Here is a 57,671-nt window from a genome sequence, read left to right as displayed (position 1 = left end):
TTCCAGTGGGTTTTGGCATTTCGATAATTATCCCATCGTGGAGTTCGTAGCGTTTGCCTGTATTAGGATACCACGCAATAAACTCTTCAAAGGTAACAGTTTTGGTCAAAGATTGAACCATAGTCTTGTTCTAGGGGAGTTCTTCTAATCATTTTTAATCGATAGGGTGCAGGAAGACCCCAATTTCAGGGTAGCGGATTAGAGGACTTCACATCATCAGTAGGAGGTTAGATGCGCCTGTGTATGTCTGACCTCATAAGAGTCCCTACGACGGAAGAATCACCGTCCTTAAAGGACGGTGAGTGTCAATATCCAAAATGGAACTATGACCTTATGTTAAGAATCAGGCTGGATTGACCTAAAAGCATGATAAAAATCAGGCATGATCAGGGCAGGTCTGTTAAATGCTGGAGGAACCTATGTCATCGGCTCCGCTATTTAGCGATCGCACTCATGCCGGTGAGGAACTCGCTCAAGCGCTGCTCACCCAAATTGCTGAACTGGAAACGACGACGGGTGATACAGTATCACCCGTGGTGTATGCACTCCCCCGTGGCGGTATTCCTGTCGCTGTACCAATTGCTCGTCAGTTAAATTGTCCTCTGGATATCGTGGTGGCTAAAAAAATTACCACTCCCCAAAATCCAGAATTAGCTATTGGTGCTGTCACCTCAGACGGACAAGTGTTGTGGGCGCAACAACGGCTATGGAGGCGACTGAAGGCGAATCTGCGACAAACTGCCCTGCGTCATGCTCAAGATAAAGCTCAAGCTCAACTGGCTGAATTTGCCCCAGGTTGTCCTCAGGCTAATCCCCAAGGAAAATTAGCCCTTTTGGTTGATGATGGGATTGCTACAGGGATGACCATAATCGCGGCGACTCAAACGTTGAAAGAGTATCATCCTCACCAGATCTGGATTTGTACACCCGTCGCCCCAGCCGGACTGATCAAGAGGCTCGGTCGTTTTTGCGATCGCTTGGTTATCCTGGAAACACCGGATAATTTTCTCAGTGTCAGCCGTTTCTATGAGGAATTTCCTCAGGTCAACACGGATGAGGCACTGGCTTATTTGCAAGAGTACAATCATCTTCCTTACCAACAGTAGCCCAATTCCTTCTCTTAATCAATAGTTCTAGCTATTCAACAACCCTGACTTAGCTATCGCTTGAAGTCAGGGATTGACGGACAAACGTCATTAAACGTTGAATACCGCGTAGAGTCTCAGCTTGGTACAGACATCCGGATATTTCCCTAGTCCGGATTACCTCTAAAACCTTTTGTTGGGTTGTTGTTAAGCCAAGACATCTTAGCTGAGATGGCGGGAAGGGACTACACACTTTTACTCGGAGGTTTATCACCATGTTACGAGTACCAGTTTTATCGAAATCAGGTAAACCGTTAATGCCTACAAAACCCAGCCGCGCTAGGCGTTGGTTGAGGGATGGTAAAGCTAAAGTAGTACATAACGACTTAGAATGTTTTGCCATTCAATTGACCTTTGAAACCCAAGAGAATACTCAACCCATAGCCATGGGTATAGACCCTGGTAAATGCTATTCGCTGCGATACGTTTCCGCCCAAAATGGACAGCCTAACGGCTTGAATTGTACGCGGAGCAAGGTTACTAACCCCCTCAGTATGGGTTAGAAATAACAGAACCTTGACAACTTAACAGCCTTGTAGGTGAGAACCTTACCGAGCCACACAGCTAAGACAGTAAGGGAGTGAGGAAAAGAACAATCAACACTCATAATATCAAGTCCTACCGCTAAGGTGCATAGCTGAAAGCGCTACCCCTATTCTCAGAATTAGCAACCTTGAGGATAAAGCGGGGGAGTTAAGTGGAGGTAACTCAGAAGTCTAATTTGAGAATCCCTTCTAGCAAGAGTCTATGAGTAGCATAAGCAAAGGTACGTCTGAATCGTCGTCAATTTAAACCTGTGAAATCAGACTGATACACTGGGAGACCCCAAAATGGGGCAAGGTTAGGGAGTTGGCAACTCGAATATTGACCAACAAGCACTTCCCATAAACCCGGCGAACAGTACCACTCTAAGGATTCAATCAAAAGGCTGTTAGGAACGTAGTAACCCCCCGTGCATCTCTTGAGCAGGTCGATACTCAAGTAGGTAGCTAGCCACATGATGTACGGAGGCGGGATTGAGACAGAAGCTAATGCCTTGCTGTAATGGCAGGGATACGCTGACAGTCTCACGAAGATTTGGAAGATAGAGGTGTTAGTAGTGAGTGTATATGCCTAAAACAGAGCAACAAGCGACTGTGGGATGGGAACACACGGACTGGCGCAAGCTGGAACGGGTGGTCTTTAAGCTCCAAAAGCGCATCTATCAAGCCTCTCAACGTGGAGACGTTAAGGCAGTTCGCAAGCTTCAAAAAACGTTGATGAAGTCTTGGTCAGCTAGAACGCTTGCCGTCCGTAGGGTGACTCAGGATAACAGGGGTAAGAAAACCGCAGGTGTAGACGGGGTGAAAAGTTTAACCTCTAAGCAACGCCTGGAACTTGTCAACCAACTGAGGCGTGTAAACAACCGCAAGGCAAAACCAGTAAGAAGGGTCTGGATTGACAAACCCGGAAGGACTGAGAAACGCCCGTTAGGTATCCCCACAATGGACGATAGGGCAGCCCAAGCCCTAGCAAAAGCAGCACTAGAGCCAGAATGGGAAGCTAAGTTTGAACCAAATAGTTACGGCTTCCGACCAGGGCGCTCATGTCATGATGCGATTGAGGCAATATTCCAAGCAATCAACCAGAAACCTAAATATGTTCTGGATGCTGATATAGCCAAATGCTTCGACCGTATCAGCCACGAGGCACTGCTCAACAAATTGAATACATTCCCCACCATGAGACGTTTGATTAAGTCCTGGTTAAAAGCGGGAGTGGTGGACTGGAGCGCATACGCCAACAGGGAAAAAGGCTACAGTTCAACATCTGAGGGTACTCCACAGGGCGGGGTAATATCCCCGTTACTGGCAAACATAGCCCTCCACGGTTTGGAGAACCGCTTAAAACAATTTGCGGGAACTCTTCCAGGAAGAAATGGCTTTGGCAAACGCGACTTAATGAAGCAATTGTCGGTCATCAGATATGCAGATGATTTTGTTATTCTGCATCCGGATAAAGCCACTGTCCAAAGATGTCAGCAGATAACAGCAGAATGGTTAAACGACATAGGTTTGGAATTGAAACCTGAAAAAACGAGACTTTCTCACACACTGAATCCAACCGAAGAAGGTAATGTGGGGTTCAACTTCTTGGGCTTCACCATCAGGCAGTATAATGTGGGAAAATACGTCTCCAAACAGGGCTTTAAGACCATCATCACCCCATCTAAAGAAGCGGTAAGGTCACACACCCAAAAGATAGGCTCCATCATACAAAGTCACAAAACAGCGCCTAAACAAGCGCTAATAGCCAAACTCAACCCAGTTATCAGGGGATGGAGTAATTATCAAAGAGGACAATGCAGTAAAGAAACCTTCCAAAAGTGTGACAACATCACTTACCTACAACTCAGAGGATGGGCAGTAAGCCGTCACAAGGGTAAACAAAAAGGGACAAGAATCCGAAGGGAATGGGGAACCAGGGGCAAAAGGAACTGGGTCTTCACCACCAAGGATGGAAAATATTCCCTTATTAATCACTCAGACACAAAGGTTGTCCGCCATATCAAAGTAGAAGGCGTTAAGAGTCCTTATAACGGAAATTGGGTATATTGGAGCGCACGAAAGGGAGATTACCCTGGAGTTAAGAAACAAATAGCAAAACTTGTCAAACAACACGGCGGAAAATGCTATCACTGCGGACATTACTTTAGCCCAGACAGCCTCGCAGAAATACACCATAAGGATGGAAACCATAAAAACAACAAGCGAGAAAATCTAGCTTTAGTACATGGTCACTGCCACGACATAATCCACGCCAATCGGGAATTAAGCACTATGGAGGATTGGATTGATGACCATCCTTTCTAGTCCCCTAACCCACTCAATGGGAATCGAGGTACACATGACAAGTGCCAAATCTTTGAGGAGCCGTGTGAGGAGAAATTCTCAAGCACGGTTTTGTAGGAGAGTTCGGGGAAGCGATTCCCCGTTCGACTCCAGCGGGATTGGGGTTCAATCGAGTCTCTTTACCCTTTGGATGGGACATCTGGTTCTACCGTTCAAGACGGTTAAGGAACGGATGAAATTACGGCGGGTCATGCGTCGAGCCAGACGGGGGAGACGGATTAACCGGAAGCTGCCTTACTCTAAACGCTGTCATCGTCAAGCTCGGTTTGATAATCGCAGGCAAGGCAAACTCCCACCGTCAATTCGAGCCAATAAGCAGCTAGAGTTACGGGTAGTCAAAGAACTGTTTAAGCTGTTCCCGATTAGTGCCATTCATTATGAGTTGGTCATGGCTGACGTAGATAAAACCAGTGGTCGTAAATCGGCTCGGTCTGGTATTGGATTCTCTCCAGTTATGGTAGGACAACGACAGATGCTCAACTGGCTATCTAAGTTAGCTCCTGTTGTTACCCACAAGGGGTGGCAACGGGATGGTAACGGAACCAGTCAGCTTAGACAATGGCTAGGATTAGCTAAGGACAAAAAGAACAAAGCTAATCAAACTCCAGCAACTCACGCTGTTGACGGTGTAACCTTAGCCGCGTTTGAGTTTACCCGATGGCAGGAATGGCACTCTGATAATGCCAAACATGGCGACTGGAGTGGTTATGTTCAAATCACACCTGCACCATTTGCGGTAATCCGTAGACCGCCAATTAGCCGTAGACAGTTACATTTATGTGTCCCTTCTAAAGGAGGTAAGCGGCGCAAGTATGGCGGCACAGTTACCCGCCTTATGTTTAGCAAAGGTGACAAAGTTATAGCCGAAAAAGCTGGGAAGACTTACGTCGGTTGGTGTTCTGGAGACACCGAGAGACAAGTTTCGGTCAGTGACGCCAACTGGAAACGGTTGGGACAGTTCACTGCATCCAAAGTCCAATTGTTGCAGCGAAGCACGGGGTTAATCGTCGTGCCTTCAACTGGATTGTCAAATCTCCCCTTATTGAAAGGGTCGATTTGACCTCTATCCCTCTCCACCCTGCTTCGCTGAGGGTGGAGTCTCACGCGAAATACGATGAGTTTTTTCACGAGACATTTACAATTCTGTTGGCGCACGCTGGTGCTTTCCACCCAACAAAATCCACCGGAGTCAATCGAACATTTAATGGTATTGTTAACTCTGGCTTTGGGCTTAAATTGGGTCTTTCAACCGGACTGGCAATACCTTGTCCTCAGTTCTAGCTTCGCGATTGGTGCAGCCGCATCCATGTGGGTTAGGGAAGCATTTGTCCCGTCACCGCGTCCGCGTTTGGTTATGGTTGTCGCGATTACGGTTTTGCTCCTCTATAGCGTCTATGCCTTTGCCAATGTTGCTTATGACGTGGCGATTAGTTAGGGCGGCGGTTGGTGTAAAATTAAGCGATTGCCGTTGGGGTCATAGGCGTAGATTTCCCGCCCGTGGGACGCGACGATGATTTCGCCCGGTGGCGGATATCCCATGTTGCTCAACAGTGCGATCGCGGCGTCTAAGTCATCAACGTCTAAACACAAACTCAACCCACTCTGCTCAGACTGCTCAAATTCCTGTCGATGATTATCTCTGGGCTTAAATAATCCGAGTCGCAATCCAGGTAGCTGAAACTCAGCATAGGTATTGGAACTATGGCAATGGGGAGATTCAGCGAGTAATTGACTATAAAATTCAACCAGTGGCTCGATATTCGTAGCCGCAATGGTAACCCAAGCCGTATGCAAGTGAAATTTCATCCCTCTCCCTAAGTCCCTGACTATCAATTCTGTCGGGCGGAGTTAAGAATTGTAAAAACCCTCAATCCCTTGTCCCGTTCCCTGTTCCAGGTTAAGAGTTACCCATTCGAGAGAAATTAATCCCCATCATTCCCGAAACCCCTACAATAAGATGAGTAATTCCTTTGAAGATACCAAGCCTGAGTATGCCCAAAACCGTTGCCGAAGTCATGAGCCGTGACCCGATCGCGGTTACCCCCCAAACGCCCATCAGAGAGGCGATGAAAATTCTTGCCGAACGACGGATCAGTGGTTTGCTGGTGGTTAATGATGTCGGCAAATTGGTGGGCATTATTTCAGAAACAGATTTATTGTGGCAACAGACAGGAGTCGAACCCCCAGTTTACATCGTATTTCTAGACAGTGTGATTTATCTAGAAAACCCAGCCCGGTATGAAGAAGAACTACACAAGGCTCTAGGGCAAACCGTTGGCGAAGTTATGACCCACGCACCCGTAGTTGTCAAGCCAGATCAACCCTTACGCAAAGCCGCGAAACTGATGCAGGACAAATCCCTGCGCCGTCTAGCGGTGACTGACAACCAAGGAAAAGTGATTGGTGTCCTCACGGCAGGAGATATTGTACGGGCAATGATTGCTGAACTGGACGAGTCATAATCAACCCACCGTCAATTTTAATTTTGTCCGATTACTTATTACTTAATACGTTACAAATGACTGTTTCTCGTGAGTCTGTTCAACAGTTGCTGAGTTCCGAGGACTTTGGCAACCGCCTGAGTGGGGTAAATCTACTACGCCAGCTAGAACCATCGATAGCTTATGAATTAATCCAGCCGATTGTGACTGACGCCAATGCTCGAGTTCGGTACGCCGCCGTTAGCCAGCTTGATACCCTTGGGGATCAGGATTTATCACGCACCTTAACCCTGTTGCGCGATCGCCTTTTGAACGACTCAGAACCCGATGTCCAAGCCGCCGCCGCTGACGCTTTGGGTGCCCTGAAGATGACGGAGGCGTTTGAGGAGATGAAACAGTTATACCACCAATCATCGGAATGGTTATTACAGTTTAGTATTGTTGCGGCATTAGGCGAACTCGCTGATCCGCGTGCGTTTCCCCTTTTAGAAGAAGCACTTTCCTCCGAAACCAGCTTGATTCAAACCGCCGCGATTAGTTCATTAGGAGAACTGGGTGATCCCCGCGCGGTGTCACTATTAGTTCCCTTTGCCACCGACTCTGACTGGCAAGTGCGTTACCGAGTCGCCCAGGCGCTCAAGCCCTTCGATACTTCAGAGGCTCGAGCCGCCTTAGAAGCGTTAGCCAATGACTCGGTTGAGCAAGTGGCTCAGGAAGCCAAACGAAATTTATGATAGGTGGACACAATTAAAGTTAAAGGTGGAGATCGTCATACTCGCTCCCTTGAGAAGCAAGCTACGTCATTCGTCATACTTCGGGGTTCATCAATCAACAACTTTCACGAGTCCACGATGCACCCCATAGATCAGCCGCATTAAGATAGCTTCATCATTACTTGTGAAAGAATTATCCCAAGGCGCTGTCATCAATTCACGCCAGTCAGACAAACTGATCTGACCCTTACACATGATGTCAGCAAATAGTGGTGCCAAACAGCATCGGCTCAAGGTTTGTTCGTCTAGAGGAGCTTGTTCAGTTGCATTCATGGCTGTTGGGTTGACTTTCAATGATCACATCAATTGTAATCACTCATGATGAGTCGTCCGGCGATCGCGTCACCAACACCCCCAATTGAGCGGGCTGGAAAACTCGCAAAACCCTGAAAAATAAAGGTTTCCAGAACAATTAAAGGTTTATAAAATACCCAAAATAAGCCTTGATACGATAAAATTCAACAACCCCAACCTACTTCGTTGAGGTTGGGGATTGCCGGACAAACGGCAATTTAAACCGTTGAATACCGCATTGAGTCTCGGTTTGGCACAGACACCCGGATACTTCCCTAGTCCGGATCAAATCTAAAGCCTTTTGTCGGGCTGTTGTTAGACAAGACATCTTAACCGAGATGGCGGGAAGGGACTACATTTCGACTTCGCTCAATGTAAACACTTTCACTCGTGAGGATTATCTCCATGCTACGAGTACCAGTTCTATCAAAATCAGGCAAGCCCTTAATGCCAACAAAACCCAGCCGCGCTAGGCGTTGGCTAAAGGAGGGTAAAGCCAAAATCTTATACAACGATTTAGAAGGCTTCGCCATCGAGTTAACGTTCGAGACAGAAGAAAATACCCAACCTATAGCTCTAGGAATAGATCCTGGCAAAAGCTATTCAGGGATTGGAGTTCAATCGAGTTTCGCTACCCTCTGGATGGCTCATTTAGTCTTACCATTTAAGACAATTAAGGAGCGGATGGAGTTACGGCGAATTATGCGTCGTGCAAGGCGAGGTAGACGAATTAATCGGAAGCTGACTTATCCTGAACGTTGTCATCGTCAGAGAAGATTCAATAACCGTAAACAGGGTAAACTACCTCCCTCTATTCGAGCCAACAGGCAGTTGGAGTTACGAGTAGTCAAAGAACTGTGCAAACTATTTCCGATTAGTGCTATTCACTACGAGCTAGTCATGGCTGACGTAGATAGGACTAGCGGAAGAAAATTAGCACGATCCGGCGTTGGCTTCTCCCCGGTCATGGTGGGACAAGGACAAATGCTGACTTGGTTATCTGAATTAGCTCCAGTTACAACCCACAAGGGATGGCAGCGAGACGGCAATGGAACCAGTCAACTCAGAAAGTGGCTGGGACTACCCAAGGATAAGAAGAATAAAGCTTGCTCTACACCTGCGACCCATGCTGTTGACGGTGTAATTCTAGCAGCTTTCGAGTTCATTCAATGGCGCGAATGGCATTCTGATCATACTAAGCACGGTGACTGGAGAGGTGATGTTCAGATTACACCCGCGCCATTTACGATAATCCGCAGACCTCCAATCAGTCGTAGGCAGTTGCATTTATGTGTCCCGTCTAAAGGTGGAAAGCGGCGTAAGTACGGTGGCACTGTTACTCGTCACGGGTTCAGCAAGGGTGATAAGGTTATCGCTGAAAAAGCCGGGAAGTCCTATGTTGGTTGGTGTTCTGGTGATACTGATCAAGCGATTTCGGTTAGTGATGCTAACTGGAAGCGACTTGGGCAGTTTACGGCTAAAAAAGTCCGATTGTTGCAGCGAAGCACAGGATTAATTGTCGCGCCTTCAGTTGGATTGTCAAACCTAACCGCATCGAGCGGCGCGGTTTGACTCCTCTATCCCTCTCCACCCTGCTTCGCTGAGGGTGGAGTCTCACGAGGTTTTTGATGAATGCCGTTTTTGAAATTATGAAAACTGTTCCCTCTTCCCTGTGAACAATTTCCTAACCTCACCCTAAGAGTTATCACCATAAGAGTTATTCAGCAACTCTTAATTCTGTGTTAATGGAGCTAAGCGGACTCGAACCGCTGACCCCCTCAATGCCATTGAGGTGCTCTACCAGCTGAGCTATAGCCCCGTGCAGCATCTTCCATCATGCCTTGATTCTGTCCTTTCGTCAAGTCTGATTAAATTATTGCCTCGTCAGAGATCATTGAATTATGAAACCCTAAGCCTGACTAAAACGAACCCGAAACCGCCGCAATCCGACTCAAGTAGCCCAAATAGCTGTCCATCAAGAAATACACGACTAACATGGCAGCCGCCGACATCGCCACTAAAGTGCCAGCCAGCATAAAGGAAAACTCTCGTGTGTCAAATGCCTGTTGCATTAAGTGCAGTGACCAAGCAACTAGAGCAATATCGAATATTAAAATAGCAATCAACATAATTTAAGAAATGTAACATCTAGTCTATTCTAGCAGTGGTCTATGTAGCTGCAAACGATCCAATTGTGTGATATTAGTCACAAAAGTTTACGGCAGATCGGCAAGGATTTGAGAACCCTGATCACATCCGGACGGGAACCTGATGATCTTGCAAATAGTGCTTAATTTCCGATACGCTAAGTTGCCCGTAATGCAGTAGAGAGGCTAAGAGGGCGGCTTCGGCTTTCCCCTGACTCAGGGCTTGATAAATGTGATCACAGGTTCCCGCACCCCCTGAGGCAATCACCGGAATTTCCACCTGGTCGGCAATAGTGCGGGTTAGCTCTAAGTCATACCCAGCTTGAGTTCCATCCGCATCCATACTGGTCACCAGTAACTCTCCCGCACCGCGTCGTTCCACCTCTTTTGCCCAGGCGATCGCATCCAGTCCAGTATTTTCTCGTCCGCCGCGCACGAAAACATCCCAACCCGGATGGCTGGGATCGACACGGCGACGGGCATCTATCGCCACCACAATACATTGATTGCCAAAGCGATCGCTGGCTTGATTGATAAAATCCGGATTGCGGACAGCCGCCGAATTAATACTGACTTTATCCGCACCCGCCCTTAACAATAACTTAACAGTCTCTAAGGATTGGATACCGCCGCCAACGGTTAAGGGAATAAATACCTGTTCTGCGGTACGGTAGACAACATCGATAATAATATCCCGGTCTTCATGAGTGGCAGTGATATCCAAAAACACCAGTTCATCGGCACCAGCTTGATTGTAAGCTTGTGCCAATTCCACGGGATCACCCGCATCTTGCAAATTTACAAAGTTGACGCCCTTGACCACCCGCCCCGCCTTTACGTCCAGGCACGGTAAGATTCGTTTAGCTAGCATGTCAGATGTCTTACGCTGTGTGATGGGAGAATACTGAGTTCCTTAACTAATCTAAACCTTTTGCGCCTGAGTGTCTTGGTCGCCGATGAAATGATAGGCTGAAATCATGGCTATAACCTCCTTTAGACAATCTCAAGAACCCGACCCACAACCCCAATCCCGTCAGAAAAAAAAGGGTCGCCGTAAGAAACGTCAGCAGGATCTGGAAACAGACTTGTTACTGGCGACGGCGACAGCCGATGAAACGGAGAACCAAGAGGAAGGGATTCGTCCTCAACGGTTAGCCGACTATATTGGGCAAAAAGAACTCAAAGATGTTTTAGAAATCGCGATCGCGGCGGCGAAGGCGCGAAATGAGGCTTTAGATCATTTGCTCTTGTATGGCCCGCCAGGATTGGGGAAAACCACGATGTCGCTAATTTTGGCGACGGAGATGGGGACGAATTGTAAAATTACAGCGGCGCCAGCGTTGGAACGTCCTCGGGATATTGTAGGGATTTTAGTCAATCTGAAACCGGGGGATATTTTGTTTATCGATGAGATTCATCGCCTTACACGCATGAGTGAGGAACTGTTGTATCCGGCGATGGAGGATTATCGATTAGATATTACGATTGGCAAAGGGCAATCAGCGCGAACTCGGAGTATTCCCTTACCCCAGTTTACCTTGGTTGGGGCGACAACACGGGTAGGATCACTCACCTCCCCCTTACGCGATCGCTTCGGGTTGATCCAGCGCCTACGATTCTACGAACCCGAGGAATTGAGTCTAATTGTGCAACGCACCGCCCAATTATTACAAACGCCGATGAGCGAAGAAGGGGCGATAGAAATTGCCCGTCGTTCGCGGGGAACTCCCCGCATCGCCAATCGTTTACTGAGGCGAGTGCGGGATTATGCTCAGGTGAAAAAGATGGGTGTGATTAACCCAGACGTCGCCGCCGAAGCCTTGGAAGTCTTCAATGTTGATCCGGCGGGTTTGGATTGGACGGATCGGCTGGTGTTAAATGTGATGATTGAACAATTCCAAGGGGGACCTGTGGGTTTAGAAGCCGTAGCCGCCGCCACCGGAGAAGACGCTCAAACCATTGAGGAAGTGTATGAACCGTATTTGTTACAGATTGGCTACTTACATCGAACCCCTCGCGGGCGGGTTGCTACAGACGCGGCTCGTAAGCATCTAGGGTATTGGCAAGAATGATATCCTCAAATTATTCCATCTACAGGATTAACCATGCATGGCTCGGCGCTTGAACTCCTCGTGCGCTCTAGACGGAAGCGATTCAACTTTTTTGGGCGATCGCTTTCCATTCTCAGACGCCGCTTCAACTTTTGCCCAGTTCTCTTGAATGTAGTTTAGATCATCGGCTGATGCCACATAGCTTTCAACATAGCCACAATTGACACAAACATACGTATCCAGTGAAGCATAACGAGCGCTGGAGTTTCCTAGTCCTAGCGTCATCGTATTCAGTGCGGGAAATTTTCGGTTTTTGTTACTTCTGATCTGATAAGATCCACAGGAGTGGCATTGACCGTTCTTCATTGTCATGACTGCTTCAACCTTACAAGTTTGGCTTTCCTTTTGTCTTCATTAGGGAAACGGCACAATCCGGATGACCGTTAACTTTTATTTTCATTTCGCCAATGAAACGTGGGGGTCGTCTAGTCCACAAAATTCTGGTATAGTTCAACAGGCTGCTGCCAAAATAGAATTTTTCTCAATATCTTCTGACGTTGCCGGATTTACAGGCGCTCAATACTCTAAACTAGCATCAAAATCAACAGGTTAACATAGTCAATTGAATACTGCCCACCTGAAATTTAAATCTGACATCAAATCGGGTTAAACAACCTCAGGAAACATGGCTGGAATGCTCATTATGACGTGATTGCTTTTGTGTGCAATCAACCTGATTCTGATTCGATAGGACATCAATGTAACAACCTGTAGGGGCGACCCGCTTACATCAATTAACCACACCCGCCCACTCAATCGGATCGGGTCGCCCTTTACTCAATGGGGTCTGATATTCCTTTTGATGGTGACTTTACCCCATGAGAATTACCGTGTCAATAACATGGATAATACCATTATCCGCTTCGATGTCAGGGGCAACAACTGTGGCATTTTTGACTTCAAAACCATCAGAACAGTCAATTCGGATAGACGAACCCTCAACAGAGGTTACCGAATCGACCTTGGCTAAATCAGCTTGAGTCAATTTCCCGGAAACGACATGATATGTCAGAATTCGTGTAAGCTGGGGAATATTCTGGAGCAACGTTTGTATGGTTCCTGGTGGCAACTTAGCAAAAGCGGCATCATTGGGTGCAAAAACAGTAAAAGGACCAGGACTTTTGAGAGTGTCCACTAAACCAGCCGCTTGTACAGCAGCTACCAGGGTTTGGAATGAATCCGCACTAACGGCAATATCGACAATATCAGGCATTGATGTTAACTCATCCTCTGCAAAATAATCTCTTCTCGGATTTTGTCATTCTCCCATATACCTGTGTATGAGCGGGTTTTACAACTCTTGTTTTTTCGTCTCACCCCAATGAATTAAAGCCACCCCGATTTTCCCTGATATGCTCCTAGTGGGGTTTTGATTGATTCAAATGCTCGAATCAAATTCCTTAATCTCCTTGATTTGCTAAGTTTCAAGACACCCCATGGAAAGTCAGGTAGGTCACAAGCTAAAATCAGCGACATCAGTACTGAGGAGTCCGAATATGCGACATTTTATTGGCATCAGCGTAACCCTTGCCACAGCGCTACTTACGAGTGTTGCTTTTATGCCCACATCAGCATCGGCTCAAGCCGCTTACGGTAGTTATGTGGGAGTTGGTGGTACGTTCGGTATTGAAGAAGATGATCGCGGTGAAGGGCGGCAATTTGGCGGAGTTTTGGCGGCACGGTACAAACTCTTAGAACTTCCTGTCTCTCTGCGAGCGCAAGCCTTGATTGGTGCAGGTACGGCGGTGGTGCCAACTATTTCTTATGATTTTCCCCTGAACTGGCAAACAGATATTTATCTGGGGGCGGGCGCGGCGTTTGCCAGTGGTGATACGCCCTCGCCGGTGGGAGATAAAACTAGCTTTGCTTTGCAACCGGGGATTGATTATGTTGTTCCTGGGGGCAGTACAGTGCTTTTTGGGAATGCGATTATTGCCTTTGATGCCTATCGTAACGGAGGCGGAACAGCGGTTTCGGTGCAGGGTGGCGTAGGGTTGCAATTTTAATCAGACACAAAAACTGCCGCTAATTTGTTACCCCCGTTATAACCCAGTCCGTTTGTAGTAGCCACTTTAGTGGCTTCAAATGCTTGCTTTTCCAGCACTAAAGTGCTGACTACAAACCGATCGCAATCCGATCCTGACACCCCTGAATCTCCAATTCCAGTCGCGGTTCTGGCTGATTACAGAATAGAACACCCCGATAACCACTCGCAACCAGCGTAAAGGATAACTGTTGACTTTCTCCAGCTTCTACAGTCGCCTCTCCTAGATTCACCTGACATTTCGCCCAATCTACACGTACCTCTCGATTACTGAGAATATCAGTAATTAAAACGTGATGGATTGATTTCATTACCTTAATTGCCAAGTGACGCACCGTAAATCCGATCACCCCATTCTCGAATTCCTCTACTCTTATTTCCGGGGGTAATCCAGTAATTGTGAGTTGCTCAGTGTTCGGGGATCGGGGACGTGTTGAGTGTGTAGGCGCAGGTTGAGAAACTTGCTTTTCACTATCGATAGTAACGTTTGTGCCAAACCCGCCCTGACTGCGTTTTGAGTTAACTCCCTTATCTGTCAAAGGACGTTCTCTCGGCGCTAATGGAGAAATCACCGAGATACCATCGGGATTCATTGCCCACTGCTGCGCTTTTTTAATCAAATTAGACTGCAATTTTGCTGCTTTCCTCAGCTTTCCCTGATTCGTCACATAATCCACTTGTTTTTTCTTCGTCCCTATCCAACGTTCTCGGGCAAATTGACGCTGTTTTAGGTTATTGTCATTTACAAATTGCTCGTAGAATGCTAACGTTTCCACCAATGCTCCAACTTTTTCCAGAGCAATTCCTATCTGTGGCATCAATAGGTAATCTTGCCAGTCGGAATTGGATAAAACTCGCTCTTTTATAAATTGTGCATAGTCCTGGCGTTGGTCTTTGCTCAAGTCTTTTGGATTTAATTCTGACCCTGCCAGTTCATAAACAATGTCGAAGTTCAGCGCAGTTTTTTCCTCGGTTGAACCGATGACATTTGGCAAATCGGTGTCTAGCAATTCGAGGGCATCTTGCCAGTATTTCTGGCGGAAGTAATAACGAAACAGTAGCCGTAGTAGCTTGATTTTGATCCCATCCCGTGTCGCCAGTCGAAAACAGTCTTTGACTTTAGTCAAGTCATCCAACCCCACATAAACCACACAGGCTTGTTGGTATTCCTGCTTCGTTTCTAACGCCTGGGCGACATAGCGCAGCCATTTGCGATCGCGCGGTTTGTCAGCTTGCCGCCATTGGTGGATAATCTGATCAGCTTCGCCTGCTTGTGCCAAATGTGCTAATCCGTCTGGCATACCCACAGTAAAGGCTTTTGCCCGATGATAGTCTGGGGTTTGAGTTGCATTACTTTCGTCCCAATACTGTATCGCTTGATCATAATTTTGGGCGCGATAAAAACAGGTTCCCGCTTGCACCTTTAGTTCTGGATAACCTCCTGAGGCTAAAGTAGCTAGAACGTCGCCAAACTGCTGCCATTGTGATGAGGGTATTGAGGAATCATTGGCAAGGGTTTCAATGCGACGGGCATAGTCCTGAATTCCTTGCTGCCATTGTTTTTGCTGATTAACCTGTTGATTTCCCTGGAGAACCCATGATTCATGACTGATAATAAATTGAGTAAAACTATCCAGCGCGGCTAAATCATCCGTAGGTGTCACCATAAATCGCGCCAGGATGCCCTCAGCCGCTGATTGATGGTGGGGGTGCGAATCATACCAAGCGACTAATTCCGACCAGCACAGCCCTTGCCAGAAGCAATCCCACGCCTGATCCGATTCTCCCAACTCCAGGAAACAATGACCCGCGTCTCGATACTGCCGTTCAAACTTCAGCGCCCACGCCTGACAAGAGTTGGCTTGAGTGATATCCCCTAAATCCCGATAGAATTGTTTGGCTCGGCGTAGTAAACTGGGATTTTCTGCATGTAAACCTTTAAGCTGAAATTCTTGCGCGATCGCACCCGGGTCATCTTCACGCATTGTCTCTACCATATTTGGCATACCCGGTGCTAGGGTTTTCACATTATCTTGCCAACGGTTTTTGTATTTAGCGTAGCCTAGCATTGCCTGTAACAAGGCTTCATCACTGGCATAGTTCCACAGTTGACGGTTTCCTGTGTCTGAATCGACGATAAATAAATAATCCGTTGCCCGACTAGCGGCGACATAGAGTTTATTGAAAAAGTATTCAACCTTAACTTTTTGGTCAACGCCTTGTAAATTCCAGACATTATCGCTACACTCTTCACCAAATTTATACAAAATTACCCGTTTAAATTCCAATCCTTTGGCGGAAATTGCGCTTAAAACATTTTTTAGCGGTTCTGGGGATAGTGTGGAGTGTGGAGTTAATTCCCTCATCTCCTCTGTTCCCTGTGACACACCGAGCGTGTTACCGAGCGGAGTCGAGGTAAGCCGAGGTGTTCCCTGTTCCCTCTGATCCAACTGAGGAAAAATCTGAGATAATACTTGATCAGCTTGGGCATACGCCAATTCCTCCCCTTCCTCACAGGGAACAATGATAATCGTATCTTTGATATAGGTGATTAATTCCTCCGCACTAATACTTTGATTGAGAATAAACAGTTGCGGTTCAGGGAAATCACCTGGATGCCATGCGGTTTGGGGTTGGAGTTCGGGAATGTCAAAGAGAACGTGACGCCAAAGCTGAATTAAATTGGTGAATTGAACAATAGATAGACTAGACCGATAATTATAAGATAGTTCCTGAAAATTAACCGTCAACTTTAATTGATCCGCCGGATCAAGGGCGGTAATCACTTCCGCATCAAAAGCCGCTTGGGTGCTAGACCAATGGAATCCAGTTGGGTTTAAAGTTTGAAACGGATCACCGGCAAAGGCAAAGGGTAAACTCGGAATCGGTTGATATCCCAAATGGTATTGGGAAAACAGCGACAGCCGCATAATAAGCTGTAACTCTAGGCGAGTAAAGTCTTGAGCTTCATCACAGAATATGGCGGTATAGTGAGGATGATAACACTTCAATTCCAAAACTCTAGCAATTAAATCTTGGTCATCCCAGTAACCCAGTTCCGTCGTCAGATGTTTATACCAGTGTTGCCAAATCGTGTCATAGATTCCCTGGAATTTCTCTACATCAATCGTGCGTTCTTTGCGGGGAACTTCCTCTTGATAGTCTTCCGGCGTCATGTAGTCTGATTGACCGTAGCCTTTAATAAAACTGCGGATAATATGCCAACAAATTTCTGGAGAATAGCGGCGGGATTGGGGAAGATGCAGAATCAGTTTGGCTAGGGCGGGTTCGGCACAGGTTCCCTGATACAGTTGTTTGAATCGATGGAAAGAAATATAGTGGTCTGGATTAAACCGTTGTCGTTCCTGGGGGGGGAGTAAGCTTAACAGAAATTTACCAAAAGGTTGAAAATAGCGATCGCAATTGGGAATGTCATCACCGGGACTGCGTTCAGCGACAAAGCGGTGATGGGAACGCAGGAGTCGGTTGACTCCATCTCGGGCAATGTCTAATAACCGTTCATTGTAGGTGAGAAACAGGGGTTTACCCGGAAGCGGTTCGGGACGGCGATGTCCTTGGTGGGTGTAGTATTTACGGTAGCAGTAGTCGGCAAACAGATAAATTAGCATCGTGGACTTGCCACTACCCGCCCGTCCATTAATAAATAGGGGAAGTGAATCGGTTTCGAGGGTAGGACAAGACACCGATTGCAGAATCTCCTCTTCTTCTGGGGAAAGGGCGAGATTTGCTTCTCTCCCCCGTTCAATCGCCAACCAACTTTCGTCATCGGCTAAGAGGTAAGCGGGATAGGAACGACGGGCGAAGGGGGTTAATTCGTGGATGGTTAGGGGTTGGGATAAGCGGTTGGGGGTGTTTGCACCATTGAATAGGGTGGTTCGCACTCCCACGTCCCGAATCTCGGCGCTGGAGGGGGGATGATCAAAGGCGGCTAAGAGAAATAAGACACCGCGAACACTCGCATCCGTGGTTTCAATCTGGCTGTAGAGGACGTAACAATTGTTTTCACTCCAGAGGTTGACATTTTCGGGAAGCTGGGGTTCACGGGAAACGATCAGGGTTTCGGCGAAGCTGTCGGTTGGGATGGCTGCACGATTACCATTGCCATTTCCTGTAGATGTAGACGTATTGGTATTAATCTGGGAAATAATCTGATAGTAAGTTTTCCACGCCTCTTGCCCTTTAACCGTGGTAAACTGTCTCACCCATTCTTCACTTTCATAGATCACCCAATCATCTGGGACAATATCCCGTTCCCATCCCGGCGGTTCAAGCCAAGGGCGCAAGCGTTGCGGGAGTTCAGGTAACGGTGCAACCGCCTGTTGCTGAGATTGGGCTTGGGTTAACCAATCGCGAATCTGTTGCTGATCGAGTTGCGGTTCCAAATGGGTGCGACCATAATCAAGGGGAGATTCCAGAAACTGTTCATAGTCGTGATCACCCCGTTTAAAGATATCAATGAAGCACAACAGTTGCTGATGATCCAGATACAGGATACGACCAATCAGGCGGCGGTTGAGGAGGCGGCGCTTCAGGTAAGGGTAAACCCGCTCAAACCGGGATTGCACTTCATCGAGTCGTTGAGTTTGCAGTTGAGTACACAGATCATCGATGCGATCGCGAATTCCATAGCGTTCTGCTTTCTCATTAAACCCAGAGGTGCGATAGATGTACATTCAAGCGTTCCCGTTCTTCTTCTTAGTCCCTATTCTCTTATTTTCGTCTAATGGAGAAAGTAGGGGAAACGAGTTGAGTAACATTTTATACTAAAATCCCGATGAGGGAGGAGGAAGTCGGATCAATCCTGTTCGGTTAAGAGAAGCTGGGGCAGAATAGGTTAACCTCATCGATGCGGGACAATAGGAGCAGTTATTTGTTGCCACACTCATTCGACTATGCCTGAAATACTAACGGAGATTAATCTACCGCCTCAATTTCCTGACCACACCCAGTTACCAGAATCAGATGGTACATTTGTGAAAAATTTCCAGGAGCATCCCCAAAGCCTAATTCTTACTGATTCCCTTGATTCAACCTTACGGCGACTGCATCCAGACGGGCAATATTGTATTGGACAAGATTGTGGGATTTACTGGCGCGAGACTGACCCACCGGAGAAGGGAGCAGAAGCGCCGGACTGGTTTTATGTGCCAAATGTACCGCCTCGATTAGATGGAGTCATCCGTCGCTCTTATGTATTGTGGCGGGAATATATTACACCGACTATTGTCTTAGAGTTTGCCTCTGGAGATGGAAGTGAGGAACGCGATGATACTCCCTTATCTCGCGCTGAAACTGGAGTCGTCACCAAACCCGGTAAGTTTTGGGTCTATGAACGGGTGATGCGAGTTCCCTATTATGGCATCTATCAAGTCAGCAACGATAGGTTGGAGATGTATCACTTAGTCGGTACAGATTATGAGCCGATGACTCCCAATCAACGGGGACATTATCCGATTAAACCGATGCAGGTCGAGTTAGGGGTATGGCGAGGAGTTGTCTTGAATCAGCCAGAACAATCCTGGCTACGTTGGTGGGATGAGCAAGGGAACTTATTGTTAACCGGACAAGAACAAGCCCAACAGGAGCGACTAGAGAAGCAGAAAGCGCTGCAGCAGTTAGAACAAGAGCGACAGAAACGACAGCAGTTAGCACAGCAGCTTCAATCCCTCACTCCAGAACAACTTCAAGCCTTGGGAATTGACCCAGAAATGCTCGGCTAAGTGTGGCTTGCTGCACAAACGGGAAACTCCCTGCAGCAAACCCCAACTAGGCACCAAACGCATTAAACGGTTTTTTTGTCAAATCCGCCTCGGAGTGAGTCCAGACAATTGGGTGATGCAGCATACTTGTATTATGGGAATTTTTCCGACGCTAGCCCGAATAAAATAACGCCGAATTCAGGCGTTGAAGCGTTTTTTATTTAAAATTGACCGCAATATGACCAAAATACACTATTCAAATAGGATAATACTACAACCTCAAACCCAGGTCAAATCAGGATTTATCGGTGACGTTTTCTGCCCGCCCCAAGTCCCCTTGTCTTTACAATATTAAAACTTAAACCTCGAAACTAAAAGTTTTATTTATATTAGCACCGACAAGAGACAGTTCCTCAACTTGAGATAAATGTCAGCTTTTAGCTTAACGGTTTGAATCCCATTTTATTTTTTCAGGTTGAGGATAACTGACTCCAAAGTATCAGCTTGAGAGAAGTTTCCGGCTTTGAGGTTATTGTAGTGGCGTTGCAGTAAATCAATATCCTGGGGTTTCCAAGAAACTAGGGAGGTAACTAGGGCTATCTTTTCGGCTAAGTCTGTTTGCAGTCGTGGCAAATCCTGAGCGTTGTCCCAGACTTGCAGAAACAGTTCTAATATTTTTTTACCGTCTTCGTAGTTGAGTGATGTCGGAGTTGATTGAGGATAGCCTAACCATTTCAGCAGCATTTTTACTTCATCAGCACCCCCACTCAATAAATAAGTGGCAAACCGCCATTGTTCAAAATCTGGTTGATTAGGTTCATAGACATTATTCAAAATAAAAACAATTTCAGTTAACTCCAGTTTTCGGATATTAATTAATGAAAGAGCTACCCAGTTACGAATGTATGAGTCAACGGTTTCATCCTGAAGGAAGTTAAGGATTTCCGGGATGTATGGAGCGCCAGCTTTCCCCAGTTTGCTTAATGCCTCAACCGCCAAGAAGCGACGAACATCATAATCAATAGTTTCATCCTGGAGGAAATTGAAAATTTCTGGGATGTATGGAGCGCTATCTTCCCCCAGTTTGTCTAATATCTCACCCAGTAAGAAGCCACTAAGTCTTGGATCAACGGTGTCACCCTGGAGGAAGTTGAAAATTTCTGGGATGTATGGAGTGCTAGCTTCTCCCAGTTTGATCAATGCAACAACTGCCGAGCCACGATAATCTGAAGAAACGGTGTCATCCTGGAGTAAGTTGAGAATTTCCGGGATGTATGGAGCGCTAACTACCCCCAGATTTCCTAATGCCTGAGCCGCCGATTTACGAATGTGTGAATCAACAGTTTTATCCTGGATAATGTTAAGAATTTCCGGGATATATACAGCGCCAGCTTTTCCTAGTTTACCTAATGCCTTAACTGCCGAAGAACGAATCCACAAGTTAACGGTCTCATCCTGGACTATTTGGGCAATATCAGGGGCGTAAGCAGCGCCGGATTTTCCCAGTTCACCTAATGCATAAGCCGACGATTCGCGCAGTTGTGCGTCAATGGTTTTGTCTTGGATAATGTTGACAAATTCAGGGGCGTAAGCAGCGCCAGCTTCTCCCAGTTTGCCTAATACCTCAGCCGCCCAGCCACGAACTTTTGCATCAGCGGTTTCATCCTTAAAGATGTTGAGAATATCAGGAGCGTAGGCAGCGCCGACTTTCCCCATATCCCTTAATGCATCAGCCGCCGATTCACGAACTCGTAAATCAACGGTTTCATCCTTGAAGATGTTGAGAATCTCTGGGATGTATACAGCCCCAGTCTCGCCCAGTTTACCTAATTTCTCAACCGCCCCGCTACGAACTCGTGAATCAACTGTTTCATCCTTGATGACGTTGAAAATCTTAGGGATGTATGCCAGCCCAGCTTCTCCCATATTTCTTAATGCATAAGCCAAGGCATAAGCCAAGGCATAAGTCGTTGAGCTATGATATAGTGAATCAACGGTTTCATCCTGGAGGAAGTTAAGAATTTCCGGGATGTATACAACCCCAGCTTCTCCCAGTCTGACTAATGCATTAGCCGCCCGACTACGAACTCCTGAATCAGCAGTTTTATCTTTGAGGATGTTGGCAATCTCAGGAGCATATATAGTCCCAGCTTCCCCCAGATTGCCTAATACATCAGCCGCCCAGCCACGAACCCACCCGTCAACGGTTTCATCCTGAACGATGTTGGCAATCTCAGGAGCGTATATAGCGCCCGCTTCTCCGAGTCTAACTAATGCATCAGCCGCCGAGCCACGAACCCACCCGTCAATGGTTTCATCCTGGAGAAAGTTGAGCATATCAGGGATATAGTTGACTCCCGCTTCCCCCAGATTGACTAATGCATCAGCCGCCGAACGACGAACCCATAAGTCAACGGTTTCATCCTGGAGAAAGTTGAGCATATCAGGGATATAGTTGACACCCGCTTTCCCCAGATTGACTAATGCATAAACCATCAGGTGACGAATGTGTGAATCAACGGTTTTATTCTGAAGGATGTTGGCAGCTTTCTCAGCAATATCCTCATCCTCTGGTTTTTCAATGACAGCTTGTAACTCCTGTGGCTCATATCGAACTAATTGCCAGAATGCATAGTCTTTAACTTTGTCATGCCCATCGTTGAGGGCAGCGATTATCCCATCAATATGCCAGGGTTGCGGCTTAGGCTTGGACGGTTCTTGAGCGCTAACCCAAGGAAGGGCAAGCCAGAGCGTTAGGAATAAGGTAAATAGAAATAGGAAAAAGGGATAAACGGTTTTGGTTTGATTAAAAGTCTTTAACATCCTGGGAATTTTGCCGCCAGAGATTATACTAATCTCTCCAGTGTAGGCAAAAGCGATCGCAGACGGCACGGCTACCTCTTGCTGATTTCATCGCATCGCCCTCAACGGTTCAAACGGCAGTATGCTTGAGTCATGCCAACCTGCGATCGCGTCTCCAGAAAACACCCGTTGGCGTTATCGAATCTCATGGTAAAATTCCCCAAACAAACTTAATTCGTATTGGAAATCTAGTTGCTGATGACTTGCGATCGCGAGGATTCCAAGTCCTAGACGTACCCGATGAATTGGAGTTAACCGAAGCGATTGCTTAGATTAACCGCCGCGCCCGCCCTGATGATGTGGCGCTGTATGGGGAAAAGGTTCTGGCAATTCTCCGACGACTCTATCAATTGGCTGGTTTATGTAAACTGTTCTAGTCAACGTTTTCGGCAGCACGTATGGCTACCGCGATCGCCCGCTGCACCGCTACCTCTTTCTCCCCAACAATTACCCCTTCTCCCGCCGTTCGCTGGGCAATAACTCCACAGACACAAGCGGCGGCAAATCCATACACCCCTGCCATTTTAAATAATGTGCCACATTCCATCTCATAATTAAGAATATTCAAGCGACGGTATTCTTTAGTGATACCTTGAAGCCGACGGATTAAATAAGGATTCGCCGAATCGGTGCGTTCTTGCCCTTCATAAAACGTATCCACCGACGCCGTAATCCCTAGATAATGCTCAATCTCTAACTCCCGCGCCGCCTCCACTAATCCCACCGTCAGAAACGGATCAGCCGCCGATGGATATTCAATTGGGGCAATATCATTAGCTGCACCTTGACGACATAATGCCGCACGAGTAATCACAATACTACCCACTGGGACATACTCTTGAATCGAGCCACAAGTCCCCACGCGAATAATTGTCTCAATCCCCAATTGCACCAACTCATTCACCACGATACTCAGAGACGGTGCGCCCATACCACTCGTTGCCGATAAAATCGGGCAATTATTGGACAATTTGCCCAAATAACTCTTTAATCCCCGATTGTCCGAGAGCAGACGCCCATCCTGCAAATAGTCTTGAGCAATCTGAGAAGCGCGTTGCGGATCACCGGATAACAGCGCCAGGGTAGGCGGCGGTGAACCGAGGTCATCTTGCCCAAAGCCAAGGTGATACATAGAGGAACGGGTCATGCATGAGTTGAATAGGTTTGCTGCTTCCATTAAATCAGCCACAAGACCTGCTGCGTTGCGCCAAAAATAGAACGCTTCACTTCACTTGAATTTTCTTCAGATAAAAAATAATTGCACTTTATCAAGTTTTGATGAAGAACCTGTTCTCATGATTTTCAGTACTCAATGAAATCCAGGCTTTTTTCTAACGAGCGTTGTGTTAAGTCTTCATAAAGCCTTTATCAATTACATAAACTTTTCATAAATTCATAATTTTATTTTTTCGCTTTTGTCTTTATGAAAAAATCATAAAATTAAAGCAGTTAAAACGGCTGTAATGACCTCCCAGTAGTAAATACAGCGCCAAAAGTACTCAACAAGCTTAGCTATAAATTTAAAAGATTTAGCAAAGTTGTGTAGTTTAAGTAGACGGTATAACTACGTATATGACACGATTAAATTAATCGATAAATACAAATATTGACGTATATAAAGCCAGAAAAGTTCATCTGATGTAAGCCATCTATTTTGTATCCAGTTCAGCTTTCCCAAGCTGGCTCCCTTCCAACAAGAGTCCTTGTAAACCTTTAGTTTCCAGCAACCATGTTCACTGCAACTGTCCTGAAAACTTTATCGATGGCTACTGCTAGCGCCACTTTAATGACATTGGGAGTCGTTAGTCTTACTTCTTCTAGTGTCCAAGCCACACCTCTGCGGTTGGATTATACGGTTGAAGCTGAAGATGAAGGATGGTTCAAGTATGACTTTGAGCTTTCCGTTGATAACAATGATGGCAGCTATGAACCTGAGCAATCATGGCGTTGGATTGTATTTGGAGATGCTCCTTCTGGTTCATCCAGTCCATTGACCGATTGGATAGGGGATCTAGCCAACTCTTCACCCTGGATTTCTAGCTTCAAAAACACAACGGGAAGTCATAATGGCGTAACTCTATATGGTAGAGATGAGAATTATCCTAACGGTAGCGTCTTAGCATACTGGACACCGACTGGAGTTGATGATTCACTTTTCTGGTCAGGAAAATCAACAGCGAATCTGCAACAGGGAGAATTACTCTTCAGCACTCTTCTAGCCACCAAGCCGGAAACTGGAGCGAATTTTGAGGTTGCTCGCCGCTTGGAATCTGAAACTCTAGCGTTGGAATCAGAAACTCTAGCGAATGATCAGATCCCCCATCAGTTTGAATCCTCAGATCCTCAACCTGTTCCTGAACCTACTTCAGTGTTAGGTCTCCTGGTAATGGCTGTTTTGGGTAGAACTTCTCTGCGGAAGCGTCAAACTTGATAAGTAGTGGTCACGGCAATAGGCAATAAAATAGGGAATGGGTGCATCCCTTACATTGTCCAAGTCGTTCTGAGAAGGGACAAGAGAGACAAAGGAAATAGTTCTGTTAAACGTGTTGACTAAAATAGGTGAGGATAGCTAAAGCGACAAACAGACTCAGCAGTAACCAGCGACGCCGCTTCAAGATTTGATCCAGATATCTGTTCATCGTAACTCCTGTGCTTCTGGTCTAAAAAGTTAGAGTAACACTATTTATGCAGCATTTTACTGGCTCAATTCATGCTTTAAAATCTCAATGGGATAGAGCGATGAAACCGTTTCAAGTTCATCCTCACCTTAGCCAGAACGTATTTATTGAATTAGTTGCTGCTTATTCTAATCCAAAACGATTCTATCACAATCTCAACCATGTCAAACAAGTTTTAACAACAATTGAAGAGATCCGTGAACATAGGCTCGCACCCCAACTTACTACCCTGGATTTCTCGATCATTCGTGTCGCGGCTTGGTTTCACGATATCTTGTATGACCCAAAGTCAGACGACAATGAAGAAAAAAGCGCTAATTACGCAGAATTGGCATTAAACCAATTGAAACTGCCAATTGCACCAATAAGGCGAATCAAAACTCTAATTTTGCAGACTAAAACTCATCAAGCTTCAGCGAATGAACTGGACTGCCAAATTCTCTTAGATGCTGATTTAGCCATTCTGGGTGCAGCCGAGTTAGACTATTATAGTTATGCTTACGCTATTCGACAAGAATATTCCTGGATTCCCGATCAAATTTATCGTCCTAAACGAAAACAGATTTTACAGAACTTTTGCCAACGGGAACGACTCTATTTAACGAATCCGATGTTCAATCAATTCGAGGAACGCGCTAGGCAGAATTTACAGGTAGAAATTTCATTATTATCATCTTAGCTACCCAAATAGCAGATGCCAACCCACAATTGCGATCGCTAAATCGGCAAAAATGTGGCTGATGTAACTTGACCATAAGGTACGATAGGTGAGATAACACCATGACCATACTGCCCCAGCGATGAATACGCCCAAGGAACCTAATAGGACAACGCCCCAATCAGCAGTGTAAGCGGCTAAGGCAATAATGTGATGGAGAGTGAATAGCATCGCCGCCAAGAATACGGCTTTTGTCCCAGATACCAATACCTCACATTTTTTATACACAAACCAACGCCAGATATACTCTTCGATTAGCGCATTAATAAAGGTAAAATACAACGCGCCACTCAGATAAATCTTTGGGCTAGTAATACCTGCTTGCTTTGCCTTAGTCCGGACATCCATCACATCAATCCACTGTTGACCTAACAGCCAATAGGCACTGAGAATAATCCCAAGCATCAACAGTCCTAATACTGTACCTGCTAACAATTCATGTTTTTTCGGTAGGCATAGTCTAAATTTGCCATGATCCACCAAAATAAACCAAACTAGGGGGAGTGCCAATAACCAGACTTTGCACAGGGAAAATATCATCTGTCCTAGAGAACCTGGTGCAATATATAATGCCATGGTTGTCCCTAGGCTGGCAGCAGATACAAGCAGTAGCAACGCCAAAAGTGCTTTTTTACGGGGATGAGTAGTTAGCATTTAACCATTTGTGGCGCTAAGTTTATGTTGTATTCAACGCTAAACGTTTGAATGGAATTCACCGCATAAGAACTGTGCCACTTTTATTAATTGTCAAGAGTTACTGCATCAATTCCTCATCTGAGATAGACTGTATAAATCATTGTGGGATAAGTAGTTAAGGGATAACAGTGTCCTATACATCGCGCCGCGAACCCTCACTCTGATGGCTGAAAAACGAGACAATTTGGTAACTGTCACAACCGTATGCTGATCCTGATGCTAGTTATGATGATGTGAATAACTGCTATAACTCAAAAGCTTCTGGTGGTTATTCGGACTAGATATTAACCGTTATGACACAAAAAACACGCGGCGCGATCGCGGCTGGACATGAGAAAACGGCTGAGGCGGGTAGGGAAATGTTTCGCCTGGGTGGTAATGCGTTTGATGCGGCGGTTGCGGCGATTCTCGCCTCCTTTGTCACGGAACCGGGACTCACCTCAGCAGCGGGAGGCGGTTTCCTCTTAGCCCATACCCAAACGAATCAAAATATTCTCTTTGATTTTTTTAGCCAAACTCCACGTCAAAAACGTCCTGAGAATGAAATTAATTTTTATCCCGTTGATGTTAATTTTGGTGGTGCTATCCAAGAGTTTCATATCGGACTGGGTTCTATGGCGGTTCCCGGAAATATGGCTGGCGTGTTTCACGTTCACCAACGATTAGGTAGTTTACCCTTCCACGTTATAGCCGAACCAGCAATTCACTATGCCAAACATGGGGTTAAATTAAATCGGTTTCAATACTATTGTTTAACCTCGGTTCTGACGCCAATTGTTATGGCGCATCAAAACGGACAAAATGTTTTTATTCTCACCGGGAAACCTATCGAACCCGATGTAACGATAACTATGTCCGTTTTTGCCGATACGTTAGCGTATTTAGCGAAAAAGGGAGTTCGGGAATTTTATCAAGGAGATATTGCTCATCAATTAGTCAGCGATTGCCAGGAATTCGGGGGATATTTAACCTTAGAAGATTTAAAGCATTATCGGGTCATCGAACGGCAACCTTTAACGGTTAATTATCGAGGCAATACATTATTCACCAACCCGCCTCCCAGTTCCGGTGGAACATTGATAGCTTGGGCATTAAAATTATTATCTACCGTTGAGTTAGCGAATCTGGGCTTTGGCAGTGCGCGTCATTTAGAAATTTTGGCACAGGTTATGCAGTTGACAAATACAGCCAGACAGAAGGGATTGAATGATTATTTGTATCAAGAGAATATTGTTGAGCAATTTTTAGCTGATGATTCTATTGCCCAGTATCAACAAGACTTAGCAGAAACGGTAAATAAATGGGGCAGTACCACCCATATTAGTGTTATCGATGAGGCGGGAAATGCTGCCAGTGTTACCACGTCTAACGGGGAAGGGTCGGGTTATGTGATTCCGGGTACAGGGATTATGGTGAATAATATGTTAGGAGAGGAAGACTTAAATCCCCAAGGCTTTCATCAGTGGCAGGAAGATGTGCGGATTTCGTCGATGATGTCTCCCTCGATTGTTTTGCAAAATAATCAGGCGGAAGTTGTTTTAGGGTCAGGGGGTTCTAATCGGATTAGGACAGCTATTTTACAAGTTATTTCTAATATTTTAGATTTTAAGATGACGGTTGAGCAAGCGGTGAATAGTCCGAGAACCCATGGAGAAAATGGTCGGTTTCATGTCGAACCCGGTTTAACTGAAGCGGAAATACTTAATCCATTATTGACAAACCAACAGGTTGTGCGTTGGCGCGAAAAGAATTTGTTTTTTGGCGGAGTTCATACGGTGATGAAAACGTCTGATAGTTTACTTGTCGGTGCTGGCGACAATCGTCGAGATGGTGCGGTGGCTAAGTTGTAGCGGTATGTCATTCCTAATGGCGTGGCACAGCTAAAATGGTGGAATAGATTTGACCATTGAATCGGGCGCACGTCTGTGCGCCCCTACATTTCCGGGCGTAATTCTAATTCAATTTCCCCAATGACTTTACCCGGATTTCTCACCACAATTGTCCAAAGACTTATACAACCTGGATTTACGGTACAATAAGGCTTTCAACACTCTGTCGAAATTTAGGTTCGGTCAAAAATGCTCGAAACATCCTCACTTGTAAAGGTTTCAAGGACTAAGATGGCAAAACTTGTGAGAAATGCGGGAATAAAGCGTGATAAGTTATCCTGTGACAAAGAGCAAATGACTCATGACAACTTACTTATAAAACTTGCCGATATCGCCGCGAACGATTATTTCTACCATATAAACGATGCCATTGTTGAGAACTGCGAATCGCTAACCACAACAGAATCAGCGCAATTAATCCACCTTGTTGAGGCGCATCAAAGGCAAAGATAACCAACGCCACACATAAAACATCTTGACAAAAAACCACCCATAAGGGTAAACCGCGTAAGCGAAAAAACCAGCCAACTTGTACCAATTGCAGGACAAAAGCCAATAATCCACTAACTATCCCAGCAATCCAAATAATTTCTACAGGGGCGTTGGCAAACTGGGCGACAGCAATACCCATAATTGCGCCAACCCCAGGACTAAACAAGAGTTGGATAATTTGCAAGACTCGCTGTCCCAGCAACTTCTTTGAGGCAAATAATTCAAATAACGAGAAGGTGGTCAAAATACCGACTAAAACCGACGGCTGAATGCGAGACAGCAGGGGAATTTCATTCCAGAGGTTATCGCTTTGCAACAAGCCAATCACCAACAACGGCAAAGCAATCCTCATTCCTACGGCTGCTGCTACTGACAGTACGGCTAGGAGTTCAATCATTGTTATCTGATGCCTGAAAGAGAAATCAATTGGTTATACCCCTGTCCTCAGTTTAACGTTTGTAGACAATCCCACATTCTTTTATGCCCTTTCTCCGATAGGATGAAAACTGACCTAAAAACGTAAGCCACCTATGCCAACGGCAGCCTTTTTGCAAGGAATTCTGGGCGCGTCTAGTTTAGCCTTGGGCGCATCAGTGGGAGTCTTTTGGCAACCGAGTCGCCACTTATCCGCGACGATTATGGCATTTGGCAGTGGTACACTACTGTCTGCGATCGCGTTTGAAATCACGATTCCGGTCTATCGTCACAGTGGCTTTGTCCCCCTGTTAATTGGGTTTATGGCAGGAGGGATATTATTTACCGGACTGACATCCTATATCGACCAACATGGCGGATTCTTGCGTAAACCAGCATCCAGTCGCCGCTACCTGGTTGAACATGGTGCTGATCAGGTGACGGATATCCTTAATCGCATCGCCCATATTGAGGTGATCCAAAACCTACCTCCCAAGGAACGGCAGAGAGTTGCCCTGTTTCTCAATCCAATTCACGCCAACCCTGGAGACGTACTCTGTGAAGACGGAACCCCTGGTGACTATTTCTATATGATTGTTGACGGTGAAGCCGAAGTACGAAAGGGTCGAAAACTCCTTGGTACGATGGGACCTGGAGAAGTGTTTGGTGAGATGGCACTCCTGACTGGAGAACCGCGATCTGCCACCGTGGTGGCTCGCACCCAAATGGAATTGTATCAGTTACACCAGGAACATTTCAACACCATGCTAACCTGGTCGCCCCATCTGGCTTGGTCACTGAGTCGCGCCTTAGCCCGACGACTGCAAGTCGCGACGGAATCACGCATGGTTGTGGAACATCGTTTAGATCGGTGGCGACAGCAAGTTATGAATCAAGTTGACCTGGATCTGTTACTCCGGGACGATCAAGTTACCTTAGAAAATTTGGTGAAACAGTCTACACCGTTTGCTATTCTGGTGGGTACATTAATTGATAATATCCCAGAAGCGGCGGTGATTGGCATGAATTCCGGCAATAGCGATTTGGGCTGGTCTTTTTTATTGGCGGTATTTATTTCTAATTTTCCAGAAGCTTTATCCAGCGCCACGGGAATGAAACAAGCGGGAACGAAAACGAGTCAGATTTTAGGATTATGGATAGGTGTTGTGATTCTCAGTGGTTTATGTGCCATTGCGGGTTATTTTTTACAAAATAATACATCTGAGGTCGTTGTCGCGATCGCACAGGCTATTTCTGGTGGCGCAATCTTAGCCATGGTTGCGAGTACAATGATGCCGGAAGCTTATGAACTGGGAGGCAGTTCCGTGGTTTTCTCCACAATTTTAGGATTCCTGATTGGGTTTTTGATCTCATCAGGTCATTTACTATAGGTAGGGACAGTTAAAGTTAACGGTGGTGATCGTCATTCGTCCTTTGTAAGGGTTTGAGGGTTGTTTACATAACTTCATAAGGTTGAGTTTATTTCCACCAACCTACTTAGAATACTGTTGATCAATTGAGCGATCGCACGATTACCCTTGCTTATCCAGACATGCCAATATCTCGGCGGTTTGTGAGGGTGTCACCAAGGTATTCGCGCAAAGAATACCCGAACCCGCCACAGCCGGAACCCCAATTCCTGGCATTGTACTATCCCCCACCCGATACAATCCTGGAATCGGTGTGTGACAACTGGGAAACATAGCTTTACCCGCCGCGATCGCGGGACCATAAGTGCCTTGATAGCGACGTAAATAATAGGAATGGGTTAACGGTGTTCCAATCAGTTCTAAGGTAATCCGTTCTCGAATATCTGGAATCACCCGTTCTAGCGCCCGGAATAAAGATTGCGATCGCGCTTTTTTCTTCTCCTTATAGTTATCATCACGCTGCCAACCATTGTAGGGTTCTAAGGTATAGGCATGAATTACATGATGATCCGTTGGGGCGAGATTAGCATCCCACACTGAAGGAATGGAAATCATGCAAGTATTACCGGGTTCGGTAATATCCCGATTAGCATCGTGAACCACAACATGATGTCCTGTCAACCCTTCTAATCCCTCCGCCCGAATCCCTAAATGTAGGTGCATAAAACTCTCGACGGCTGGGGTTTCTAGGGACTGTTTCCGGTACGCTGTCGGTAAATCTTCTGGGCGCAATAATTGGCTGTAGGTATCCCAAATTGTGGCATTAGAAATCACCACTGGCGCGTTTACCACCTCTCCCCGTTGCAATCGTACCCCAACCGCTTTCCCATTTTCGACTACAATTTGGTCAACATGGGCATTTAGGCGCAACTCACCCCCCCAGCGTTCTAACCCGCGCACCAACGCCTCCACAATCGCCCGACTTCCCCCTACAGGATACTCCACACCCGCACGAGAACGTTCCCCTAACATAAAGGCTACCTCAGGCGCGATCGTTCCCTGTGCTTTTAATCCCGATAACAGAAAGCATTCCACATCAATCAGCCGCCGCACCCAGGGATCACGCACGGTTTCATCCATGACTTTACCCACAGAATTCTGGACAAGTCCCAGATGGGGCAGTAATTTTAAGAGTGAGGGTAAATAACGTCCCACTAAAACTGGAATCACCTGCCAATCGGATCGTAATGCAATTGTCGGAATCTCTCGCAACCCTTCATAGAGAGAAAGTAGGCGTTTTTCAAATTGGGCTAATTCCTGCGCCCCTTGAGGTGTAATCTCCGCCACGGCTTCTCGATACCGTTGGGTGTCACTGTACACAGGTAACGTGGCTTCGGGAAAATGGTAATGTCCGAGGGGGTCATAAGGAACGGTTTGTAACGACTCGCCCAGGACATCCAAAACTTGCCGTAATGGATTTAAACTGGGGCGTTGCTGACTTAATCCACAATAAAACGAAGGACCCGAATCAAACTCAAACCCCTGTCTGTGGAAACTATGCGCCGCACCGCCGGGAATAGCATGGCTTTCACAAACTAGCACCCGTTTCCCATAACGGGCGAGTAAAGCACCCGCCGTCAATCCACCAATTCCGCTACCAATAACAATGACATCTAGATTCATCAGTTTAGGCGATTACACAACCGTGAGGGCGTTCTCTAAAACAGGATATAGGTGCTGCTGTAGTTTAGCCTCATTTCCAGGATAGGCTGGAAGCGCCTCAATTTCTCCTCCAGAATATGACTTGTAGGAACCAGGGTAAAGAATCGCCGCATATTACACAACTTTATTCCCCGTTTTATTGTGGATGGTGTCATGATAGGTATGCATTTTTGGGTTTTCCGTATACACTTAGACTACATGAAATAAGTCTTAAGAGATCGCAAAATGCCAAGTCAAAATATAGATTCAATTAAAACTATCTTCCAAAGCCGTCTCACGACTCTCGAACACCTCCTCAAGTCAGCTCAGACTCATTTCAGTGATAGTGAGTCGTTTCTTCAGAAGCGTATTGCGACTGATATGCTTCCCTTCGGTACACAGGTTGCTTTCACCTGCAATCAACCACGAAACTTTGCTTTATGGTGTAACGGCAAACCGATGGATAATCTAGATCCAGACGTCACATTTCTTGCACAAGCATACGAACATATAACGAATACCAAGGGACTTCTTTCGGGCGTTAACGTCGAAGATGAAAAGCTAAGTGAGTTGACGCGCATTGATCTCGACCAGGGTCTTTATATAGAAATGTCTGGTCGCGCCTACGTGAACGACTTTTTAATTCCAAACTTCTATTTCCATCTGGTTACGGCTTACGACATTCTTCGCATGGCTGGTGTACCCATTGGCAAACGGGATTACATGATGCACTTAGTTCCATTTCTCAAGAAAGCGTGAAGCCTAACTATTCAAATGCAGCGGGCGATCGCGCCGTAATCTCTGAGTCCCTGTAACCGTTACCCGCTCTAGGTTGCTGACGCCTGACATCTGTACCAATGCGATCGATTGTGTCGGTTTCTGTTGCAATTCCCAAACCTTTAGTACAATCAAATATTCATAAAATGCTTGCAACGTACACCAGGCAAATCCCGCTTTACCATCTAAAATCCCCCCCAAAAAGAAATACATATAAAACCAGCGTAGCAAGGGACGAAAAGGCAAACGTAAGGATAAATCTTTCAGAGCGCGACGGCGTTTAACTTCCGTGCGTCCCCAGAAGATATTTCGCCAATTGACAGTATGATTTTCTAACTGATGCTGGGTTTCTCTGGCTTCATCGGTTGAGTAACGATTGTGCTTTTCTATCCAGCGGCTGAACCCTTTGGAACAGGTAAAATGGGGATAGGTTTGTCTCAGAAACCCCGTGGTTCCCTGGCAAATTTCTCGTTCCGTATGACCATAATCGGTAAACCAAACTTTGTGCTTGTCTAAGAGGCGCAATTGATAGCGAGGATATTGGGTACTGTGGCGAATCCAATGGTTCATAAACATAACTTGTTCCGCCACGTAATAACCGACGTGTTCTGAGTTTTTAATCGCCGCCAAACACTCTGCAAACAGGGTGGGAGTCATCCGTTCATCAGCTTCCAGGATATAAACCCAGTCATACTTAGTCGGGATATGACGCAACATCCAAGTGCGCTGTTTACCGTGAGATTCAAAGGGATGCTGAACCAGGCGGACAGGATAGCGTTTGGTGATGTTTACGGTGGCGTCACTGCTGTAGGAGTCTACGACAATCACATCATCGGATAGTTGTGCTGACTCAATGGCTTCAGCAATATCCAGTTCTTCGTTGTGGGTGAGGATAAAAATGGAAAACATCAAAGGCTTAAATGTGCTAATAAAACTATCAATGATGATCTAGCCCCACTAGAGCAGTGGGGCTAGAATAGAAACAACACTTACATCAAACTAGCTCTAACCACCAAGAGCCTGCTTATCTTGGAAGAGATTAGCGTTGAGTGAGCAAGTGCATCAAATTAGGCTTTATTGGCACGACGTCGCTGCACTATTGCACCAATGCTTAAGGAACCGATCGCAAGTAGTCCACTGACTGTACCGGGTTCAGGAACAGATTCATGGGTGAATGTTTGATCGACGAATGAAATATTCGCTTGAGCCGGTGTCACAAAGGCAGCTAATCCAATATCTTTGCTGACAAATAGTTTTGACACTGGCGAATCAAACGTTATTTCGTCCACAAATACGGGTGGAGGATTCGTTACGTTGATTTGCCCAACGATATTGTCAAACATATCCGTGAATTGCTCAGTAACACCTGTGACAAAACCTCCGTCTGGATTGCCATCACCGTTGAAAGCCAACTTAGCGCCAGAGAACAATTTGCCAGGATCTACGCCTTCGAGAGTGTACTCGACTAGCACATCAATGAGAGATGTGTTAATAGCTGAGAAGATCGATTGCAGCCGAAAACCTGTAAAATCTCCATCAACGATTGATATGACTTCAATATCATCACAGGTGAAAGGAGTAGCAAGTCCAGCACCACCCGTAACAATATTACAGGTATCGAACGTAAATTTCTTTTCACCAACAATGAAATTATCGCCGCTATCGACTAGCTCTCCTAACGTAATTGCTTGAGCTGGAGTTGCCACCCATCCCATAACAGCAGTAGCGGTAGCTGCACAAGCGACAGCCAAAGTGGTGTGACGGTTCATACGTAAATTTTCCTCGTACTATTAGAATTTGACACAGATGTACGGATTGAGTTAGTATGAGCCAGTAAGTAAAAAAAATAACCCAAAAACTGGCAGCTATACAAGAAATCCTGAATACCTGTAAATCTTCAGCAGGTATTGAACAGCATTGCTTGAGTCAGGGAGTAACCTGACATCATAGCCTGCCGCTTTTCTCTTGATAGAAACTAACTTTTCACCGATATAGACAACTTTATATTGTTTTTATTTTTCTGGCAAGAGGTTTGCTAAATCTTTACATAATCTTCATGAAATAAATACCTGTTTTTCGGAAAAAGCAGTGTAAAATTAGTAACCTCAAAATTCAGCGTTGCCAGGACGCTTGACTGGCGTATCTCAAGCAGCTTCTGCGGTAACCAGCCGAGGGCATATAGCACCAACCTATAGCCAGTCTAGTTCACACTGATTTTTACCTGTTCTTAATCAAATCCCTCATTCTTACGTAGATCTACGTAAGAATGAGTCAGGTGATCCCTAAGCCTCGTCACAATCTCCTGCTTAGGAATACTTAGTTAATGAAGAAATTATTTCAGCAAGCCACCTAGTAATTTTGGCTTATTAGTGCAAACAGCTTGACTTTAAAGCACTTTTACTTTAAAGAGCGTGCCATGGATGTAGCGCGGTTTTAACCCGCTACGAAACAACTGCTTAGAATCGTCGCGGGAGAAGTCAAAAGTTCTTGGAGGCTGGGTAGAGCGATAGCGACACCCAACACCCTAACTCGTTGGCGTTGGGTTACTCTACCCTTCGGGAACTCCTAGTGCAGCGTGGCAGAAATAACTAACCAGTTAATAAGCTCCCTAAAAGCAGCTACCATAGGTTCCTTATAGCCTTTTGCCCTTTGCCTTCGGACTTCTTTCTGCCTTCTTGTACTAGGCGAGTACGAGAAGGCGAGAGCCTACGTTCCAAGAACCCAACCTGCAAAGGTGACATGTTCCCATTACGACTGAGGGATGCGATCGTATTTTTCACCAATGAACCGAGCTGTATTTAGCTTCTTTGTTACTGTAAGAAAGAATAGCTGAGAATAGGAAAGAACAAATGAGCCTTCAGTTATCGATTCCTGACTCCGTACTCCGTGCAATTCGCTTACCTGAACAAAGGATTGAGCAAGAATTATTATGTGAGTTGGCGGTTGCCCTTTATACTGAAAAACTCCTATCCTTCGGTAAGGCTAGAGAACTCGCACAGATGGATCAGTATGAATTTGGTCAGTTACTGGCTCAACGACAAGTCTTGCGTCACTACGGTGCTGAAAAACTAGAGGATAATTTACGCTATGCCCCTATAGAACAATACATCGCTAATCCTGAATTTAGTAATTTTTGATAAATAACTCATGACCTTTTGCCGCCGTTTTCTTTTTGTAATTATTCATGCCATACTGCAACTCCCATTCAATGATTTTAGCAAAACTAAATAGGTCTCGAATTTCAGGTGAATCATCATAAGTAATCAACCATCTGTGCTGACAATTCTTCATAATATTAGCAAATCGCTGATGGTCGAAGGAGGTGTGTAAGTGACCTTTAACACCGTATAATTTAGATTTTTTTGCTTGATAGTAAGGAGGATCAAGGAAGATAAATACATTGTTGCCATCTGGCTCAATGAGTTGTTCATAATCTCCATGGGTAATCGTCACTGATGCAAGACACGGCGCTACATGGATCAGTCTCTCTATCGATGATTCTGTAAATCTCTGTTCAAAGGCTTTCTGAGAATACCCTCCTGAATCTACTGTTCCGGAAAAGGTAATTCTATTCAATATAAAAAAACGTGCAGCCAGTTCTAATTCAGATAACTTATGATTTTTGACCGTGAGCCAATTATATAGCTGCCTACCTTCTGGATAGGTAACTTGCATATTGCGGATAGTTTCAATGAGTTTATGATTGTTTTCTTTGGCAATTTTCCAGAAGCAGCATAAATCATAATTTAAATCATTAATCCAGTAATGTATAGGAAATAAAGCTCTACTGGCTTTTACTTTTAAAAATACTGAACCCCCACCGACAAATGGCTCTCTAAATTCTTGGATATCCCAAGGAATATAGGGCAATATTTTGTCTAATGCCTTTGATTTACCGCCCGGATATCGAAGAGGACTTTTGCTCATTTTAACTAGATGAATCAATCAGGATAGATAGTTTAGGATTAACCGTACACTCTTGAGCGAGTTTCATAATAGTTCTTACTTGCACAGGACTAAATCGATTGCTTTGGCAAAATTCGTGGATAACATCATTAGTCGTTGGCAGTGATAAGGAACCGATGATATGTCCCGTTATTTTTAGACACACGAGGAAGTTAATTTCAGAATCATCAATCAAGAGTTTTTCTAGGTTGGCAAACAAGATAAGTTTAAATAATCCATCTTTAATATCTGCTAGAGTAGGCAATTTTTTGCGACTATTTTTTGATTCTTGTAGAATGTACGTATTATCCTCTTGATAAACTTCATCGACTGTGAGATAATACTGTCCGCCTAAATAATTGGAAATTTCAAATATTCCCTTATCTCCGTCTGCTAAATATTCCAACTCATGCCTGGTTAGGACTTCTCGTTGAGCAGCTTTGAGAGATTTTGGCAGGGTATAATCTTTGAACTTTTCTAGACTGAAATCGTTGTTCACATTAAACTGTTCCAGGACAGCCAGTTGATTATTTTGGCTTCGCACTGGAACGCCTTGATTTTGCGAGATCACTTGATACCGATTGACAGCGGTTCTATAGATATCGTTAAAGTCATTTTGAAAATGAGTCGTGTTCCAGTGTAACGCTGTTAATTGATAGTTAGCTATTTCGTTAATTTTTTCTCTAACGTAAGCAGGATTGAATTTTTGTTTGGTTAGCTTATCTGAGTTTGCCTTGACATTTTCCGCATTTTCATACCAAGCCAAGATAATGTAGACATTTAACAAACTCATCCAAGAAAAGGTAATAAAGTTAATCCGATCATGATCACCAGCCAGTCCTTCATCCTTAATAATTGGAATTATTGTAACTTTTTTAGTATTTAAGTAATAGGTATTGTAGATTCTGGCAAAAGGATAAGACCGAGTTCTTTTAGGAGAAACCCATTTTGAGAAGGCTAATGTATTCTCTGGACTATCTAATTCGATGATACCAGAAGAGGAGGCTGTGTTAATGTCAAATGAATTAAGCGGATAAACTTTCAGTTTAGAACGGAACTGGGGATTATACCGAATATCCCGAATAAATCCTTTAAAATATAAGGATGTCATGATTAAACCTTAGGCTTCCGGTGTCATTAATTTGAACAAAATCGGCGGAAATCCCCATCCGTTTTTATCGGTTATTTACCGCCGTCTTTCCTGTAACTTGCGATAAATATCCCGCACATCAACCTGGTGATGCGCCAACGCTACCAAGGTGTGATAAAACAAATCCGCCGCTTCTGAGGCGATCGCATCTTTCTCATCATCCTTACACGCCATGACTACCTCGGCGGCTTCTTCACCAATCTTTTTAAGAATCTTATTATCCCCACCATTAAATAGCTTACAGGTATAGGATTCAGGGGTAGGATTATTCCGGCGATCGCAAATCACCTCAAACACCTGAGACAAGGTATCGGCTGGCGGTGCAGCTTTTATCCCATCCACCTGATGAAAACAACTCCGTTCCCCCGTATGACAGGCAATATCCCCCACCTGTTCCACACCAATCAGCAGCGTATCACTATCACAGTCATACCGGAGCGATCGCACATATTGCAAATGACCCGATGTTGCGCCTTTGTGCCATAATTCCTGACGCGATCGACTCCAGAACCAGGTTTCCCCCGTGTCCAAGGTTTTCTGCAACGATTCCCGATTCATCCACGCCATCATCAATACCGTACCATCCAGATAATCCTGGACAATAGCGGGGACAAGCCCCTGATCGTTATAACGGATTTTCTCAACCGGAATCGCTTGGCTAGAAGTAGAGGATACAGTCGATGACATAATGCAGTAACGAAAGCGAGCAATAATAACTAACTTACCAGTGTTCGCCAAGAACATGGATTTTTATGAAGCCTTTTAGCCGCCATAACCCCATTAATATCCCGTAGGGTGGGCAATATGCCCACCCACCTTAAATTCATCAACGGCGAAATCGTCGTAGTGCGTTTAGCGAAGCCATGCCGCAGGCTTTGCATCTTGCTCGCTACTCACACCCAATTTGCTCGCTACTCATACCCAATTTAAATGCATGACAGCTTATCTTGCCCTATACATTATCCGGATCAATCCCTAATTCTCGCAACCGTTGCGCCAATTGCTGGGCGCGTTCCTCAGCAGCAAGTACCTGTTCTTCGGCTAATTGTGCGCGTTGGGCTTCCTGCTGGGCGCGTTCTTCAGCTAATCGAGCAAGTTGGGCTTCCTGCTGGGCGCGTTCTTCGGCGGCGATTGCCCGTTGTTCAGCAAATACAGCCTGTTCATTATCCGTAGGAATCAACTCGCCTGAAGGGGTCATCCATCGCAACCAACGTCCGTTAATCTCCCGAAACCGTCCTGACCATAATCCTAAGCTTAACCCTAATTCGGGTATGACCAACCGATTATCGGTTAAATTCACCCGTTGATACTTCCCCTCAACTAAATGAAAGATTTGCAGTTCCAAGGTATAGCGGCTAAAAATCACATAGTACGGTACCCGCAAAATCTTTTCATAAACCTGCCATTTTGTCGGTGGACTTCCGGCTTGGGGTATTGTCCGTCCAAAATCCTCATCTTCCGTCCCCGGAGATAATAACTCCACTACCACAAAAGGACTAATTTGCTCTTGCCAAATCACATAACTTAAACGCAACTCTCGCTGTTCATACAAGCGAGGAATTCCGACAACGCCAAACCAATCGGGACGCTTGTACCAGTGAGTATGATTAACATCATAATAAAGATTCAAATCGCAGGCAGAAAACACCTCCTCCCAATTCCAATTCGTTGGTTGAAAGGTTAAAAGGAGTAGCAGGGGTTGAAAAAAGTGAAACTCATCAGGCAATCCAGGGTCCTCCGGATTATCACTGGGTAAATCATACATGGTCGGCAAAGTTTGCCGGGGAGAATCTGGGGGATTGGATTGGGTGGGCAGACGAATCATGATCAGAGGTATTGATTACTGTGAAATCTATTCCATCATTTTAGCGGCGTTACAGCGTTTTCAGGCTCGATGTGATACACCGTTTTAGCAAAAACGCCGGAAGACCCACGCCGTCCTGAAAGGCGGCGCTGGGATGGATAGGCGGTTAAAGAAGAGGGTTCGACATCCTCTTCTTTCACATTTGGTTACATGCTGTCCGCGAATTTATTGCTTAAGAACTTTAATATTCTTGTAACAGCGCTACATTAAAATAACTAGATCTGTAGCGTTTCTTTTTGACTATAATGTGGTAGAATATAAGATATGAAAAAATCCTACCAGTATCGCCTTTATCCCAGTACCAAGCAAAAGCTCTCCCTCAATCAAGGATTGAGGGTTTGTCGCTATTGGTACAACAGAATGCTGGGCGAACGAATGGATTGGTGGGAGCAGAACCGATGTTCGGTTAATTCCTGTCCCCTGATTTGTCACCTTCCAGAACTTAAGGAACGTCCCAATTATTACAACCAGAAAAACCAACTCCCTTCTATTAAGAAAGATTTGGCGTTGGTTAAGTGGTCAGGGGAACTCCTAGACTTCAGTGATATCTATTCGACTATTTTGCAGGATGTCTGTAAGCGAGTTGATAAGGCGTTTGAACGGTACATCAAAGGAGACAAGAAGGGAAAACGCTCTGGTAAACCCCGGTTCAAAAGCGAGTCTCGCTACCGAACAATGGTATTTGACGGGGTAAAGAACGAGTGGTTGAAGTTCTGTACGGTCAACGGTCGTTGGCTTTACCTAAGACTACCTAAGATTGGGCTGGTCAAGGTTAGAACTCATCGCCCAATACCAGACGGGTTTAACCTCAAGCAAATCAGCGTCACCAAGAAGCCTGACGGCTGGTACGCATCATTTATCTTGGATAACCCGTCTGTTCCAGATTTCACCCCAGACAAGATAATCCCAACTTGGGATAACTCGATGGGGCTTGATGCTGTTCTACACGAGGATGTATATCTTGCCACCTCTGAAGGTGAAAGCCTACCCTCTCTTAAGCCCTTAAGGAAAAACCTCAACAGGTTAGGCAGATTGCAGACCAAGCGAAACGCTAAAAAGAAAGGGTCTCGCCGTCGCCGTAAACTAGCCAAAAGAGAAGCAAAGTTTCACCAACGCATTGCTAGAAGTCGTCAAGACTTCCAATATAAGACCGCGCACAAATTGGTGCGAAGCGGCAAGAAGGTGTTTTTCTGTGAGGATTTAAACCTCAAAGGTTTAACCAAGCGCAATGCACCCAAGCAGGATGATGACGGGAAATATCTTCCTAATGGTCAGTCGGCTAAGTCCGGACTGAACAAGTCCTGGTTGGATGCTGCATTCGGACAATTCTTCTCAACTCTGAGTTACATAGCTGCAAAAGCTGGAGCTGTGGTTGTTGAAAAGAATCCTGCTTATACTTCCCAAATCCTCTGTTACCGAGATGAGTTCGTGTTTACGGACTGCTCGATTCGAGAGTATTGGGATGAACTGTTAAAAATCTGGGTTGATAGAGATATTAATGCTGCTATCAACCTAAAACGTGTAGGGCTGGACGTGTTCCCTACGATAAAACGCCGTAGAGGGAATCCAGTAGTAGTAACTTCTACTACTAATAGTACCTCAAAGGAAGTTCTGACCGCTTTATTTAAGGCTTCAGTTGCCCACGCTGTCCGGTAACGGCAGCGCTGGGTACGTCACAAGATGCTGTATCCGAGCCGTATTGGGATTTACGCTGGCTCTACTGTTCAACCTCCATCTGTAGGGGGAAAGTTTAGGTTAAGCTAGTATCATAGTCAACAGAAAACAGAGATTCACTGATCATAATGATTGCTCAATTACTCAAGAAGAAATTCAAATGACCAATGACAAATGACCAATGACCAATAACTTACCAGGTTGGATCACTGTAAAGATTAATCGTAAGCTGTTCCTGACCCGGTGGTACAGCCGAGATACAGGCACAAATCGTTTCTCCGTCGTTAATCTCAACCTCGCAAGCATGACAGGAACCCATCAGACATCCTGTGGGAATGAAAACACCAGCACGTTGAGCCACTTGCAGTAAGGGTTCTCCTACTTCTGCATTAATGGTGACATCATCGGGTAAAAATCGAATGGTAACACTCATGAACAGATTTTAGTGATTAACTCACGCCAAGTTAGGAATAATAGTACTTAAATCTAAATGAGCCTCGACGCTATCGGCTAAGGAATTCAAAACCACTTCGCGCTGCTCTCGATAGTCCGGAATACCCGTTGGCAAAGACGCAAGTCCACGTTGATGTCGCAGTTGATTCAACCACGCCCGTCGCCAGGGACCATTATCAAATAAACCATGGAGATAGGTTCCCCAAATGGACTGAGTGATATCGACTAACCCTAAACCGGGGTCATCAAACAGGGGTTGATAGGCAGACTTATTATCCGTAGTTTCTGAGTCAATCAACCGAGAACGCCCTTGATGGATTTCGTAACCCGAAACAGGTAAACCGACTTGAGGATAGTTGGAGGTGACTAGGCGCTGACGTGCCACTTTTCTGGCGGTCATTATGGTTTTGATCGGTAATAATCCTAATCCTTGATATTGTCCCGGTTCATCTTCAATACCATCGGGATCAAGCAGGGTTTGACCCAGCATTTGAAACCCCCCACAAATCCCTAACACTGTACCCCCCGCAGCGGCATAGTTTTTAATCTCTTCGAGCATGCCTGTTTTGTGCAACACGAGCAAATCGCTAATGGTGGTTTTTGTCCCTGGCAAAATCAGGGCGTCGGGATATCCCAGGGATTGATTCGGTGTTAAATATTTAACGTTAACCGTTGATTCCGCTTCGAGGGCATCAAAGTCGGTAAAGTTAGAGATGCGAGGGAAACGAATGACCGCCACCGTTAATTCACTATCCCGTTTTCTCTTATTGTAGCGATCCAGTAATGCCAAAGAGTCTTCGGCGGGAAAGATCTCATTAATCCAGGGAATCACCCCAATGACAGGAATTCCGGTGCGTTCTTCGAGCCAAGTAATTCCCGATTCTAAGAGCGATCGCTGTCCTCTAAATTTATTAATCACCACGCCCTTAATTAAAGCTCGCTCATCCGGTTCCAAGAGTTCCAGAGTCCCCACAACATGGGCAAATGCGCCACCGCGATCAATATCTACCACGAGTAACGTCGGCGCATTTAAATGCTTCGCTACCCGCATATTGGTTAAGTCACGGTGCTTCAAATTAATTTCCGCCGGACTTCCTGCACCCTCGCACACGACAAAATCAAACTCATGACTCAAACGCTTTAGGGACTCTTGAATCGCTTGCCAACCGCGATCAAAGTACTGTTCATAATAATCCGCCGCGCCGACTTTACCTGCCACTTGACCCATGAGAATGACTTGAGAGGTCATATCCCCTTGGGGTTTGAGTAAAATCGGGTTCATTTCGACACAAGGCGTCACATCAGCCGCCCAAGCTTGAACCGCTTGAGCATGTCCAATTTCGCCGCCATTGGGGGTGACATAAGCGTTGAGCGCCATATTTTGTCCCTTAAACGGAGCCACACGCCAACCGCGCCGGGAAAGAATACGACACAAGGCGGTAGTAATAAAGGATTTTCCTGCGTGGGAGGTTGTTCCCACCACCATCAGCGATTTCATAAAGCGGGTTAAGAGTTATCGGGTAATCAGAACGAATAGAAGCAACCCTCAGACTATGCACTTAGATTGAATGTCACTGACTTAAGCGTTTGTAGTGAGCGATGCGAGCGCTTGAGGCACGCTTCGTGCCGACTACGAACTCATATTATTTCAGTGCTATTCCACTTAGATTGGCAATCGCAACCAACGGTTCCAGGCGTGAGCGATGCGATCGCACAGGGATGGCGGGGGCAATGACTCGCCTCGGCTTGCCCATTTTTCCACCAGTTGACGACCCAAGGGTGTGAGACGAAAACTGTCGGTAATACCTTGACCATCAACTTCTCGCCGCAACACGCCGACTTGAATCAACCACATTAAATCACGTTCGGCTGCCAACTCGGATAAGGGACTTTTAGTATAGCCCTGTTCTATCCCTTTTTGCGTCGCGATCGCCAGCAGGGAAACGCTGGTCAAACGCATCTCCTTATACAAGGTTAACTGGAAAGGCAAACAGCGCAAAGCTTGTTCAGCGCGTTTAACTGTTCGCTCTGGATAGTGAACCGACTGGGCTTTTTCAGAGGAAATGGAAGTCATCGTGATTCGCTGCTGGATACCTCCTCCATGTTGTGTATGGGCAGGGTAGTTGACTGCAACTGGATTAGCGTAATCCGTGAGAAGCCCCACACCATTGATCTGGCGCTGGGATTCTTCGCCAGTGAATTGATAAAATGTCTGTCACGCTTCTTTTTATCTTAACCTCAGAGGCGAGGGCGACCTGAGTTAATTGAGTGGATTGGAGTTGTTAATTGGTGTAAGCGGGTTACCCCTACAGGGAACAGGGAATTTCTCATCAACCTTCCCTTGAGTTACATACCAACTTTTTTAATCGAGTCCACTGATTATCCGTAGTAGGATGAAGAATAGTTAAGTAGTCAACACAGGGAAAAAGACTTATGGCTTTAAGCGTTGGTGATAAAGCTCCGGCATTTACCGCCAAAGATGATGCAGGGAATACCGTTTCCCTGTCCGACTTGGCGGGGAAAACAGTAGTTCTCTATTTTTATCCCAAAGACGATACCCCAGGTTGCACCAAGGAAGCCCAAAGCTTCCGGGACAACTATGCTGAATATCAAGGCAAAGATATGGTTGTTCTCGGTGTGAGCATGGATGATGAGACATCCCATAAGCAATTTAAGGAGAAGTATGGCTTGCCTTTCCAATTGCTCGCTGATCCGGATGGCACGCTGACCAAAGCTTATGATGTTGAAGGCGGTGGTTACTCCAAGCGCGTCACTTATGTGATTAACGGTGAAGGGACGATCACGTATGTTGATGAGAAGGTGAAAACCGATTCCCATGCTCAGGATATCCTAGCCAGCATGAGCTAGTGCAAGAAGGCAGAAGGCAGAAGGCAGAAGGCAGGAGGCAGGAGGCAGAAGGGCAGAAAGCTTATACCATAGGATTTTGCACCTTTTTTAACTGGAGAGTAGAGACGCGCCGTGGCGCGTCTCTACAATGGTGCCGAAAGTCCTAATCGATGTGTCTACTGCTATAGATTGGTAGAGACGTTCCGCCGGAACGTCTCTACAAAAGGGAATGTTGTGAGGACAGTTTTATCGAGTTGCACCTCCGGTGGGAACAGAGGGGGAATTCGGTTGAACTTGTGGTTGATTTCTCAACCGTTCCCGTTGTAGCCGCCGGAACTCCTCTGTCGCATTGTCTAAGTTTTGATCCAGTTCGCTGTTAAATGCTTCCGAATCAACGCCTAAACGGGAGCGATGGATAAAATCAAAGACATTAAAACCACTGTTACCCGTGGTTCCCGTGAGTGAATCTCGCTCATTTTGCCGATTATCGAGATCTTCTAGGGGATTCACCCGTTCAGTGGTTTGTGCGATCGCTCCTTCAGGCATAATGATTGAGGTCATGCTAACAACCACTCCTAACCCTAGGGAAGCGAAAAGGGTTGAGGTGAGTGCCGGAGTCAATAGGGTGCTGATCTTCATGGCAATTAACCTGTTTATTTAGAAATACGATTAGATTTCTATAAGGATACGGCAGTTCTACCAATAAGGACACGGCAGTGCCGTGTCCCTACTATAGCGCCTCTAATTATTTTTATCTGGGATTTTTTCCCGATCGCTATCATCAGCCATCTCTTTCTTAACACGTTTCCAGAGCGATCGCTCTTTTAATTCCCCGTAGGGACGTCCCGCTAGCACAAATTGACAACTGTGTCCACTCAATTTTATCGGATCGCCCTTTCTTTTCACAGGAAGTCTAGATACCTGAGTCGGGGCGGGTGTAGGGTGCGTTAGCCAAGCGTAACGCACCATTTCAAACGATAGCTAATTGTGCCAATTTTTTATGGGCAAACTCTCTAACTTTCTCATCGGGGTCATTTTCGGCTCTGTCGCGCAGCAAGGGTAGAGTCTGGGGATGGTTAGGATATTGTTTGACAATGATTTCAATGGCTAATTGCCGAGGATTGTCTTCCCAGTCTTCCTCTCGCACAAAGGGATCATTGAGAGCGCGATCGCGTAATAATTCAAATAACCATGGCTCATCTTTCCAGCCTTTTGCTAATTCTTCCACCGCTGCGCCTCGCACATACTCATCGTCATCAGATTGGGCTTTTTGTTTCAGCCAAGGTAAAGTGTCTGGAGAATCATGCCAGGTTATCGCAATTGCCGCAACCGCTTCGATGCGAATTGCCCGAACTAAATCTGCTTCCTCGCTATAAGATTCATAATAATAAGGTAAGTCATACTGAATTAAACCATTAATCTGATTCAATAATTGAATCACCGTTGATGCAATACCCGAACGATTTCTCACCTCAGACAGACAATCCGCCGCTAGAAACACATTAATAAACTTTTCCGCTTCCCCCGACTGATTCCTCAAATAATCTATAATCTCCCCAGCCAACTTAGGCTCAATCATCCCCACAATCAGCCGTAACACTTCATGCCAAGACTCATCCTGCCAATGCTTCCCAAAAACCTCGGTTTTCAACGCCTCCAGAGAAAGCGTTCGTTCTTTCTCAAACTGCCAAACATATTCCCAGGCACAGAAATATTCCAAAAATGTCCGATGCACAAAAGCATAATAATCTGCCCCCATGAAACATAAAATAAAATTCCGTTCCCGCAGTTGCTTAATCATCACCCTAGCCACCGCCCTAGGATTATTGATATCTAATGTTTTCAGATAATCCGTCAAAATTCCTTCTAACTCATCCGCCGCAATCAGATTACCCGCCAATCCTTTCTCTGCTGCTTGCATCTGATAAGCTACCCGACGCAACATCGCCTGCTTATCTTTATAATCAATCGTTTGAATCTCTAACTGCTGATGTTCCACTAACGCCCGTTCCACATCCCATTGATGCAGCAATACTCGCGAGGCTTGGTTGTATAATTCCGGTCTATCTTTGGGTAATTCCTGATTGCGATTTAATATTGCCATCATTGTCAATAGCAGCGGATTTCCGGCGAGTTCGCGAATCGCTTTTGATGTATTAATTGCCCGTTGCAGCCGTTCCCGCTTCCTTTGTTTATCTACTTGATTAGTAAAGGTTAAATCATGCCAACGGGTAATAAACTCCTGAATCTGATTTGCCTCTAAATCTTGCAACATAAAGTGATAAAACTGGGCATCTCGTAACCGCTGGGGTTTATAGCCAATCACACGAGACGTAACAATTACCCGCACATCAGGATAATCATTGGTGAAGCGATGAATATCAGTAATCACATCCTCCCGTTTCCCCGGATCAAATACTTCATCCAAGCCATCAAACATGACCAAAGCATTTCCGGCTTTTAACTGTTCTACCAGTTGATGCTGATTCAGATGACAGACAATCCCACTGCTATCATGGAAAAATTCCAGGAAATTCTTACATTGTCCCACATCGCGATTTCGCATATAGGTGCGTAATTCAATCAGCAGGGGTATCGGCTGTAAACTGGCATCATTGGGGGTAGAATTTGCCCAATCTAATGCCAAATATTGCAACAAGGTAGATTTACCCGAACCCGGATCACCGAGAATCACCAGATAGGGATAGTTATCTTTATCGTTAATAATTTCCTGAATCGGACGAATTGGCTGTTGAGAATAAACCTGTTTATATTCAGTTAACTCTTCCACAGACACATCCGCGTCAAGTAGATGACTCTCTCGCAGTCGCCGCTGATGTTCTTTAGGGAGTTCATAGACTTGGGGTAATACCTGATGAACTTGTCGCACATTTTGGGGAATAAAAACGTGCCAGAGTTTTAGTTCATTATAGGCGCAGCCTGTGGTATCTAAACTGGATAGGTTTAAATGACTGTAGCGTTCCCGTAATCCTTCTTGATATTTAGTGATATTAAAATCAGGATTAATTTTGGCATTGTCTCGAACCTGTTGTTCAATAGATTCCAGAATCTCTAATGTTAACAGTTCCTTTAACTCTGGCGAATTGCGGACAATGCGTTTCACATCTTTAACATATTGCTTGGCAATCCCATCCCAGTTAAACCCAGTTGGCATATCGGGAGAATAGCGCTGTCTCCAAATTATCCTTAATTGATTATCGTCGATGCCACGACAATTTTTTTCAAAGGCTTTTCCTAATAGGGGTTTAACTTCATCGTCTTGGAGAAACCGCCCAATTGCTATTTGATAAGTGTCTCGAACTTCGGCTTCGGTTAACTCACATTCAAATAAGAGTTCATCTTCGATGAGTTTGAGCAATTGCTGTAAAGCCTCACCCAGCGCTTTTTTCAGGATATCGGGTTGGGCAGATTGTACCCCGGTTTTAATACAGTCTTTAAAAAAATCTTTAACATAGTCTTCTAACGCTTCTTTCCCCAGTTTCAGGAGGATATCCTTTAAAAGTAAGTCGTTGAGGATAGAAACGCCTAGCGCTGTCCAAAGTTCCACCATGCTGCTAATTCCTCTAGAAAACGTATGTTTACCCTTTAAATTAAAGTGGGTGGGACCCTGCCCACCCTACGGTATATCAAGGGTTTTAGCCCTCCCAAACTGCCAAGTTTCAATGCCATTAGGCAAATCGACGGCGCAGCAATGGACTAATCAGAACTAAGGCGACAGTAGCAAAGCCAAACAAGACTAAAACAGCCCCACCAAATGTAATTGAAGCCCAAGGTGCTTCCATGACAACACTACCTAAAGACCAGTCTCCATGGAGGTAGAGATAGCGAATCGGTTCAATTGCATAACTTAAGGGATTGAGACTGGCGACAAATTGTAACCATCTTGGCATAAAGGATAGCGGCGCTAGGGCAGTGCTGGCAAATAACAGGGGTAAGTTGGTGACAAAAATGACGGCAATGAGTTCAATATGACCCGGAAGCACAAAGGCGAGTCCCAAACTTAATGCTGTCATCCCGATTACCAGCAAGAAAACAATCAGCGCGATCGCACCCAGTCCGGCTATATTAGGAAAACCCGCACCCATAACTGCACTAGCGGCGACAATCACGACGGCTTGGATAAAGCTGAGGGCGACGATATAGATAGCGGATGCGGCGACAATGGAGAAGCGAGACGCCAGAGGTGCAACCAGTAAGCGATTCAGAAAGCCAAATTCCCGGTCAAACATCACGGGTAAGCCAGAATTCAGCGCACCTGCGAAGGCGGTAAATACAATTACACCTGCACTCAGGAATTGGGCATAGGATAAGCTTTCGCCAAAGAGTCCTTTTGGTGCATTTTGAAATAACGCCCCAAATAGAATTAGCCACATCAATGGTTGAATTACGCCAGCAATTAAGGTAGAGGGGCGTCGTTGCAGTTGGATAAACAGGCGTTTAGTGAGTGCCAAGGTTTCTTGGACAAATTCACCGACACCCGCCTTATCGCTGACAGGGACTTGACTTACCACGTCGGGTTGCCAATTAATTTCTGGTTTTGATGGTGTTACAGTTCCACTCATAATGTTATTTGTTATTGGTCAAAACACTGATTTCACGGATTTCTTAGACCGATGGGGGTAGGGACATGAAAGGTTAGTTACACTGATTTCACTGATGGGTTAGTTCTCTATCCACAATGTTTGTCATGGCTTGTCGTTATTTGAGCATCATCTCATCATTCCTTCATCCGTTGCTTTTTCTCTGCCTTCACATCTCGTGTTCCCGCCGCCGCGAGTTCAGCATCCATTAAGGTTTGACCTGTGGCGGCTAAGTAGACATCATCTAAACTAGGTCGAGATTGGGCAATGCCAAAGATGGGTAATCCAGCATCTTTTAAGGATTGCTGAATGTTGGTCAATGCGTCACTTTGGGGTTTAACCACTAAGTTGAGGGAATTTCCTTGTGCCGTATTAATAATCACTTCTTGGACAAAGGGTAACACCTCCAGCTTTTCCTTGGCATTTTGGGCTTCTTCCATAGGCGAGAATTCCCGGATGCGGAGGGTTATGCGATCGCCTCCCACGTTATCCTTTAACTGAGAGGGTGTACCTTCGGCAATGACAACTCCTTTGTCGATAATTGCCACGCGATCGGCTAAAATATCTACTTCTTCCAAATAGTGGCTGGTAATAAATATGGTCGTACCCGCGTTTTGCAATTGACGCAGAAATTCCCACACCACTACCCGACTCTCGATATCAAGTCCCACGGTGGGTTCATCCAGAACCAAAACATCGGGTTTATGGAGTAAGCCGGAAGCTAAATCCAAGCGCTTGCGGATTCCGCCGGAGTAGGTTCCCGTCTTTTTATCAGCATACTCTTGCAAGCCCAACACCTCTATCATGGTATTGACCCGCTCTTTGGCAATACTACTGGGTAGGTGATATAAATCTGCTTGGAGTTGCAGTAACTCGCGCCCTGTCAACACTTTGTCTAATGCCACTTCTTGGGCGACATAACCGATGCGACGACGGACGGCTCTAGGATTCGCGATCGCAGAAATTCCCGATACCTCAATCTTACCCGCGTCCGGTTTACTTAAAGTACACAGACAGCGAATCGTTGTGGTTTTCCCCGCCCCATTCGGACCAAGTAAGCCAAAAATCTCACCCGGTTCGACGTTCAGAGAGATGTCCTTCACGGCTTCGACATCCCCGTAGTATTTTTTTAGGTTCTCGATTAAAACGGCAGCAGCCATATATCGTTCTATACCTGAGTTGGCTATACAAATCTATACAATTAGCTGTCTTTTTATTGTAAGGGGTTTGTCGGCAGTGGGGGGAGAATTGAAAATAATGCACATTTATTTCTCCTTGTCAACCTGCTATGGCTTTAAATTTGTAATTGAGGTTGACAAGGAGAAGGGGGGAGAGGAAGAGAGCCAATTAGCTGTATCACGCCACTACAATTTAGCTCAATTCGACTTATTCAGGTTTAACCGAAACAAAAGAAACTGCGTAATCTGTGCTTCATTAAAATTATCATCACTGACTAATACCAAACTCTGACTCCCATCGGGCAACCGTGAACCTAGAGTCATCCCTTCCAGATTATCTAAATAAATTCCCAAAGTACTTAAATCAAGGAGCAATTTTTTCTTCACCGGATCAAGGCGAGAAATATTCCCCTTGAGACTGGCAACATTAGATGTATCGGTTGCCCCACCCAGGGTTAGTTGATAAATTTGGGCGCTGAGTCCCAACAACCCATAACTCCGTTCTAAACTAAGAAAGTGACCTTCTGTATCTAATGCCACTAATTCCGATAAGCCATAATCAATTGTCCCTTTGGGGGCGGGAGCCAGTGGATACAAATGTTCCGCTACTAGCATGGGTGGGGCAATATCGCTAATTAAATAATGCAGCAACCGAATTCGGGGAACCTCCTCTGAATCTGGGGGTAAACTATCTTGAATTAACGCCGATTCCGTTGCTGTAAATAGGCGAAAAGGATCGCCACTCGCCGCCGCTAATGTAATGGGTTCTAAGGTTAATGCTTCAAAGCCTAGGTTCTCTTGTACGCCACGGGGAACTTGTTCCTCTTCTGTAGTATTATTCGGGAGAAAACGGTCAGGAATTCGCAAGCGTTGCAACGGTTGTCCCGTTTGGCGGTCAAATTCTTGAATAAAGGGTTCAATTCCCTGACTAGGAACCCCTTCAGTGGAAATAAATACACCACCTTTACCGGATAGGGCGATGCCTTCGGGGTCAATGGTTCCCGCCGGATAGGGTTTGCCGTTTTCGTCTTTGAGAATGGTTACATCCTCCACGGTGACGGATTCAATCCCAATTTCTCCGGCTGAGTCGCGGTTAATTGCCAGCGCCAGGGTGTAAAATCGGGCGGGTGCGAGATTTGACCGATCATCGGACAGTGCCAAAAAACGATCGCGATCGCGATCATAGGAGAGGGCGGATAAGCCGCCAACGGGAGTATCCTCAAACCTCATTGGTTTGGGCAGTTGATACTCCGCCAAAAAGTCCAAGGATAAATCCAGAAACGTTCGCTGTTCGGCGGTTCTGGCGGTTGAGGGACTACAGCTTGTCGTCAACAGAGTCAATAGCGCGATCGCCACGACTAAGAGTCGAGACAATAGGGGGCGAAATGTCTTGATTTTTAAGGGATTTTGTGTTAATAGCTGACTCATAAGAAATGTCAAACGTCTTAGGGTAAGGGGTTCCTGTAGAAACTCTAAGTTGATTTTAAGCGTCAATGGTGATTACGTTGGCAGATAAGATAATAATTAATCAGACTTAAGCTCTGAACTAAAGTTCTCGAAGAGAAGCCGCTTTGCGTCTACGGGCTAAAAGCTCGCGTCCCGTTCAAACGGGTTAAAAGTCTTTAAGGTAGTAAACTGTAGCTTACTTTAGCTTAAAGATAAGAAATTTATTTCCTGGCTCTACTGAAAACAGTGTTGCATCTTATACAGCTTAAATTAATGAAAAAAGTTCAACTCCTCTTTTGCATCGCGACACTCTGGTTAGGGTTAAGTAGTCCAACATTAGCCCAACCCGCTGAAACAAATCCACCCAATCCCCTAGAACTGGATACCACTGGTGATCCCCTGCTTCCCAATCCCCCCGTAGAACGCCCTTTAAGCCCCTTAGAACGCCGCCGACTGAGGGAAGATCTCAATCAATTAAATAATCAAGCCGCCGCCGAATTGAGGGCGGGAAATCAAGAAGAGGCGTTTGATATCTGGTATCGAGAAATTCGGTTACGGCGAGTTCTGGGTGGACGATTAGAAGAAGTCAAAACCCTAGGGCGCGTCGGTGAAATTGCCTGGAGTCGGAATGCAAAATCCCAGGTACAGTTAATTACTAAACGCTTAGAAACGATTCAGCAAAACGCTGAGGAAGAAGGAGAGTTAGATCCAGAACTTTTAGGTGCATTAGGTCAAGCTTATCGACAGGTACGAGTTCCCAGAAATGCCCTAGCTATCTATGAGCAAATTTTAGCCGATGCTCGTCAACAAGAAGATCTAGAAACTCAAGCCGAAACCTTAGAAACCATCGCCCAACTCCACTTGGCTTGGTTTGATTATCCCCAAGCCGCCGCCATTTATGAAGAATTACTGGCAATAGCCCAAGCAAGGCGCGATCGCGTGGCGGAGATTAACTATTTACAAGAATTACTCAACATTTATAAACAATCCCAGAAACCCGAAAACGCCCTGCGGATCAAGGAACGGTTAGTGGAAAGTTACCTCAACCAAGAAAACTACACGCAAATTCCCGCCCTAAAAATTGGGATAGGTGCCGACTACGAAGCCCTGAATCAACCCGAACAAGCTTCTCAAAGCTACCAAGAAGCTTATGCACTCGCTTGGTCATCACAACAGTTTGCTTATGCCAGTGATGCACTCGAAAAATTAGCCCAACTCTATTTATCTTACGACCAACCCGACTATGCACTCCAAGTGTACGAAACGTTGATTATTGTGGAACAACAGTCCTACAATTATTATGGGTTGATGCAAGCTTACGATCAAATGGGTCAGATTTATCTCACCCAAAACAAGTATGCCCAAGCCTTAGACGCTTTTCAAAAAGGTCTAGAATTAGCGCAATCATTGCAGTATAGAGAAACCCATTTTGCCCGTCAAATCGAGAAAGTTAATCAGGAGGAAACAAGTAATCAGTAATAAATCTACCCTCGAAGAACGTGAACAGTCAGCAATAGGGGCGAGTTTAGGCAATCTGTAGGGGCGGGTTTAGGGACTAAATTTCGCTATTCACCAATAAATGAACAACAAAACCCGCCCTATCCACCGATAAATGAACAACAAAACTCGCCCTATCCACCAATAAATGAACAACAAAACCCGTCCTTCTCACCAATAAATGAACAACAAAACTCGCCCTCTTTCACAAGTAAGCTGATGTACATTTAAATTGATTATTCCCTGTTCCCTGTTTCCCATTCCCAGTTCCCTTTATGTCTACCAAATATATCTTAGTCATTGACGATGAACCCAATCTTTGTTTAGTGATCCAAGCTTGCCTGGAAACGATTGGCAACTGGCAAGTAATCACGGCTGAATCCGGCAAGAAAGGACTACAGTTAGCCCAAACTGAACAACCTGATGCGATTCTCTTGGATGTGATGATGCCGGATATGGATGGGTTAACCCTATTGAAAGAGTTACAAAACTCTCCCAGCACTCAGAAAATCCCCGTAATTTTACTCACAGCAAAAGTGTTTAACAACGACATCACTCAATTTGATCAGTTAGGTATTGCTGGAGTTATTGCTAAACCCTTTGACCCAATGACGCTAACTAAGGAAGTAACTAAAGTTTTGGACTGGTCATAATGTAAGTATGTGGACACAACAAAAGTTAACGGTAGAGATCGTCATTTGTCATTTGTCTTATGTCATTCGTAAAGGTTTGAGGACTACTCACCCTTAGAAAAACCCGGCTGATTCATACAGACGCCGGAGAACAGCCATAATCCGATCGCCATAATTCAAGTCAGCCGACCAACGTCCGCTCAACTGCTGAACTAGGGGTGCAATTCCACGAGTGACAAAGCGAAATCGGGGACTGACCACTTCTTGTACCAAGGGTTCTAAACTGGCGTAGGCTTTTAATTGTTGAATATGAGCGCGAACGCCTAATCGGGCGCTGGGGAATGTTGCTCCCTCCGGATCACCCCCAACTGATCCTAAGCCGCCAAAGTTATTTTGACTAGGTTTCAAGTCGCCACCAAAACGGAGGAAATTCGTTTCCACCATGGCTTGAGAAAAGGCGATATCATAATTTACCCCCTCAATGGCGGCTTCTTCCCGGTAAAGCTTGGGTAAATCCGGAAACTGAGCCAAGGCGTCTTCATTATTGGCTTTGAGAAACATCATTAACTGCACTTCTGACGTATTCCCATGTGCCATAATTCGGTCAATTTGACCCGGACAAATTTGTAAAATAGAGCGCAAAATTACCGTCCGTGTCGCTGCATCCCAACCCACTGAAATATTATAATCTCGCAATTCAATCGCTTTGACATAAACCACTCCTCGATACTGAAGGCGGCGAATACCGGGAATCGTGGTTAAATCCACACCCAAGCGATCGGCTAAGTCAATGGGAATATAGGCATTGTTATTGACAATAATGCCTTGCTCTCCATACGTTTGATTATTAATCTTGATATTAATCGAAGGATAGGTAACATCCGTTCCATTTCCTCCCGGTTCCGTTCCCGAAACCGCTCGACTCCACGCCGCTAGTCCATCCGCAATCCCTAACGCCATTTCGCGGCGGCGATTTTGAATAATAAAGCGATCCTCTGGATTGGTGAGATAGCCAACCTCCATCAGCAGCGAAGGAAGAATCGTATCGCGGGTAAACGCCAGAAAACCCATCCCTGTCGCCGTATCCGGCTTTGCGCCTCGGTTTGGCAATTGGGGAAGACGCCGCAGGAGTGCGAGGAGGATCAGTTCTGCATGATTTTTGCGTTCAGTGTTATTGGCAATGTAGTAAACCGCCGTTCCTCGGACACTGGGATTGGAGGAAGAACCCGCATGAATTTCCAGCGCCACATCGCCGGGACGATAACGAGCATTAATCCATTGGATTGATTCAGTTGAACTCAAATCATCCGGGACAGAGAGAACCTCAAAGCCACGCGATCGCAACTCCGGGACAATCTGATCCCGCAGCAGAATCATCTGTTGAGCTTCCGTTGTACCGCCTGCGATCGCCCCTAGATCGCGTCCCCCTTGTTCAATTCCTCCGTGTCCGGCAGAAATAAAGATTCGTCCCATTAGTTACTTGTCCTCAGCACTGATCAGTCGCACTCACTGCCACTAATCCAGAATAAGGATTTCGGTGTCTTTCGGCTAGTGCATGAGCGTATAAGTTTTTGTTCACCTCCATCCAGAGAAAGAAATGGTGTAGAAATCTAGCCCACCCTCTCTGGGAGCCAGAGATAGTGTTACCATCAATAGTTAAATGTGGTTTTCATCTAGGCGATCGGCTATGGCTAAACGCAAAAAGCACAATCTCCAATGGATCAAGGAAACCCTAGAGCTAAAAGAAGACCACAACTGGACATCCAAGCCAGGACATCGGATCTTCGTAGCAGGGCGAGGAGCATTGCGCTTTGATGTTCCCGAAGATTGGCATTTTGAACCAGATACCAAATCGTTTCGGTTTCTGGACAACAAGCCACCCAACGATGATTGTCGCTTAGAAGCGTCCTATAATCTACTTCCTCCAGGCGACTGGGCTGAATTTCCCTTAGTTTCTTTATTAAAGCGAGTCGTTCGAGATGATGAGCGGAATATAACGGAGAAGGGCGAAATTATTGAACTGAAGCGCCAAACCGCCCGCATCGTCTGGACTCAATTCAAATTTATTGACCCTAACGAAAACCGCGACGCCTATTCCCGCATCTGTATTGGGTTAGGTTCTGGCGTTCAATGTTTGATTACTTTTGACTACTGGGTAGATGATGCAGAGCGTTTGAACCCCGTATGGGACACGGTGATGGACTCATTAGTGCTGGGGTTATTTATCCGCGATCCCAGAACCGGATTCGCCTTCCCGGATTAGTCAGATCCCCGACTTCTTCAAGAAGTCGGGGATCTTAGCCAATCGGGGAAGTCGGGGATCTTAGCCAGTCGGGGAAGTCGGGGATCTTAGCCAATCGGGGAAGTCAGGGATCTTAGCCAGTCGTGGAAGTCGGGGATCTAACTAATTTATAGAGTCGATAAGTTCAATAATTTCATCAAAAAGGTAGGTTCGCGTTCCATTAACTGGGCAAAACCAAGGATAGCATTTAAAGGCGTGCGGAGTTCATGACTCATATTGGCCAGAAAGGTACTCTTAGCGCGATTAGCCGCTTCAGCCGCTTCTTTGGCAACTAAAAGTGCTTCCTCTGCTTGTTTCTGGGCGGTGATATCTGTAGCAATACTTGTGGCAATCCAGCAATCTGCGGAGTCATCCCGAACCGAGGAGACGTTGAATGAAAACCAGCGCCATTTGCCATCAGGGTGATGATATTGATACTCCCCCTGATTCACGCCCTCAACAAAAATTTGATTGAAGGTGTTTTCGTGAATGATGGCTAATTCTTCTGGTACATGGCGCGATAAGTAGGGAGTTTTGTCAGCCATTAACTCTTCGGGAGAGTATCCCCAAAGTTCAAGGCTACCAGGCGGCTCTTCTAGAGTAATTATGATAAATTACCTGTAAAGAAAAACAAATAATTGAAATATTTTTACACTCAAAGTTGCCTTGAGTCCCTGCTGTACCTTGATTTGAGGTCAGCTTTTATGATATAAAGTATTCTGAAAATGAACAGCAAAAATCAAAGATTAATACTATGCCATCTAACTCCCTTTTATTTTTCGTTACAAAACTTATCAACTTTGAGGGTTTTAAAGCCACTAACTATTGGTTTATAACCGAAAATGAAATCTTAATTGAATTAGCGAATAAATCCAATAAAGCCACCTGTCCTTATTGCCACAAATCAACTGATAAAATACATCAATCTCATCAATATAGA

The 57,671-nt window shown here is 45.5% G+C and carries 52 protein-coding genes, 1 tRNA gene and 2 pseudogenes (1 of these 55 running past the window's edge); 24 read left to right on the top strand and 31 right to left on the bottom strand.

The features are described 5' to 3' along the window. A protein-coding gene (locus RID53_RS08165; RefSeq protein WP_446387632.1) for a Uma2 family endonuclease crosses the window boundary here: on the bottom strand, nt 1-121 show its 5' portion. It extends 506 nt beyond the left edge of the window; only the first 121 of its 627 coding nucleotides appear in the window; the start codon lies at nt 119-121; its stop codon lies off the left edge, out of view. A 298-nt stretch (nt 122-419) separates the two neighbouring features. Between RID53_RS08165 and RID53_RS08160 the strand changes: the two genes are divergently transcribed. From RID53_RS08160 to RID53_RS08140, 5 genes and pseudogenes are all read left to right on the top strand, one after another. Continuing rightward, nucleotides 420-1,106, top strand: coding sequence for a phosphoribosyltransferase (locus RID53_RS08160; RefSeq protein WP_446387631.1), 687 nt, complete (start codon nt 420-422; stop codon nt 1,104-1,106). A 254-nt stretch (nt 1,107-1,360) separates the two neighbouring features. After that, nucleotides 1,361-1,561 (top strand): annotated as a pseudogene (locus tag RID53_RS08155) (RRXRR domain-containing protein); the annotation flags it as partial. Nucleotides 1,562-2,254: 693 nt separating this feature from the next. Further along, on the top strand, nt 2,255-3,997 hold the full coding sequence (gene ltrA, locus RID53_RS08150) for a group II intron reverse transcriptase/maturase (protein ID WP_446387630.1): 1,743 nt from the start codon (nt 2,255-2,257) through the stop codon (nt 3,995-3,997). Then, nucleotides 3,981-5,096, top strand: a complete 1,116-nt coding sequence (locus tag RID53_RS08145; RefSeq protein ID WP_446387629.1) for an RRXRR domain-containing protein — start codon at nt 3,981-3,983, stop codon at nt 5,094-5,096. Before ltrA ends, RID53_RS08145 begins: the two co-directional genes overlap by 17 nt. Before the next feature lie 54 nt (nt 5,097-5,150). Then, on the top strand, nt 5,151-5,471 hold the full coding sequence (locus RID53_RS08140; protein WP_446370181.1) for a hypothetical protein: 321 nt from the start codon (nt 5,151-5,153) through the stop codon (nt 5,469-5,471). Here RID53_RS08140 and RID53_RS08135 read toward each other — a convergent pair. Beyond that, entirely contained in the window at nt 5,468-5,842 is a 375-nt protein-coding gene (locus RID53_RS08135; RefSeq protein WP_446387628.1) for a VOC family protein, read from the bottom strand. The two genes, RID53_RS08140 and RID53_RS08135, sit on opposite strands and share 4 nt — an antisense overlap. 185 nt (nt 5,843-6,027) lie before the next feature. Between RID53_RS08135 and RID53_RS08130 the strand changes: the two genes are divergently transcribed. Both RID53_RS08130 and nblB read left to right on the top strand, forming a co-directional pair. Further along, nucleotides 6,028-6,498, top strand: coding sequence for a CBS domain-containing protein (locus RID53_RS08130; RefSeq protein WP_446387627.1), 471 nt, complete (start codon nt 6,028-6,030; stop codon nt 6,496-6,498). Between the two features lie 56 nt (nt 6,499-6,554). Beyond that, the gene (nblB, locus tag RID53_RS08125) at nt 6,555-7,211 is read left to right on the top strand and encodes a phycobilisome degradation protein NblB (protein WP_446387626.1); all 657 of its coding nucleotides are present in this window, start codon (nt 6,555-6,557) and stop codon (nt 7,209-7,211) included. Between the two features lie 90 nt (nt 7,212-7,301). Here the strand turns inward: nblB and RID53_RS08120 are convergent, their stop codons facing one another. After that, a complete protein-coding gene (locus RID53_RS08120; RefSeq protein ID WP_006098710.1) occupies nt 7,302-7,523 on the bottom strand; it encodes a hypothetical protein in 222 nt (73 codons plus the stop codon). Between the two features lie 426 nt (nt 7,524-7,949). On the opposite strand from RID53_RS08120, the gene RID53_RS08115 reads away from it, so the two are divergent. Continuing rightward, a complete protein-coding gene (locus RID53_RS08115; RefSeq protein WP_446387625.1) occupies nt 7,950-9,116 on the top strand; it encodes an RRXRR domain-containing protein in 1,167 nt (388 codons plus the stop codon). Between the two features lie 174 nt (nt 9,117-9,290). Here the strand turns inward: RID53_RS08115 and RID53_RS08110 are convergent. From RID53_RS08110 to hisF, 3 genes are all read right to left on the bottom strand, one after another. After that, a tRNA-Ala gene (locus RID53_RS08110) sits at nt 9,291-9,363 on the bottom strand. Between the two features lie 100 nt (nt 9,364-9,463). Beyond that, nucleotides 9,464-9,673, bottom strand: a complete 210-nt coding sequence (locus RID53_RS08105) for a hypothetical protein (protein WP_006098571.1) — start codon at nt 9,671-9,673, stop codon at nt 9,464-9,466. Between the two features lie 121 nt (nt 9,674-9,794). Next, the gene (gene hisF, locus RID53_RS08100; protein ID WP_446387624.1) at nt 9,795-10,562 is read right to left on the bottom strand and encodes an imidazole glycerol phosphate synthase subunit HisF; all 768 of its coding nucleotides are present in this window, start codon (nt 10,560-10,562) and stop codon (nt 9,795-9,797) included. A gap of 106 nt (nt 10,563-10,668) precedes the next feature. Here hisF and ruvB point away from each other — a divergent pair, with 106 nt between their 5' ends. Next, nucleotides 10,669-11,763, top strand: a complete 1,095-nt coding sequence (ruvB, locus tag RID53_RS08095; protein WP_446387623.1) for a Holliday junction branch migration DNA helicase RuvB — start codon at nt 10,669-10,671, stop codon at nt 11,761-11,763. Between the two features lie 27 nt (nt 11,764-11,790). On the opposite strand, the gene RID53_RS08090 is transcribed toward ruvB, so the two are convergent. Together RID53_RS08090 and RID53_RS08085 are read right to left on the bottom strand one after the other, a co-directional pair. Continuing rightward, nucleotides 11,791-12,114: a hypothetical protein gene (locus RID53_RS08090; RefSeq protein ID WP_446387622.1), complete on the bottom strand. Its 324-nt coding sequence runs from the start codon at nt 12,112-12,114 to the stop codon at nt 11,791-11,793. A 499-nt stretch (nt 12,115-12,613) separates the two neighbouring features. Next, entirely contained in the window at nt 12,614-13,015 is a 402-nt protein-coding gene (locus RID53_RS08085) for a fasciclin domain-containing protein (RefSeq protein ID WP_006098369.1), read from the bottom strand. Between the two features lie 283 nt (nt 13,016-13,298). On the opposite strand from RID53_RS08085, the gene RID53_RS08080 reads away from it, so the two are divergent. Continuing rightward, the gene (locus RID53_RS08080) at nt 13,299-13,808 is read left to right on the top strand and encodes a hypothetical protein (RefSeq protein WP_446387621.1); all 510 of its coding nucleotides are present in this window, start codon (nt 13,299-13,301) and stop codon (nt 13,806-13,808) included. 109 nt (nt 13,809-13,917) lie between these two features. Here the strand turns inward: RID53_RS08080 and RID53_RS08075 are convergent, their stop codons facing one another. Further along, nucleotides 13,918-18,540: a hypothetical protein gene (locus RID53_RS08075; protein WP_446387620.1), complete on the bottom strand. Its 4,623-nt coding sequence runs from the start codon at nt 18,538-18,540 to the stop codon at nt 13,918-13,920. 219 nt (nt 18,541-18,759) lie between these two features. Between RID53_RS08075 and RID53_RS08070 the strand changes: the two genes are divergently transcribed. Continuing rightward, the gene (locus RID53_RS08070; RefSeq protein ID WP_446387619.1) at nt 18,760-19,587 is read left to right on the top strand and encodes a Uma2 family endonuclease; all 828 of its coding nucleotides are present in this window, start codon (nt 18,760-18,762) and stop codon (nt 19,585-19,587) included. A gap of 441 nt (nt 19,588-20,028) precedes the next feature. On the opposite strand, the gene RID53_RS08065 is transcribed toward RID53_RS08070, so the two are convergent. Further along, on the bottom strand, nt 20,029-22,458 hold the full coding sequence (locus tag RID53_RS08065) for a hypothetical protein (RefSeq protein WP_446387618.1): 2,430 nt from the start codon (nt 22,456-22,458) through the stop codon (nt 20,029-20,031). A 56-nt stretch (nt 22,459-22,514) separates the two neighbouring features. Here RID53_RS08065 and RID53_RS08060 point away from each other — a divergent pair, with 56 nt between their 5' ends. Beyond that, nucleotides 22,515-22,700, top strand: a complete 186-nt coding sequence (locus RID53_RS08060) for a hypothetical protein (protein WP_446387617.1) — start codon at nt 22,515-22,517, stop codon at nt 22,698-22,700. A 101-nt stretch (nt 22,701-22,801) separates the two neighbouring features. On the opposite strand, the gene RID53_RS08055 is transcribed toward RID53_RS08060, so the two are convergent. Beyond that, on the bottom strand, nt 22,802-23,575 hold the full coding sequence (locus RID53_RS08055; protein ID WP_446387616.1) for a nucleoside phosphorylase: 774 nt from the start codon (nt 23,573-23,575) through the stop codon (nt 22,802-22,804). Between the two features lie 582 nt (nt 23,576-24,157). Between RID53_RS08055 and RID53_RS08050 the strand changes: the two genes are divergently transcribed. Next, nucleotides 24,158-24,859 carry a PEP-CTERM sorting domain-containing protein gene (locus RID53_RS08050; protein ID WP_446387615.1) on the top strand — a complete coding sequence of 234 codons (702 nt, stop codon included), beginning with the start codon at nt 24,158-24,160 and terminating at the stop codon, nt 24,857-24,859. Between the two features lie 254 nt (nt 24,860-25,113). Then, nucleotides 25,114-25,785 carry an HD domain-containing protein gene (locus RID53_RS08045; RefSeq protein ID WP_446387614.1) on the top strand — a complete coding sequence of 224 codons (672 nt, stop codon included), beginning with the start codon at nt 25,114-25,116 and terminating at the stop codon, nt 25,783-25,785. On the opposite strand, the gene RID53_RS08040 is transcribed toward RID53_RS08045, so the two are convergent. After that, on the bottom strand, nt 25,786-26,478 hold the full coding sequence (locus RID53_RS08040) for a CPBP family intramembrane glutamic endopeptidase (protein ID WP_446387613.1): 693 nt from the start codon (nt 26,476-26,478) through the stop codon (nt 25,786-25,788). Between the two features lie 335 nt (nt 26,479-26,813). Here RID53_RS08040 and ggt point away from each other — a divergent pair, with 335 nt between their 5' ends. After that, nucleotides 26,814-28,370 carry a gamma-glutamyltransferase gene (gene ggt, locus RID53_RS08035; protein ID WP_446387612.1) on the top strand — a complete coding sequence of 519 codons (1,557 nt, stop codon included), beginning with the start codon at nt 26,814-26,816 and terminating at the stop codon, nt 28,368-28,370. A gap of 352 nt (nt 28,371-28,722) precedes the next feature. Here ggt and RID53_RS08030 read toward each other — a convergent pair whose 3' ends face one another. Then, nucleotides 28,723-29,298 (bottom strand): DUF4126 domain-containing protein, encoded by a 576-nt coding sequence (locus tag RID53_RS08030; RefSeq protein ID WP_446387611.1) that lies wholly within the window; start codon nt 29,296-29,298, stop codon nt 28,723-28,725. Nucleotides 29,299-29,431: 133 nt separating this feature from the next. Between RID53_RS08030 and RID53_RS08025 the strand changes: the two genes are divergently transcribed. Beyond that, nucleotides 29,432-30,706 (top strand): cyclic nucleotide-binding domain-containing protein, encoded by a 1,275-nt coding sequence (locus tag RID53_RS08025; protein WP_446387610.1) that lies wholly within the window; start codon nt 29,432-29,434, stop codon nt 30,704-30,706. Nucleotides 30,707-30,847: 141 nt separating this feature from the next. On the opposite strand, the gene RID53_RS08020 is transcribed toward RID53_RS08025, so the two are convergent. After that, complete coding sequence (locus RID53_RS08020; RefSeq protein ID WP_446387609.1) at nt 30,848-32,368, bottom strand: phytoene desaturase family protein; 1,521 nt, start codon at nt 32,366-32,368, stop codon at nt 30,848-30,850. A 264-nt stretch (nt 32,369-32,632) separates the two neighbouring features. Between RID53_RS08020 and RID53_RS08015 the strand changes: the two genes are divergently transcribed. Continuing rightward, nucleotides 32,633-33,145: a DUF1993 domain-containing protein gene (locus RID53_RS08015; protein WP_446387608.1), complete on the top strand. Its 513-nt coding sequence runs from the start codon at nt 32,633-32,635 to the stop codon at nt 33,143-33,145. 3 nt (nt 33,146-33,148) lie between these two features. On the opposite strand, the gene RID53_RS08010 is transcribed toward RID53_RS08015, so the two are convergent. Both RID53_RS08010 and RID53_RS08005 read right to left on the bottom strand, forming a co-directional pair. Beyond that, complete coding sequence (locus RID53_RS08010) at nt 33,149-34,072, bottom strand: glycosyltransferase family 2 protein (RefSeq protein ID WP_446387643.1); 924 nt, start codon at nt 34,070-34,072, stop codon at nt 33,149-33,151. Nucleotides 34,073-34,230: 158 nt separating this feature from the next. Beyond that, on the bottom strand, nt 34,231-34,932 hold the full coding sequence (locus RID53_RS08005) for a PEP-CTERM sorting domain-containing protein (protein WP_446387607.1): 702 nt from the start codon (nt 34,930-34,932) through the stop codon (nt 34,231-34,233). A gap of 1,080 nt (nt 34,933-36,012) precedes the next feature. On the opposite strand from RID53_RS08005, the gene RID53_RS08000 reads away from it, so the two are divergent. Continuing rightward, the gene (locus tag RID53_RS08000; protein ID WP_446387606.1) at nt 36,013-36,300 is read left to right on the top strand and encodes a UPF0175 family protein; all 288 of its coding nucleotides are present in this window, start codon (nt 36,013-36,015) and stop codon (nt 36,298-36,300) included. Here RID53_RS08000 and RID53_RS07995 read toward each other — a convergent pair. From RID53_RS07995 to RID53_RS07980, 4 genes are all read right to left on the bottom strand, one after another. Continuing rightward, complete coding sequence (locus tag RID53_RS07995; protein WP_446387605.1) at nt 36,287-37,090, bottom strand: DNA adenine methylase; 804 nt, start codon at nt 37,088-37,090, stop codon at nt 36,287-36,289. The two genes, RID53_RS08000 and RID53_RS07995, sit on opposite strands and share 14 nt — an antisense overlap. A 1-nt stretch (nt 37,091) precedes the next feature. Beyond that, nucleotides 37,092-38,219, bottom strand: coding sequence for a hypothetical protein (locus RID53_RS07990; RefSeq protein ID WP_446387604.1), 1,128 nt, complete (start codon nt 38,217-38,219; stop codon nt 37,092-37,094). Between the two features lie 75 nt (nt 38,220-38,294). Further along, the gene (gene hisIE, locus RID53_RS07985) at nt 38,295-38,945 is read right to left on the bottom strand and encodes a bifunctional phosphoribosyl-AMP cyclohydrolase/phosphoribosyl-ATP diphosphatase HisIE (RefSeq protein WP_446387603.1); all 651 of its coding nucleotides are present in this window, start codon (nt 38,943-38,945) and stop codon (nt 38,295-38,297) included. Nucleotides 38,946-39,210: 265 nt separating this feature from the next. After that, nucleotides 39,211-40,083, bottom strand: a complete 873-nt coding sequence (locus tag RID53_RS07980) for a Uma2 family endonuclease (protein ID WP_446387602.1) — start codon at nt 40,081-40,083, stop codon at nt 39,211-39,213. Nucleotides 40,084-40,386: 303 nt separating this feature from the next. Between RID53_RS07980 and RID53_RS07975 the strand changes: the two genes are divergently transcribed. After that, nucleotides 40,387-41,778, top strand: a complete 1,392-nt coding sequence (locus RID53_RS07975; RefSeq protein WP_446387601.1) for an RNA-guided endonuclease InsQ/TnpB family protein — start codon at nt 40,387-40,389, stop codon at nt 41,776-41,778. 211 nt (nt 41,779-41,989) lie between these two features. On the opposite strand, the gene RID53_RS07970 is transcribed toward RID53_RS07975, so the two are convergent. From RID53_RS07970 to RID53_RS07960, 3 genes are all read right to left on the bottom strand, one after another. Further along, nucleotides 41,990-42,229: a 2Fe-2S iron-sulfur cluster-binding protein gene (locus tag RID53_RS07970; protein WP_446370240.1), complete on the bottom strand. Its 240-nt coding sequence runs from the start codon at nt 42,227-42,229 to the stop codon at nt 41,990-41,992. A 21-nt stretch (nt 42,230-42,250) separates the two neighbouring features. After that, on the bottom strand, nt 42,251-43,747 hold the full coding sequence (cobQ, locus tag RID53_RS07965; protein WP_446387600.1) for a cobyric acid synthase CobQ: 1,497 nt from the start codon (nt 43,745-43,747) through the stop codon (nt 42,251-42,253). A gap of 165 nt (nt 43,748-43,912) precedes the next feature. Continuing rightward, complete coding sequence (locus RID53_RS07960) at nt 43,913-44,323, bottom strand: Npun_F0494 family protein (protein WP_446387599.1); 411 nt, start codon at nt 44,321-44,323, stop codon at nt 43,913-43,915. A 359-nt stretch (nt 44,324-44,682) separates the two neighbouring features. On the opposite strand from RID53_RS07960, the gene RID53_RS07955 reads away from it, so the two are divergent. Beyond that, entirely contained in the window at nt 44,683-45,117 is a 435-nt protein-coding gene (locus RID53_RS07955) for a peroxiredoxin (RefSeq protein ID WP_446387598.1), read from the top strand. 225 nt (nt 45,118-45,342) lie between these two features. Here the strand turns inward: RID53_RS07955 and RID53_RS07950 are convergent, their stop codons facing one another. The 6 genes from RID53_RS07950 to RID53_RS07925 form a co-directional block, all read right to left on the bottom strand. Beyond that, complete coding sequence (locus tag RID53_RS07950; protein ID WP_446387597.1) at nt 45,343-45,735, bottom strand: hypothetical protein; 393 nt, start codon at nt 45,733-45,735, stop codon at nt 45,343-45,345. Between the two features lie 102 nt (nt 45,736-45,837). Continuing rightward, entirely contained in the window at nt 45,838-46,002 is a 165-nt protein-coding gene (locus RID53_RS07945) for a hypothetical protein (RefSeq protein WP_446387596.1), read from the bottom strand. A 64-nt stretch (nt 46,003-46,066) separates the two neighbouring features. Beyond that, nucleotides 46,067-48,667, bottom strand: a complete 2,601-nt coding sequence (locus RID53_RS07940) for an NACHT domain-containing protein (protein ID WP_446387595.1) — start codon at nt 48,665-48,667, stop codon at nt 46,067-46,069. 118 nt (nt 48,668-48,785) lie between these two features. Further along, nucleotides 48,786-49,679, bottom strand: coding sequence for an ABC transporter permease (locus RID53_RS07935; RefSeq protein ID WP_446387594.1), 894 nt, complete (start codon nt 49,677-49,679; stop codon nt 48,786-48,788). Between the two features lie 155 nt (nt 49,680-49,834). Beyond that, nucleotides 49,835-50,857 carry an ATP-binding cassette domain-containing protein gene (locus RID53_RS07930; RefSeq protein WP_446387593.1) on the bottom strand — a complete coding sequence of 341 codons (1,023 nt, stop codon included), beginning with the start codon at nt 50,855-50,857 and terminating at the stop codon, nt 49,835-49,837. Nucleotides 50,858-51,073: 216 nt separating this feature from the next. Next, nucleotides 51,074-52,303: an esterase-like activity of phytase family protein gene (locus RID53_RS07925; RefSeq protein ID WP_446387592.1), complete on the bottom strand. Its 1,230-nt coding sequence runs from the start codon at nt 52,301-52,303 to the stop codon at nt 51,074-51,076. Between the two features lie 291 nt (nt 52,304-52,594). On the opposite strand from RID53_RS07925, the gene RID53_RS07920 reads away from it, so the two are divergent. Next, entirely contained in the window at nt 52,595-53,800 is a 1,206-nt protein-coding gene (locus RID53_RS07920; RefSeq protein WP_446387591.1) for a tetratricopeptide repeat protein, read from the top strand. A 293-nt stretch (nt 53,801-54,093) separates the two neighbouring features. Further along, nucleotides 54,094-54,471 (top strand): response regulator, encoded by a 378-nt coding sequence (locus tag RID53_RS07915; protein ID WP_446387590.1) that lies wholly within the window; start codon nt 54,094-54,096, stop codon nt 54,469-54,471. A gap of 93 nt (nt 54,472-54,564) precedes the next feature. Here RID53_RS07915 and tftA read toward each other — a convergent pair whose 3' ends face one another. Next, nucleotides 54,565-55,923 (bottom strand): hormogonium tapered terminus morphoprotein TftA, encoded by a 1,359-nt coding sequence (tftA, locus tag RID53_RS07910; protein WP_446387589.1) that lies wholly within the window; start codon nt 55,921-55,923, stop codon nt 54,565-54,567. Nucleotides 55,924-56,137: 214 nt separating this feature from the next. On the opposite strand from tftA, the gene RID53_RS07905 reads away from it, so the two are divergent. Further along, the gene (locus RID53_RS07905) at nt 56,138-56,713 is read left to right on the top strand and encodes a hypothetical protein (protein ID WP_446362103.1); all 576 of its coding nucleotides are present in this window, start codon (nt 56,138-56,140) and stop codon (nt 56,711-56,713) included. Nucleotides 56,714-56,859: 146 nt separating this feature from the next. Here the strand turns inward: RID53_RS07905 and RID53_RS07900 are convergent, their stop codons facing one another. Further along, nucleotides 56,860-57,336 carry a histidine kinase dimerization/phospho-acceptor domain-containing protein gene (locus RID53_RS07900; protein ID WP_446387642.1) on the bottom strand — a complete coding sequence of 159 codons (477 nt, stop codon included), beginning with the start codon at nt 57,334-57,336 and terminating at the stop codon, nt 56,860-56,862. Nucleotides 57,337-57,485: 149 nt separating this feature from the next. On the opposite strand from RID53_RS07900, the pseudogene RID53_RS07895 reads away from it, so the two are divergent. After that, nucleotides 57,486-57,671: pseudogene (locus RID53_RS07895) on the top strand (hypothetical protein); the annotation flags it as partial.

Origin of the sequence: Coleofasciculus sp. B1-GNL1-01 (assembly GCF_040220235.1) — a bacterium.
In the GTDB taxonomy this organism is placed as follows: Bacteria; Cyanobacteriota; Cyanobacteriia; order Cyanobacteriales; family Coleofasciculaceae; genus Coleofasciculus.
The sequence above is the reverse complement of the archived record's forward strand: the minus strand, read 5'-3'. Positions and strand labels throughout refer to the sequence as shown.

What these genes read in the sequence shown, in the direction of transcription:
- RID53_RS08160 (WP_446387631.1), top strand. Translation starts at nt 420, where the DNA reads ATGTCATCGGCTCCGCTATTTAGCGATCGCACTCATGCCGGTGAGGAA.
- ltrA (WP_446387630.1), top strand. Translation starts at nt 2,255, where the DNA reads ATGCCTAAAACAGAGCAACAAGCGACTGTGGGATGGGAACACACGGAC.
- RID53_RS08145 (WP_446387629.1), top strand. Translation starts at nt 3,981, where the DNA reads ATGACCATCCTTTCTAGTCCCCTAACCCACTCAATGGGAATCGAGGTA.
- RID53_RS08140 (WP_446370181.1), top strand. Translation starts at nt 5,151, where the DNA reads ATGAGTTTTTTCACGAGACATTTACAATTCTGTTGGCGCACGCTGGTG.
- RID53_RS08135 (WP_446387628.1), bottom strand. Translation starts at nt 5,842, where the DNA reads ATGAAATTTCACTTGCATACGGCTTGGGTTACCATTGCGGCTACGAAT.
- RID53_RS08130 (WP_446387627.1), top strand. Translation starts at nt 6,028, where the DNA reads ATGCCCAAAACCGTTGCCGAAGTCATGAGCCGTGACCCGATCGCGGTT.
- nblB (WP_446387626.1), top strand. Translation starts at nt 6,555, where the DNA reads ATGACTGTTTCTCGTGAGTCTGTTCAACAGTTGCTGAGTTCCGAGGAC.
- RID53_RS08120 (WP_006098710.1), bottom strand. Translation starts at nt 7,523, where the DNA reads ATGAATGCAACTGAACAAGCTCCTCTAGACGAACAAACCTTGAGCCGA.
- RID53_RS08115 (WP_446387625.1), top strand. Translation starts at nt 7,950, where the DNA reads ATGCTACGAGTACCAGTTCTATCAAAATCAGGCAAGCCCTTAATGCCA.
- RID53_RS08105 (WP_006098571.1), bottom strand. Translation starts at nt 9,673, where the DNA reads ATGTTGATTGCTATTTTAATATTCGATATTGCTCTAGTTGCTTGGTCA.
- hisF (WP_446387624.1), bottom strand. Translation starts at nt 10,562, where the DNA reads ATGCTAGCTAAACGAATCTTACCGTGCCTGGACGTAAAGGCGGGGCGG.
- ruvB (WP_446387623.1), top strand. Translation starts at nt 10,669, where the DNA reads ATGGCTATAACCTCCTTTAGACAATCTCAAGAACCCGACCCACAACCC.
- RID53_RS08090 (WP_446387622.1), bottom strand. Translation starts at nt 12,114, where the DNA reads ATGACAATGAAGAACGGTCAATGCCACTCCTGTGGATCTTATCAGATC.
- RID53_RS08085 (WP_006098369.1), bottom strand. Translation starts at nt 13,015, where the DNA reads ATGCCTGATATTGTCGATATTGCCGTTAGTGCGGATTCATTCCAAACC.
- RID53_RS08080 (WP_446387621.1), top strand. Translation starts at nt 13,299, where the DNA reads ATGCGACATTTTATTGGCATCAGCGTAACCCTTGCCACAGCGCTACTT.
- RID53_RS08075 (WP_446387620.1), bottom strand. Translation starts at nt 18,540, where the DNA reads ATGTACATCTATCGCACCTCTGGGTTTAATGAGAAAGCAGAACGCTAT.
- RID53_RS08070 (WP_446387619.1), top strand. Translation starts at nt 18,760, where the DNA reads ATGCCTGAAATACTAACGGAGATTAATCTACCGCCTCAATTTCCTGAC.
- RID53_RS08055 (WP_446387616.1), bottom strand. Translation starts at nt 23,575, where the DNA reads ATGACCCGTTCCTCTATGTATCACCTTGGCTTTGGGCAAGATGACCTC.
- RID53_RS08050 (WP_446387615.1), top strand. Translation starts at nt 24,158, where the DNA reads ATGTTCACTGCAACTGTCCTGAAAACTTTATCGATGGCTACTGCTAGC.
- RID53_RS08045 (WP_446387614.1), top strand. Translation starts at nt 25,114, where the DNA reads ATGCAGCATTTTACTGGCTCAATTCATGCTTTAAAATCTCAATGGGAT.
- RID53_RS08040 (WP_446387613.1), bottom strand. Translation starts at nt 26,478, where the DNA reads ATGCTAACTACTCATCCCCGTAAAAAAGCACTTTTGGCGTTGCTACTG.
- ggt (WP_446387612.1), top strand. Translation starts at nt 26,814, where the DNA reads ATGACACAAAAAACACGCGGCGCGATCGCGGCTGGACATGAGAAAACG.
- RID53_RS08030 (WP_446387611.1), bottom strand. Translation starts at nt 29,298, where the DNA reads ATGATTGAACTCCTAGCCGTACTGTCAGTAGCAGCAGCCGTAGGAATG.
- RID53_RS08025 (WP_446387610.1), top strand. Translation starts at nt 29,432, where the DNA reads ATGCCAACGGCAGCCTTTTTGCAAGGAATTCTGGGCGCGTCTAGTTTA.
- RID53_RS08020 (WP_446387609.1), bottom strand. Translation starts at nt 32,368, where the DNA reads ATGAATCTAGATGTCATTGTTATTGGTAGCGGAATTGGTGGATTGACG.
- RID53_RS08015 (WP_446387608.1), top strand. Translation starts at nt 32,633, where the DNA reads ATGCCAAGTCAAAATATAGATTCAATTAAAACTATCTTCCAAAGCCGT.
- RID53_RS08010 (WP_446387643.1), bottom strand. Translation starts at nt 34,072, where the DNA reads ATGTTTTCCATTTTTATCCTCACCCACAACGAAGAACTGGATATTGCT.
- RID53_RS08005 (WP_446387607.1), bottom strand. Translation starts at nt 34,932, where the DNA reads ATGAACCGTCACACCACTTTGGCTGTCGCTTGTGCAGCTACCGCTACT.
- RID53_RS08000 (WP_446387606.1), top strand. Translation starts at nt 36,013, where the DNA reads ATGAGCCTTCAGTTATCGATTCCTGACTCCGTACTCCGTGCAATTCGC.
- RID53_RS07995 (WP_446387605.1), bottom strand. Translation starts at nt 37,090, where the DNA reads ATGAGCAAAAGTCCTCTTCGATATCCGGGCGGTAAATCAAAGGCATTA.
- RID53_RS07990 (WP_446387604.1), bottom strand. Translation starts at nt 38,219, where the DNA reads ATGACATCCTTATATTTTAAAGGATTTATTCGGGATATTCGGTATAAT.
- hisIE (WP_446387603.1), bottom strand. Translation starts at nt 38,945, where the DNA reads ATGTCATCGACTGTATCCTCTACTTCTAGCCAAGCGATTCCGGTTGAG.
- RID53_RS07980 (WP_446387602.1), bottom strand. Translation starts at nt 40,083, where the DNA reads ATGATTCGTCTGCCCACCCAATCCAATCCCCCAGATTCTCCCCGGCAA.
- RID53_RS07975 (WP_446387601.1), top strand. Translation starts at nt 40,387, where the DNA reads ATGAAAAAATCCTACCAGTATCGCCTTTATCCCAGTACCAAGCAAAAG.
- RID53_RS07970 (WP_446370240.1), bottom strand. Translation starts at nt 42,229, where the DNA reads ATGAGTGTTACCATTCGATTTTTACCCGATGATGTCACCATTAATGCA.
- cobQ (WP_446387600.1), bottom strand. Translation starts at nt 43,747, where the DNA reads ATGAAATCGCTGATGGTGGTGGGAACAACCTCCCACGCAGGAAAATCC.
- RID53_RS07960 (WP_446387599.1), bottom strand. Translation starts at nt 44,323, where the DNA reads ATGACTTCCATTTCCTCTGAAAAAGCCCAGTCGGTTCACTATCCAGAG.
- RID53_RS07955 (WP_446387598.1), top strand. Translation starts at nt 44,683, where the DNA reads ATGGCTTTAAGCGTTGGTGATAAAGCTCCGGCATTTACCGCCAAAGAT.
- RID53_RS07950 (WP_446387597.1), bottom strand. Translation starts at nt 45,735, where the DNA reads ATGAAGATCAGCACCCTATTGACTCCGGCACTCACCTCAACCCTTTTC.
- RID53_RS07940 (WP_446387595.1), bottom strand. Translation starts at nt 48,667, where the DNA reads ATGGTGGAACTTTGGACAGCGCTAGGCGTTTCTATCCTCAACGACTTA.
- RID53_RS07935 (WP_446387594.1), bottom strand. Translation starts at nt 49,679, where the DNA reads ATGAGTGGAACTGTAACACCATCAAAACCAGAAATTAATTGGCAACCC.
- RID53_RS07930 (WP_446387593.1), bottom strand. Translation starts at nt 50,857, where the DNA reads ATGGCTGCTGCCGTTTTAATCGAGAACCTAAAAAAATACTACGGGGAT.
- RID53_RS07925 (WP_446387592.1), bottom strand. Translation starts at nt 52,303, where the DNA reads ATGAGTCAGCTATTAACACAAAATCCCTTAAAAATCAAGACATTTCGC.
- RID53_RS07920 (WP_446387591.1), top strand. Translation starts at nt 52,595, where the DNA reads ATGAAAAAAGTTCAACTCCTCTTTTGCATCGCGACACTCTGGTTAGGG.
- RID53_RS07915 (WP_446387590.1), top strand. Translation starts at nt 54,094, where the DNA reads ATGTCTACCAAATATATCTTAGTCATTGACGATGAACCCAATCTTTGT.
- tftA (WP_446387589.1), bottom strand. Translation starts at nt 55,923, where the DNA reads ATGGGACGAATCTTTATTTCTGCCGGACACGGAGGAATTGAACAAGGG.
- RID53_RS07905 (WP_446362103.1), top strand. Translation starts at nt 56,138, where the DNA reads ATGGCTAAACGCAAAAAGCACAATCTCCAATGGATCAAGGAAACCCTA.